Origin of the sequence: Actinacidiphila alni (genome assembly GCF_900112845.1) — a bacterium.
GTDB lineage: Bacteria > Actinomycetota > Actinomycetes > Streptomycetales > Streptomycetaceae > Actinacidiphila > Actinacidiphila alni.
Genome location: NZ_FONG01000033.1, coordinates 1 through 57,671 on the forward strand (window position 1 = coordinate 1; position 57,671 = coordinate 57,671).

At 71.6% G+C, this 57,671-nt stretch carries 37 protein-coding genes, 1 rRNA gene and 2 pseudogenes; 26 read left to right on the forward strand and 14 right to left on the reverse strand.

Features of this window, described 5'->3' with window-relative positions; all coding sequences use genetic code 11:
- The first annotated feature begins 27 nt into the window (after positions 1–27).
- Positions 28–144 (forward strand): 5S ribosomal RNA (rrf, locus tag BM076_RS33820).
- Between the two features lie 127 nt (positions 145–271).
- Here the strand turns inward: rrf and BM076_RS33825 are convergent.
- Positions 272–1,231 (reverse strand): hypothetical protein, encoded by a 960-nt coding sequence (locus BM076_RS33825; protein WP_322937034.1) that lies wholly within the window; start codon positions 1,229–1,231, stop codon positions 272–274.
- 572 nt (positions 1,232–1,803) lie between these two features.
- Here BM076_RS33825 and mtnA point away from each other — a divergent pair.
- The 7 genes and pseudogenes from mtnA to BM076_RS33860 all read left to right on the forward strand — a co-directional run.
- Positions 1,804–2,877: an S-methyl-5-thioribose-1-phosphate isomerase gene (gene mtnA, locus BM076_RS33830; RefSeq protein WP_093717609.1), complete on the forward strand. Its 1,074-nt coding sequence runs from the start codon at positions 1,804–1,806 to the stop codon at positions 2,875–2,877.
- A 119-nt stretch (positions 2,878–2,996) separates the two neighbouring features.
- Positions 2,997–3,686, forward strand: a complete 690-nt coding sequence (mtrA, locus tag BM076_RS33835; RefSeq protein WP_202452062.1) for an MtrAB system response regulator MtrA — start codon at positions 2,997–2,999, stop codon at positions 3,684–3,686.
- Between the two features lies 1 nt (position 3,687).
- Positions 3,688–5,733, forward strand: a complete 2,046-nt coding sequence (gene mtrB / locus BM076_RS33840; RefSeq protein WP_093717610.1) for an MtrAB system histidine kinase MtrB — start codon at positions 3,688–3,690, stop codon at positions 5,731–5,733.
- Positions 5,733–7,568, forward strand: a complete 1,836-nt coding sequence (locus tag BM076_RS33845) for an LpqB family beta-propeller domain-containing protein (protein ID WP_093717611.1) — start codon at positions 5,733–5,735, stop codon at positions 7,566–7,568. Before mtrB ends, BM076_RS33845 begins: the two co-directional genes overlap by 1 nt.
- Positions 7,569–7,739: 171 nt before the next feature.
- The gene (locus tag BM076_RS33850) at positions 7,740–8,456 is read left to right on the forward strand and encodes a ComF family protein (protein ID WP_093717612.1); all 717 of its coding nucleotides are present in this window, start codon (positions 7,740–7,742) and stop codon (positions 8,454–8,456) included.
- A 278-nt stretch (positions 8,457–8,734) separates the two neighbouring features.
- The gene (gene hpf, locus BM076_RS33855) at positions 8,735–9,421 is read left to right on the forward strand and encodes a ribosome hibernation-promoting factor, HPF/YfiA family (RefSeq protein ID WP_407640747.1); all 687 of its coding nucleotides are present in this window, start codon (positions 8,735–8,737) and stop codon (positions 9,419–9,421) included.
- Between the two features lie 178 nt (positions 9,422–9,599).
- A pseudogene (locus BM076_RS33860) lies at positions 9,600–10,277 on the forward strand (response regulator); the annotation flags it as partial.
- Between the two features lie 84 nt (positions 10,278–10,361).
- Here the strand turns inward: BM076_RS33860 and BM076_RS33865 are convergent.
- Positions 10,362–11,549: a winged helix-turn-helix domain-containing protein gene (locus BM076_RS33865; protein ID WP_177246748.1), complete on the reverse strand. Its 1,188-nt coding sequence runs from the start codon at positions 11,547–11,549 to the stop codon at positions 10,362–10,364.
- 139 nt (positions 11,550–11,688) lie between these two features.
- Positions 11,689–12,294, reverse strand: coding sequence for a GNAT family N-acetyltransferase (locus BM076_RS33870; protein WP_093717614.1), 606 nt, complete (start codon positions 12,292–12,294; stop codon positions 11,689–11,691).
- Positions 12,295–12,512: 218 nt separating this feature from the next.
- On the opposite strand from BM076_RS33870, the gene secA reads away from it, so the two are divergent.
- Positions 12,513–15,332: a preprotein translocase subunit SecA gene (secA, locus tag BM076_RS33875; protein ID WP_093717615.1), complete on the forward strand. Its 2,820-nt coding sequence runs from the start codon at positions 12,513–12,515 to the stop codon at positions 15,330–15,332.
- Positions 15,333–15,438: 106 nt separating this feature from the next.
- Here secA and BM076_RS33880 read toward each other — a convergent pair whose 3' ends face one another.
- Positions 15,439–15,804, reverse strand: coding sequence for an Rv3235 family protein (locus tag BM076_RS33880; RefSeq protein WP_177246749.1), 366 nt, complete (start codon positions 15,802–15,804; stop codon positions 15,439–15,441).
- Between the two features lie 439 nt (positions 15,805–16,243).
- Between BM076_RS33880 and BM076_RS33885 the strand changes: the two genes are divergently transcribed.
- The 3 genes from BM076_RS33885 to BM076_RS33895 all read left to right on the forward strand — a co-directional run bounded on the left by BM076_RS33885 (position 16,244) and on the right by BM076_RS33895 (position 22,799).
- Positions 16,244–16,759: a DUF6912 family protein gene (locus BM076_RS33885; RefSeq protein WP_093717646.1), complete on the forward strand. Its 516-nt coding sequence runs from the start codon at positions 16,244–16,246 to the stop codon at positions 16,757–16,759.
- Between the two features lie 67 nt (positions 16,760–16,826).
- Positions 16,827–17,510, forward strand: a complete 684-nt coding sequence (locus BM076_RS33890) for an HAD family hydrolase (protein WP_093717617.1) — start codon at positions 16,827–16,829, stop codon at positions 17,508–17,510.
- A gap of 324 nt (positions 17,511–17,834) precedes the next feature.
- Positions 17,835–22,799: an NAD-glutamate dehydrogenase gene (locus tag BM076_RS33895; RefSeq protein ID WP_093717618.1), complete on the forward strand. Its 4,965-nt coding sequence runs from the start codon at positions 17,835–17,837 to the stop codon at positions 22,797–22,799.
- 87 nt (positions 22,800–22,886) lie between these two features.
- On the opposite strand, the gene BM076_RS33900 is transcribed toward BM076_RS33895, so the two are convergent.
- Complete coding sequence (locus tag BM076_RS33900; protein WP_265737127.1) at positions 22,887–24,476, reverse strand: hypothetical protein; 1,590 nt, start codon at positions 24,474–24,476, stop codon at positions 22,887–22,889.
- A gap of 89 nt (positions 24,477–24,565) precedes the next feature.
- Positions 24,566–28,153, reverse strand: a complete 3,588-nt coding sequence (locus tag BM076_RS33905; protein ID WP_093717619.1) for a bifunctional glycosyltransferase/CDP-glycerol:glycerophosphate glycerophosphotransferase — start codon at positions 28,151–28,153, stop codon at positions 24,566–24,568.
- 244 nt (positions 28,154–28,397) lie between these two features.
- Here BM076_RS33905 and BM076_RS33910 point away from each other — a divergent pair, with 244 nt between their 5' ends.
- Positions 28,398–30,710, forward strand: a complete 2,313-nt coding sequence (locus tag BM076_RS33910; RefSeq protein WP_093717620.1) for a bifunctional glycosyltransferase/CDP-glycerol:glycerophosphate glycerophosphotransferase — start codon at positions 28,398–28,400, stop codon at positions 30,708–30,710.
- A gap of 46 nt (positions 30,711–30,756) precedes the next feature.
- On the opposite strand, the gene BM076_RS33915 is transcribed toward BM076_RS33910, so the two are convergent.
- The 6 genes from BM076_RS33915 to BM076_RS33940 form a co-directional block, all read right to left on the reverse strand.
- Positions 30,757–33,069 (reverse strand): bifunctional glycosyltransferase/CDP-glycerol:glycerophosphate glycerophosphotransferase, encoded by a 2,313-nt coding sequence (locus tag BM076_RS33915; RefSeq protein WP_093717621.1) that lies wholly within the window; start codon positions 33,067–33,069, stop codon positions 30,757–30,759.
- A 101-nt stretch (positions 33,070–33,170) separates the two neighbouring features.
- Entirely contained in the window at positions 33,171–34,196 is a 1,026-nt protein-coding gene (locus BM076_RS33920; protein ID WP_093717622.1) for a class I SAM-dependent methyltransferase, read from the reverse strand.
- Positions 34,197–34,342: 146 nt separating this feature from the next.
- Positions 34,343–35,278 carry a carbohydrate ABC transporter permease gene (locus BM076_RS33925; protein ID WP_093717623.1) on the reverse strand — a complete coding sequence of 312 codons (936 nt, stop codon included), beginning with the start codon at positions 35,276–35,278 and terminating at the stop codon, positions 34,343–34,345.
- Positions 35,275–36,657 carry an ABC transporter permease gene (locus BM076_RS33930; RefSeq protein ID WP_407640748.1) on the reverse strand — a complete coding sequence of 461 codons (1,383 nt, stop codon included), beginning with the start codon at positions 36,655–36,657 and terminating at the stop codon, positions 35,275–35,277. Before BM076_RS33930 ends, BM076_RS33925 begins: the two co-directional genes overlap by 4 nt.
- A gap of 15 nt (positions 36,658–36,672) precedes the next feature.
- Positions 36,673–38,049: an ABC transporter substrate-binding protein gene (locus BM076_RS33935; protein ID WP_245796638.1), complete on the reverse strand. Its 1,377-nt coding sequence runs from the start codon at positions 38,047–38,049 to the stop codon at positions 36,673–36,675.
- Between the two features lie 362 nt (positions 38,050–38,411).
- A complete protein-coding gene (locus BM076_RS33940) occupies positions 38,412–41,840 on the reverse strand; it encodes an FtsK/SpoIIIE domain-containing protein (protein ID WP_093717626.1) in 3,429 nt (1,142 codons plus the stop codon).
- 649 nt (positions 41,841–42,489) lie between these two features.
- On the opposite strand from BM076_RS33940, the gene BM076_RS33945 reads away from it, so the two are divergent.
- The 4 genes from BM076_RS33945 to BM076_RS33960 all read left to right on the forward strand — a co-directional run bounded on the left by BM076_RS33945 (position 42,490) and on the right by BM076_RS33960 (position 49,210).
- Positions 42,490–44,142, forward strand: a complete 1,653-nt coding sequence (locus BM076_RS33945) for a serine/threonine-protein kinase (protein WP_093717627.1) — start codon at positions 42,490–42,492, stop codon at positions 44,140–44,142.
- Positions 44,143–44,846: 704 nt separating this feature from the next.
- Positions 44,847–47,087, forward strand: a complete 2,241-nt coding sequence (locus BM076_RS33950; RefSeq protein ID WP_093717628.1) for a protein kinase domain-containing protein — start codon at positions 44,847–44,849, stop codon at positions 47,085–47,087.
- 110 nt (positions 47,088–47,197) lie between these two features.
- A complete protein-coding gene (gene prfB, locus BM076_RS33955; protein ID WP_093717629.1) occupies positions 47,198–48,316 on the forward strand; it encodes a peptide chain release factor 2 in 1,119 nt (372 codons plus the stop codon).
- Between the two features lie 246 nt (positions 48,317–48,562).
- On the forward strand, positions 48,563–49,210 hold the full coding sequence (locus BM076_RS33960) for a hypothetical protein (RefSeq protein WP_093717630.1): 648 nt from the start codon (positions 48,563–48,565) through the stop codon (positions 49,208–49,210).
- Positions 49,211–49,398: 188 nt separating this feature from the next.
- Here the strand turns inward: BM076_RS33960 and BM076_RS33965 are convergent, their stop codons facing one another.
- Positions 49,399–49,590 carry a hypothetical protein gene (locus BM076_RS33965; protein ID WP_093717631.1) on the reverse strand — a complete coding sequence of 64 codons (192 nt, stop codon included), beginning with the start codon at positions 49,588–49,590 and terminating at the stop codon, positions 49,399–49,401.
- A 305-nt stretch (positions 49,591–49,895) separates the two neighbouring features.
- On the opposite strand from BM076_RS33965, the gene ftsE reads away from it, so the two are divergent.
- From ftsE to BM076_RS36310, 9 genes and pseudogenes are all read left to right on the forward strand, one after another.
- Positions 49,896–50,585, forward strand: coding sequence for a cell division ATP-binding protein FtsE (gene ftsE, locus BM076_RS33970; RefSeq protein WP_093717632.1), 690 nt, complete (start codon positions 49,896–49,898; stop codon positions 50,583–50,585).
- 45 nt (positions 50,586–50,630) lie between these two features.
- Entirely contained in the window at positions 50,631–51,548 is a 918-nt protein-coding gene (gene ftsX / locus BM076_RS33975) for a permease-like cell division protein FtsX (protein ID WP_093717633.1), read from the forward strand.
- A gap of 101 nt (positions 51,549–51,649) precedes the next feature.
- Positions 51,650–52,939: a S41 family peptidase gene (locus BM076_RS33980; RefSeq protein ID WP_093717634.1), complete on the forward strand. Its 1,290-nt coding sequence runs from the start codon at positions 51,650–51,652 to the stop codon at positions 52,937–52,939.
- Between the two features lie 181 nt (positions 52,940–53,120).
- Positions 53,121–53,600 (forward strand): SsrA-binding protein SmpB, encoded by a 480-nt coding sequence (gene smpB, locus BM076_RS33985; RefSeq protein ID WP_093717635.1) that lies wholly within the window; start codon positions 53,121–53,123, stop codon positions 53,598–53,600.
- Between the two features lie 82 nt (positions 53,601–53,682).
- On the forward strand, positions 53,683–53,994 hold the full coding sequence (locus BM076_RS33990) for a hypothetical protein (protein WP_143120714.1): 312 nt from the start codon (positions 53,683–53,685) through the stop codon (positions 53,992–53,994).
- A gap of 108 nt (positions 53,995–54,102) precedes the next feature.
- Entirely contained in the window at positions 54,103–54,336 is a 234-nt protein-coding gene (locus BM076_RS38100; protein ID WP_218160143.1) for a DNA cytosine methyltransferase, read from the forward strand.
- A pseudogene (locus BM076_RS38410) lies at positions 54,320–54,505 on the forward strand (DNA cytosine methyltransferase); the annotation flags it as partial. The gene BM076_RS38100 and the pseudogene BM076_RS38410, both read left to right, overlap by 17 nt.
- A 579-nt stretch (positions 54,506–55,084) precedes the next feature.
- Positions 55,085–55,225, forward strand: a complete 141-nt coding sequence (locus BM076_RS37835; protein WP_245796644.1) for a hypothetical protein — start codon at positions 55,085–55,087, stop codon at positions 55,223–55,225.
- Between the two features lie 311 nt (positions 55,226–55,536).
- Positions 55,537–56,430 (forward strand): hypothetical protein, encoded by an 894-nt coding sequence (locus BM076_RS36310; RefSeq protein ID WP_143120715.1) that lies wholly within the window; start codon positions 55,537–55,539, stop codon positions 56,428–56,430.
- A gap of 90 nt (positions 56,431–56,520) precedes the next feature.
- Here BM076_RS36310 and BM076_RS34000 read toward each other — a convergent pair whose 3' ends face one another.
- Positions 56,521–57,618 (reverse strand): hypothetical protein, encoded by a 1,098-nt coding sequence (locus tag BM076_RS34000; protein ID WP_093717637.1) that lies wholly within the window; start codon positions 57,616–57,618, stop codon positions 56,521–56,523.
- Between the last annotated feature and the right edge of the window lie 53 nt (positions 57,619–57,671).

Genomic DNA, 57,671 nt, shown 5'->3' on the forward strand with positions numbered 1-57,671 from the left:
TTGGGGCGGGTGTGTGTTTCATGGTGTTTCGGTGGTCATAGCGTGAGGGAAACGCCCGGTTACATTCCGAACCCGGAAGCTAAGCCTTTCAGCGCCGATGGTACTGCAGAGGGGACTCTGTGGGAGAGTAGGACACCGCCGAACAATTATTGTCAGAGGCCCGGCCTCGGATCTTCAGGGATCCGGGACCGGGCCTCTTTCGTTTTATGTGGGGGTCGGCGGCAGCACGGTGCCGGCGCCCCTGAATCCGGGGCGTCGGCACCGCTGCGGCTTACTCGCCCTTTTCCGCCGCCCGCAGCAGCTCGATGTCGAGTCCCTCGCGGCGAATGCGCTGGTCCATGTAGAGCAGAGCGGTAACACCGGAACTGATCGGCAGCGTGAGCATCGAGCCGAGGACGGCGCCGATTCCCGCGACACAGAGGAACGTCCAGCCCGGAGTGCTGTCGCCCGACAGGAACGAGCCGACGCTGTCGCCGGTGACGCCGCGGGCGATGAGCAGAAACGGGGCCTGGACGATGGACGACGCGATGTAGACGAGTACGGCGGCGAGGAGTTGGACGCCGAGGACCCGCCACCAGGCGTTCCGTACGAGCTTGGCCGAACGCTTCATCGCCTGGACGATGCCCTGCTTTTCGAGCATGAGCGCCGGCGCCGCCAGGCTCCACTGGACGACCAGCCAGACAGCCGTAACGGCACCGCCGAGCAGGCCGAGGGACGCGAGGGCGGCGCCACCGCTCTCCGCACCCGCCAGCGCGATCAGGGCGCCGGGCAGTGCTGCGACGGCCAGGATGCCCGCAGCGATCAGCGGGATCAGCAGGGTGAGGCCGAGCATCTGCGGCAGGCGCGGCCGGGCCTCCCGCCACGCCTCGCCGGCGGTGACTTTGCGGCCGAGGACGGCGCGGCTTGCGACCACGGCGACCATCGCCGTCGCGGCGATCGTGCCGATCAGGACGACGAGCAGCGTCAGGCCCGTGCTGGCGAAGGCGCCGCTGACGGCGCGCATGATCTCGCCGACGCTCGGGTTGGGATCGTCCCGGAGATTCTGCAGGCGGGTGTCGTCGTCGAGCAGGCTGCCTTCGATCACGACGCCGAGGCCCTGGGTGACCAGGGCGACGACGAAGGTGACGCCGAGGAGCGCCCGCCAGTGACGGCGGAGTACGGACAGCGCGCCGTCGAGGATCTCGCCCGCGCCGAGGGGCCGGAGCGGGATCACGCCGGGCTTCGGTGCCATGGGCCGGGACCAGGGGCCGTGCTGCTGCCAGCCGCCTTGTGCGCCGGGGGCGTTGGCGCCCCAGCGCGGGCCCGACGGTCCGGTGTTGCCGCCGGGCGGCGTTGGCGGTGCCCACCGGCCCCAGCCGGTTCCCGGAGCCTGCCCCGTACCGGCGGGTCCTGTCGGAGGCGGAGAAGGCTGGGACGGAGAGGACGGAGAGGAAGGAGCGGGCGGGGACTGCGGGCGGGAGGTGTCCCGCGGGGTGTGCCGCCATTCGCCCGCGGGCGGTTGCCGTGTCGACCAGCCGCCGGGCGGCGGTGGCGGCGTATCGTCCGGGCCCTTCTCGGCGGCCGGGTCCGAATCGGGCGCCGCGTCCGACGTATCGGCCGCGGTGTCGTCGTCCTTCGGGGGCGGTGCGGGGGAAACGGGGCTGTCGCCGTCCTCCGGCTCGGGTGAGTCGGAGGATCCGGGCGAGGCCCAGCCCGGAGTGTTGGTCATCGGAGGCTGCCCTTCACGTGATGCTCATTTGTGGTAACCGCCGCCATCGTGTCATGGGCTGCCTTGGATCGGGCCGGGCAGGGCAGACTGGACGGATGGGTGATCAGAACGCGCGAGCTGTGACCGATGAGGCCGGCGGTGCCTCCAGTGCCATCCCCGCACTGCGCTGGGAGGAGCCGCCCGAGGGACCTGTGCTGGTGCTGCTCGACCAGACCCGACTTCCGCACGAAGAGGTCGAGTTGGTGTGCACCGACGTCCAGGCGCTGGTGCAGGCGATACGTTCCCTCGCCGTACGCGGCGCCCCGCTGCTGGGGCTGGCCGGTGCGTACGGCATAGCGCTGGCGGCGGCCCGCGGCTACGACGTCAACGAGGCCGCCGACCTGCTGGCGCACGCGCGGCCGACCGCCGTCAACCTCGGGTACGGGGTGCGCCGGGCGGTTGCCGCTTTCCGGGACGCCCCGCCCCACCAGGGCGCCGCCGTGGCGCTCGCGGAGGCGCGGGCGCTGCACGCGGAGGACGCGGCGGCCAGTACGGCGATGGCACGCCACGGCGCGCAGCTGCTCGCCGAGTTGGTGCCCGGCGGCGGCTACCGGCTGCTGACGCACTGCAACACCGGCGCGCTGGTGTCCGGCGGCGAGGGCACCGCGCTCGGTGTCGTCCTCGCGGCGCACCGGGCCGGTGAACTGCGGCGGTTGTGGGTGGACGAGACCCGACCGCTGCTCCAGGGCGCGCGGTTGACGGCGTACGAGGCCGCGCGGGCCGGGATGCCGTACACGCTGCTCGCCGACAACGCGGCCGGGTCCCTGTTCACGGCGGGCGAGGTCGACGCGGTGCTGGTCGGCGCGGACCGTATCGCCGCCGACGGCTCCACGGCCAACAAGGTCGGCAGCTACCCGCTGGCGGTGCTCGCCCGCTACCACCACGTCCCCTTCGTCGTCGTGGCCCCGACCACGACCATCGACCTGGCCACGCCGAACGGCGACGCGATCGAGGTCGAGCAGCGCGCCGGCAGCGAAGTGACCGACCTGGCACCGTCCCCGCTGGGCACCCAGGCCTACAACCCCGCGTTCGACGTGACGCCTCCGGAGCTGATTACTGCGATCATCACGGAGAACGGTGTGGTCTCACCGGTCACCGCAGAAAGTATCGTAACTGTGTGTAATCGGTAGACTCCATGGGGAAGCTCTGATCAGGGGGATCGGGGGGCGCATCTGTGGTCATCCAAGGACAATGGTCGCGAAACGTGACCTCGATCACCAAAGGTCACCGGTAACGATATGCAAATGGGATGATGGTCGGTATGAAGGGACGAGTCCTGGTCGTCGATGACGACACCGCGCTGTCAGAGATGCTGGGCATCGTGCTGCGCGGAGAGGGTTTTGAGCCGTCGTTCTGTGCCGACGGTGACAAGGCGCTGGCTGCTTTTCGGGAGACCAAGCCGGATCTGGTGCTCCTGGACCTGATGCTGCCCGGGAGGGACGGCATTGATGTGTGCCGGCAGATCCGGGCGGAGTCCGGGGTGCCGATCGTGATGCTCACGGCGAAGAGCGACACCGTGGATGTGGTGGTGGGGCTCGAGTCGGGGGCGGACGACTATGTGATCAAGCCGTTCAAGCCGAAGGAACTGGTGGCCCGGGTCAGGGCGCGGCTGCGCAGGGCCGAGGAGCCCACGCCCGAGCAGCTCGCCATCGGCGATCTGGTGATCGACGTGGCGGGGCACTCCGTGAAGCGGGACGGGCAGCCGATAGCGCTGACGCCGCTGGAGTTCGACCTGCTGGTGGCGCTGGCCCGCAAGCCGTGGCAGGTATTCACCCGGGAGGTGCTGCTGGAGCAGGTCTGGGGCTACCGGCACGCCGCCGATACGCGGCTGGTCAATGTCCATGTGCAGCGGCTGCGGTCCAAGGTGGAGCAGGACCCGGAGCGCCCCGAGATCGTGGTGACCGTCCGCGGTGTCGGTTACAAGGCGGGGCCGGGCTGAGATGTGCGCGTCGTACGAGCGGGAGCGGCTGGAGAGCCGGTTGGCGGACCCTGTGCGGGGTCTGCAGCCGGTTTTCCGCTCGTTCGTGCGCTGGGCACGGCGGCCGTTGCAGCCGGGGGTACGGCTGTGGCGGCGCAATCTGCAGCTGCGGGTGGTCGCCTTCACACTGCTGATGTCGGTCGGCGTGGTGCTGCTGCTGGGCTTCGTGGTGATCGGGCAGGTGAAGAACGGCCTGCTCGACGCCAAGGAGAAGGCTGCGGAGAATCAGGCGACCACCGGTTTCTCGATCGCGCAGCAGATGGCGTTCAAGAACGACACTGACGCGCCCGCCGCGAACAGCCCGCGCAATCCCGAGGACTCCGGGGCGTGGCTGACGCGGCTGGTCCAGTACTTCTCCAGCGGCGGCAACGGCGTGTACTGGATCGCCACGCTCAGCCCCGGCGCGGACGACAGCCGCCTGGAGGGCGCGGTCAACGCGCACGGGCCGCGCAGCTCCGGCAGCCTGCTGCCGCAGGCCAGCATTCCCAAGTCGCTCAGTGACTCGGTGGAGACGCACACCGGCGCGCTCAAGCAGTACACGACGGTGGTGACGGACGACGGCAAGCCGCCGCAGCCCGCGCTGGCCATAGGCAAACGGCTCACCGACATCAATGGCAAGCCGTATCAGCTGTACTACCTGTTCCCGTTCGGGCAGGAGTCAAAGACGCTCGGCCTGGTCAAGGGCACGCTGGCGACGGCGGGCATCTTCGTGGTGGTGTTGCTCGGCGCCATCGCGTGGCTGGTGACGCGGCAGGTGGTCACGCCGGTACGGATGGCGGCCGGGATCGCGGAGCGGCTGGCGGCCGGCCGATTGCAGGAACGTATGCAGGTGTCGGGCGAGGACGACATCGCCCGCCTCGGTGAGTCCTTCAACAAGATGGCGCAGAATCTCCAGGTCAAGATCCAGCAGCTGGAGGACCTGTCGAGGATGCAGCGCCGTTTCGTCTCGGACGTCTCGCACGAGCTGCGCACCCCGCTGACGACGGTACGGATGGCGGCGGACGTCATCCACGACGCGCGGACCGACTTCGATCCGGTGACCGCGCGCTCCGCGGAGCTGCTGCAGAACCAGCTGGACCGCTTCGAGTCGCTGCTGTCCGACCTGCTGGAGATCAGCCGGTTCGACGCGGGCGCCGCGGAGCTGGCGGCCGAGCCGATCGACCTGCGCGATGTCGTCCGGCGGGTGGTGGACGCCGCCGAGCCGCTGGCCGAGCGCAAGGGCAGCCGGGTGTCGATACGCGGCGACGCGCAGCCGGTGATAGCGGAGGTCGACCCGCGGCGGGTGGAGCGGGTGCTGCGCAATCTGGTGGTCAACGCGATCGAGCACGGCGACGGCCGGGACGTGGTGGTCCGGCTGGCGACGGCCGACGGCGCGGTGGCCGTCGCGGTACGGGACTACGGTGTCGGGCTGAAGCCCGGCGAGGCGACCCGGGTGTTCAACCGCTTCTGGCGCGCCGACCCGGCGCGGGCGCGTACCACCGGCGGGACGGGCCTCGGCCTGTCCATCGCGGTGGAGGACGCGCGGCTGCACGGCGGCTGGCTCCAGGCGTGGGGCGAGCCGGGCGGCGGCTCGCAGTTCCGGATGACGCTGCCGCGGACCGCGGGCGACAGCCTGCGCGGTTCGCCGATACCGCTGGAGCCGGACGACTCGCGGCGCAACCGCGGGCTGAATTCCTCGGGGCTGCCGGCCAGGCCCGTGGCGGCGGCCGTGCCGGTGCCGCGCAGCGCGGGCGACGCGGGACGCGGTCATGGCGGGACGTCGGGGCCGCAGATCCCGCCGATGCCCGGCGCGGCGCCGCAGCCGCCGTCGGCCGATCCTGCGGCGCTGCCCGGCAGCGGCGCGCGCGTCGTGGGACGGACGGAGGGCCGCGGCGACACGCGGCTGGACGGGCGCGGAGACATGCGCGGTGACATGCGGGTGGACGGTCGTGTCGACGGGCGTGCGGACGGCCGTGTCGACGGCCGTGTTGACGGGCGTGTGGACCCGTTCCGGGAGGACGACATCTGATGGGTGCGGTGGGGGGCAGGGCACGCCTGCTGCGGAGCTGGCCGGGCGTGGTGGGCGCGGCATTGCTGCTGGCCGGCTGTGCGTCGATGCCCAGCAGCGGTGAGGTGCGCAAGGTCGGCCAGGGGCAGCACGCGGACGTGGACTCGCAGGTGCGGGTCTTCCCGTCCGCGCCGCACCGCGGCGAGAGCGCGTCGGACATCGTCAACGGCTTCATGGAGGCCACCACCAGCGACGAGACCGATTTCGCGACCGCCGAGAAGTACCTCACCAAGGCGCTGCAGAAGACCTGGGACCCGACGGCGAAGATCACCGTCCTGACGTCCTCGGCCCAGCCGAAGGAGGCGTCGGTCACGGGCTCGGGCCGCAAGGAGAGCTCGGTGATCGTCGACCTCACCGGTACGAAGGCGGCAGTGGTCGACGCCAAGCACACGTACACGCCGGAGGCGGGCGCGTACGACGCCTCCTTCCGCCTGGTCAAGGAGAACAACGAGTGGCGGATCGACGACCTCGATGACGGTCTGGTGATCTCCCAGCAGGACTTCAGCCGGATTTACCACCCGGTCAACATGTACTACTTCGCCTCGCTCGGACCGGACACGCAGCGTGCGGGCGGAGCCGACAAGACGCTGGTCGCCGACCCGGTGTTCCTGCGTAATCAGAGCGACTCCGTGGTGTCCACCGTCAGCACACTGCTGGGCGGGCCGTCGAAGTGGCTGGCGCCCGTGGTCAGCACGGCCGTGCCCAAGGGGGTGCGGCTCTACGACAAGGCGGCCGACCGCGGTGTGACGCTCGACGACTCCCAACACCTGAAGGTCCGGCTCGACGCGACCGCGCAGCGGCTCGGCGGGGAGCCGGGCTGCACTCGGCTGGCGGCGCAGCTCTTCACCACGGTGCAGGACCAGAGCGTGCCCAAGCTGGCCGCGGTGGACCTGGCGGCGGCCGACGGGCGGTCGGTCTGCTCGCTGGGCAAGGACCAGGCGGCGGCGTACGGCGCGCAGAACCTCGTCGGTTCGTCGGAGCGGCAGTACTACATCGGGGCGCAGCCGCACCGGCTGCTGGCACTGTCCTCGACCGGCTCGACGTCGGCCAGGCCGGTGAACGGCCCGTTCGGCGAGACCAAGGCGAACCTGGAGGCGGTCGCGGTCGGCCGTGACGAGCGGATCGCCGCAGGGGTGCGCGAGAACGGCCGTCAGCTGGTGGTCGGCTCGCTGATCGAGGACGGACCTTTCGCCCCTCCGGTGCTGACCAGCAAGGTCAAGGGCGGGCTGAGCGCGCCGAGCTGGGACGGGTTCGACGATCTGTGGGTCGCCGACCGCGATCCGAGCGCTCCCCGGGTGGTCGTGCTGCGCAACGGCGGCGGGGATCCGATTCCGGTGTCCGTGGAGGGCCTGACCGGCCGTGTCGAGGCGCTGCGGGTGGCCTCGGACGGGGTCCGGATCGCGATGCTCGTGCAGCAGGACGGGCTCGGAAAGCTGAAGCTGGGGCGGATCGAGCGGAGCGGGACGCAGCAGCACCCGAAATTCGCGGTGAAGGATCTGCGCACGCTGACTCCCGAGGGGGAGGGCGTCACGTCCGTCTCCTGGGCGGGCCCGAGCCGGCTGGTGGTGCTCGACGACAACCAGTCCGACCGTGCGGAGCAGATCCAGTACGTGAACACCGACGGCTGGGCGACCACACCCTTCGAGGGGATCAGCCAGGCGGCGTCGGTGGCCGCTTCCGAGGACCTGTCTCGGCCGCTGCTGGCCTCGTTCGACCACAGCGTCTACCGGCTGCCTCCGGACTCCACGGGCAAGCGGGTGGAGCCGAAGGGCGACGATCCGGTGTACCCGGGCTGAGACGCCCTGGTCCGGCCTGGGCCGGGGGCGTCCTGTCTGTCCCGGCCGGGACACCTCCGTCCACCTGGTCTGCCCTGCCCGACCTGCCCCCGCAGCGCGCTTCGGGAAGTTATCCACAGGCCGGGAGAAGGGGCTGGCGGCGGGGGTGCGAAACCGGGCAGAGTGGACGTCATGCGGGGCTGGTGGCAGGAGATCACCGGACTGGTCCTGCCGGTGGACTGCGCCGGGTGCGGGCGTCCGCGGACGGAACTGTGCGAGCGGTGCCGGGTACTGATCGGTGGGGCGGCCGGATCGGTACCGGTGCGGCGCGTACGTCCGACGCCGGAGCCGCCGGGGCTGCCGCCGGTCTACGCCGCGGGCCGGTACGGGGACGAGGTGCGGGCGGTGGTGCTGGCGCACAAGGAGCGGGGTGCGCTGGGACTGGCCGGACCGCTCGGCACGGCGCTGGCGGCGGCCGTGCGGCGGGTCGGCGTCACCGGCACGGTCCTGCTGGTCCCGGTGCCCTCCGCGCGGCGGGCGGTGGCGCGGCGGGGCCACGACGCCACCGCGCGGATCGCCCGGGCCGCCGCCCGGGAGCTGCGCCGGGGCGGGGCACCCGCCAGGGCGGTCGCCGCATTGCGCCAGCGGCGGCCGGTGGCCGACCAGTCCGGTCTCGGCGCGGCCGGACGGCCGGTCAATCTGGCGGGCGCGGTGACGGCCGCCGGCGGCGCGGCGGGGCTGCTGTGCGCGGCGCCTGTCGTGCTGGTGGACGACCTCATGACCACCGGAGCCTCACTGACCGTGGCGGCGCGGGCGGTGGAGGCGGCCGGAGGCCGGGTGGCGGGGGCCGCGGTGGTGGCCGGGCCGCACGACGAGGAACTCCACTCGGATGCGCGTCGTTGCAGGTAGTAGCGGCGCATATTCACTCGGACGGGGGTATGGCGTCGCTGGGGATGCCGACCTCCACACTCCGGGACTATGTTCGGGGGAGAGGGAAGCGGACACCGTGGGGTGTTGATCTTCCCAGTGGGGCAGGAGGAGGTGAAAGCCGCGGCTTCGCGGTCCCCGGTCAGCCCCGGGAGGCGAAGCGGCAGCAGACGCAGCGCCGGACGGGACGTGCGCCCGGGCCGGCCTCAGCGAAAGGGATCGCCTCCGGAGAACGGGGCGATCCGGGAACGGAGTTCTGCGTGGACATCGTCGTCAAGGGCCGCAAGACCGAGGTGCCCGAGCGGTTCCGGAAGCACGTGGCCGAGAAGCTGGACAAGATCCAGAAGCTCGACGGCAAGGTGATCAGCCTCGACGTCGAGGTGTCCAAGGAGCTCAACCCCCGTCAGGCGGACCACGCCGACCGGGTGGAGATCACTCTCAACACCCGGGGCCCGGTGGTCCGGGCGGAGGCCGCCGCCGCCGACCCGTATGCGGCGCTCGACCTCGCGGTGTCCAAGCTGGAGGCGCGGCTGCGCAAGGCCGCGAGCAAGCGGCACACCCGGCGCGGGAACGGCCGGATCTCCGCGGCCGAGGTGGCGGCCACCGTTCCGGACGCGGCCACCATCAACGGCGACGGGACGCTTGCCGCCGACGAGCCGGGAGCGGACGGGGTTCCCACGAAGAAGTTCGGCCCGCTGGAGGTGCGGGGCGAGGGCCCGCTGGTGGTCAGGGAGAAGACGCACGCGGCCTCGCCGATGGCGCTCGACCAGGCGCTCTACGAGATGGAGCTGGTCGGGCACGACTTCTACCTGTTCGTGGACAGCGAGACCAAGCAGCCGAGCGTCGTGTACCGCAGGCACGGTTACGACTACGGCGTCATCCATCTCAACTCCGACGAGAGCACCGTGGAAGGACCGGCGGGCGCGGGCGGGGCGCTGCGCCGCTGAGAGCCGGGCGCGCGGGCACGTGTGACGGTGCCCCCGGGCGGTCCCGGGGGCACCACCGCGCCCGGACGTGAAATGCTGGACCAGTGGTCAACTCTGGTCTGAGGGGGAAGATCTGATGCCGGAGAGCTTTGAGCGCGGAACCACCGGCGAGGGCGGTCCGATCCCGTACGACGAACCCGCCGGTCCGGTGCGTGCGGAGCCCATCCGAGTGCTGGTGGTCGACGATCACGCGCTCTTCAGACGGGGCCTGGAGATCGTGCTCGCGCAGGAGGAGGACATCCAGGTCATCGGGGAGGCGGGGGACGGCGCGGAGGCCGTGGACAAGGCCGCCGACCTGCTGCCGGACATCGTGCTGATGGATGTGCGGATGCCGCGCCGCGGCGGGATCGAGGCGTGCACCTCGATCAAGGAGGTCGCTCCCAGCGCCAAGATCATCATGCTGACGATAAGCGATGAGGAGGCCGACCTCTACGAGGCGATCAAGGCCGGGGCGACCGGCTATCTCCTCAAGGAGATCTCCACCGACGAGGTGGCCACCGCGATCCGCGCGGTCGCCGACGGCCAGTCGCAGATCAGCCCGTCGATGGCCTCGAAACTGCTGACCGAGTTCAAGTCGATGATCCAGCGCACCGACGAGCGGCGGCTGGTGCCCGCGCCCAAGCTCACCGACCGGGAGCTGGAAGTCCTCAAGCTGGTGGCCACCGGGCTGAACAACCGGGACATCGCCAAGGAACTCTTCATCAGCGAGAACACCGTGAAGAACCATGTGCGCAACATCCTGGAGAAGCTGCAGCTGCACTCCCGGATGGAGGCCGTGGTCTACGCGATGCGCGAGAAGATCCTCGAAATCCGCTGACAGCGGCCGACGGCGGCTCGTCCGGACGGGGCCGGGGCCGGGCGCGCCCCCGGGCCGCCCGGCCCCGACCCCGCGTTCAACGGGTCAGCGGCGGTCGTGGGTCAGCTTGACCGCCGCCTCCAGCGGGGCGCGCAGGGTCTCCGGAAGGACCCGCTCCACCCGGGCCTGCTCGCAGCCCACCCAGCCCGCCGCCTCCGCGATGGCGTCCGCGGCGGGCTGCACGGCCTTCGGGCCGTCCAGCGTGACCTGCCGCGCCACCAGAGTCTTCCCCTCGCGCGCCGGATCCACCCGGCCCACCAGCTGCCCGCCGGCCAGCAGCGGCATCGCGAAGTAGCCGTGGATCCGCTTCGGTTTGGGGGTGTACGCCTCCAGCCGGTGGGTGAAGCCGAAGATCCGCTCGGTGCGCGGCCGGTCCCAGATCAGTGAGTCGAACGGCGACAGCAGCGTCGTACGGTGCCGGCCGCGCGGCACGCTCTCCAGCGCCGCCGGATCGGCCCACGCGGGCTTGCCCCAGCCCTCGACCTCGACCGGCACCAGGCCCGTACCCTCGATCACCGCCGTCACCTGCTCGCCCTTGAGCCGGTGGTAGTCCGCGAGGTCCGCCCGGGTGGCCACCCCCATCGCCGCGCCCGCCTGCGCCACCAGCCGCCGCATGCACTCAGCGTCGTCCAGGTCGTCGTGCAGCAGCGCGTCCGGCACCGCCCGCTCGGCCAGGTCGTAGATCCGCTTCCAGCCGCGCCGCCGGGTGCAGACCACCTCACCGGTGTCCAGCAGCCACTCCACCGCGATCTTGGTCTCCGACCAGTCCCACCACGGGCCACCGTTCTTCGCGCCGCCGAGCTGGGTGGAAGTGAGCGGCCCGTCCGCCTTGAGCCGGTCGAGCACGGCGGCGCACGAGCGCTCGGCGTCCTCCATCACGTGCCAGCGGTGGCCGCGCGCCCGCCGGGCCCGGCGCCGGAAGGCGAAGTGCGGCCACTCCTCGATCGGCAGGATGCAGGCGGCGTGCGACCAGTACTCGAAGGCGTGGTCGCCGGACCAGTACGCCTCCTCCACCTCCGTACGGCCGACCGCGCCCAGCCGCGCGTACGGGATCAGCTCGTGCGAGCGGGCTAGCACCGAGATCGTGTCGAGCTGCACCGCGCCCAGCGAGCGCAGCACTCCGCGCGTCCCCGCCCGCCGGTCGGGAGCGCCGAGGAAACCCTGCGCGCGCAGGGCGATCCTGCGGGCTTCGTCGGCGGACAGGGAGAGCTGAGGAGGGGGCAGCGGTGTCATGCCGCACAGCGTAGGACCGACCACTGACAGCGGCCCCTGACACCGCTCCCGCACCGGCCCCGCACCGGACCCGCATCGCTCCCGCACCGGACCCGCGCCACCTTCGTACCGGCCCCGGCCTGCGAGAACAGCGGCGGAGCTACGCCTCGGACGCCCCGTACGGCGTGTACGGGGTCTTGCTCGCGCGGCCCCAGTCCGACGGCAGCAGCGAGGCGCTCCAGGCGTCGCGCCGGGTGCCGTTCTGCACGATCTTGGACCGCACCGTGCCCTCCATGACGAAGCCGACGGACAGCGCGACCGCGCGCGAGCCCTCGTTGCCGGCCTCCGCGTACCACTCGATCCGCTCCAGGCCGAGCGTCTCGAAGCCCCAGGCGCAGACGGCGCGGGCGGCCTCGGCGGTGTAGCCCTTGCGGCGCTGCTCCTTGGCCGTCCAGAACCCCAGCTCGGCCTGCCGCTCGGGCCCGGCCAGGCCACCGCTGCCGCCGAAGCGCATCAGGCCCATCGAGCTGACCAGCGCGCCACCGTCAAGCGTGAAGACGCCGAAATTGAGGAGATTCTCCTCGCGCCAGCCGTCCGCGCTGATCCGCCCGATGAAGTCCGCCGCGTGCTCGTGCGTGTACGGCGACGGGACCGCCGTCCAGCGCGGAATGTCCGGATCCTGGCAGGCCGCGACCACCGCGTCGGCGTCCCCGGGCTCCAGGGGACGCAGCCGCAGCCGCTCGGTGGTGAGGGTAATGGGCTCCATGGCCGAAGTATCCGGGACGGCCGACTCCTGTGGAAAACCGTTTTGCCACCTCGGGGCCTCCCGGCCCGCTGGTCTCCTCGCTTACGATGGCCGTTGCAGCGGACCTATCGGCTGACAGCCCACGGCAGACAGTCATCGGCGAACACCGGCAGATCAAACCCCGCTGTGCCCGGTGCGGGGCACCCGCGCCAGGCCCGACCGGCAAGGAGCCAGCCTACGTGTCCGTCTTCAACAAGCTCATGCGTGCAGGCGAAGGCAAGATCCTGCGCAAGCTGCACCGCATCGCGGACCAGGTCAATTCCATCGAAGAGGACTTCGTCAACCTCACCGATGCCGAGCTGCGGGCCCTCACCGACGAGTACAAGGAGCGGTACGAGGAGGGCGAGTCCCTCGACGACCTGCTGCCCGAGGCGTTCGCCACCGTCCGTGAGGCCGCCAAGCGCGTGCTCGGACAGCGTCACTACGACGTCCAGATCATGGGCGGCGCCGCCCTGCACCTCGGCTACGTCGCCGAGATGCGCACCGGCGAGGGCAAGACCCTGGTCGGCACGCTGCCCGCGTACCTGAACGGGATCTCCGGCAAGGGCGTCCACCTGATCACGGTCAACGACTACCTGGCCGAGCGCGACTCGGAGTGGATGGGCCGCGTCCACAAATTCCTCGGCCTCGAGGTCGGCTGCATCCTGGCGAACATGTCGCCCGCCGAGCGCCGCGCCATGTACGCCTGCGACATCACGTACGGCACCAACAACGAATTCGGCTTCGACTACCTGCGCGACAACATGGCGTGGTCGAAGGACGAGTTGGTGCAGCGCGGCCACAACTTCGCGATCGTCGACGAGGTCGACTCGATCCTGGTGGACGAGGCCCGTACGCCGCTGATCATCTCCGGCCCGGCCGACCAGGCCACCAAGTGGTACAGCGACTTCGCCCGCCTGGTGCGGCGGCTCAACCGCGGCGAGGCCGGCAGCCTCGGCAAGGAGGAGACCGGCGACTACGACGTGGACGAGAAGAAGCGCACCGTCGCCATCCACGAGTCCGGTGTCTCCAAGGTCGAGGACTGGCTGGGCATCGACAACCTCTACGAGTCGGTGAACACCCCCCTGGTCGGCTACCTGAACAACGCCATCAAGGCCAAGGAGCTGTACAAGAACGACAAGGACTACGTCGTCATCGACGGCGAGGTCATGATCGTCGACGAGCACACCGGCCGTATCCTCGCCGGCCGCCGCTACAACGAGGGCATGCACCAGGCGATCGAGGCGAAGGAAGGGGTGGACATCAAGGACGAGAACCAGACGCTCGCCACGATCACCCTGCAGAACTTCTTCCGCCTGTACGACAAGCTCTCCGGCATGACCGGTACGGCCATGACCGAGGCCGCCGAATTCCACCAGATCTACAAGCTCGGCGTCGTCCCGATCCCGACCAACCGCCCGCTGGCCCGGATGGACAAGCCCGACCTGATCTACCGGACCGAAGAGGCGAAGTTCACCGCCGTCGTCGAGGACATCGTCGAGAAGCACGAGAAGGGCCAGCCGGTCCTGGTCGGCACCGTCTCCGTCGAGAAGTCCGAATACCTGTCGGCCCAGCTGTCCAAGCGCGGTGTGCCGCACGAGGTGCTCAACGCCAAGCAGCACGACCGTGAGGCGTCGATCGTCGCCCAGGCGGGCCGCAAGGGCGCCGTCACCGTCGCCACCAACATGGCCGGCCGCGGCACCGACATCAAGCTCGGCGGCAACCCCGACGACCTCGCCGAGGCGGAGCTGCGCCAGCGCGGCCTCGACCCGGTCGAGCACGTCGAGGAGTGGGCGGCGGCGCTGCCGGACGCCCTGGAGCGCGCCGAGCAGGCGGTCAAGGCCGAGCACGAAGAGGTCGTCGACCTCGGCGGGCTCTACGTGCTGGGCACCGAGCGGCACGAGTCGCGCCGCATCGACAACCAGCTGCGCGGCCGGTCAGGACGTCAGGGCGACCCCGGCGAGTCCCGCTTCTACCTCTCCCTCGGCGACGACCTGATGAGGCTGTTCAAGGCGCAGATGGTCGAGCGCGTCATGGCGATGGCCAATGTGCCCGACGACGTGCCGATCGAGAACAAGATGGTCACCCGGGCGATCGCCTCCGCCCAGTCGCAGGTCGAGCAGCAGAACTTCGAGATCCGCAAGAACGTCCTGAAGTACGACGAGGTGCTCAACCGGCAGCGCGAGGTCATCTACGGCGAGCGCCGCCGCGTCCTGGAGGGCGAGGACCTGCACGAGCAGGTGCAGCACTTCATGGACGACACCATCGACGCGTACATCGACGCGGAGACCAAGGAGGGCTTCGCCGAGGACTGGGACCTGGACCGGCTGTGGGGCGCCTTCAAGCAGCTCTACCCGGCGAAGGTCACCATCGAGGAGCTGGAGGACGCGGCCGGCGACCGGGCCGGGATCACCGCCGAATTCATCGCGGAGTCCGTCAAGGACGACATCCACGAGCAGTACGCGGAGCGCGAGAAGACGCTCACCGAGGACATCATGCGCGAGCTGGAGCGGCGCGTGGTGCTGTCGGTGCTGGACCGCAAGTGGCGTGAGCACCTCTACGAGATGGACTACCTCCAGGAGGGCATCGGGCTGCGCGCAATGGCGCAGCGCGACCCGCTGGTGGAGTACCAGCGCGAGGGCTTCGACATGTTCGGCGCCATGATGGACGGCATCAAGGAGGAGTCCGTCGGCTACCTGTTCAACCTGGAGGTGCAGGTCGAGCAGCAGGTCGAGGAGGTCCCGGTGGACGCCGTCGCCGTCGCCGAGGCCCCGCAGGACGCGGCGCCCTCGCTGGTCAAGGACGCCCGCCCGGAGATCCGTGCCAAGGGCCTTGAGGCCCCCAAGCGGGTCGACCGGCTGCACTTCTCCGCGCCGTCGGTGGACGGCGAGGGCGGTGTCGTCGAGGGCGACTTCGCGGGTGTCGACGCGGCCGACGGTACGGTCGCCGGCTCCGGTGACGGCCAGACCCGCGCGGAGCGTCGCAAGGCCGCCAAGGGCGGTCGGCGCCGCAAGAAGTAACGCCGTGCGGCGCGCTTGACGACGTTCGGCCCGCGGGGCCGGGCCCGGTTTTCCGCCGGGTCCGGCCCCGCGGCCGTTTCCGGGCGGCCGGCCACGGCCCGCGGCCTCATCGGGCCTGCACCGCGGTGCAGCGCCAGTCGGGCGCGGTCGCGGCCGGGCCGTCCGGGGCGGCGGGCTCCAGGCGGAAGGCCAGGGCGCGGAAGACGTCCTGGTCCAGGGCGACGACGGCGGCGACCTCCAGGGCGCCGTCCGCGGTGCGGAAGCAGCGGCAGCGGTACACGTACGGGGTACGGCCGCGGACCCGCCGCCGCCAGTCGGCGCGGGCGGCGTGCAGCTCCCACAGCCGCTGATACGCCTCGTCCCTGACCCGCCCGGCGAGCGAGGTCAGCGGGCGGCGGCCGGTGAGCACGTCGAGCAGCCGCCCGGCGAACCACACGTGCGGCGCGGGCGGTCGCGGCAGGGGCCGCGCCACGGCCCCTGGGCGCCCGCCGGGCCGCCCCGCGGGACGGCGGCTGTCCCTGCGTCCCGGCGGCGCCCCGCGGCCCGCAGGGGCCCGGCGACGGGCTGGGGCGGGAGCGGGACCCGGCGCGGCGGCGGGCCCGGCTGTGGGCGGGGATGCGGGGGCGGACACGAGAGCGGATGCGGGCGGCTGCTGCGGCGTCGTCTGCACGGGGGCGTCCTGTCGGTCGGATCGGTCGGGGTCGGTCGGGCCGGGGCGATCGGGTCGGTCGGGCGGGACCGGTCGGGGCCGGTCGGTAGGGACCGGCCGGGCCGTGATCGCTACTGGCGGGTAGGGCGGTGACAGGGCGGTTCTAGGGCGGCCGGGAAGCCCTCGGCAAGCGCGGACCCGGCCCGTGGCGGGGCGCCACGAATTCACCTATTCGCGTGGTGGCGGCCGTATGCTTCACGCCATGCGCGTCTACATTCCAACGACCCTGGCGGGGCTGGCCGAGGCGTACAAGGCGGGCGAGCTGGGGCCCGCGCCGCTGGACGCCTACGCGGTGACGCCGAGCCTGCGCGAGTGGTACGTCTCGGACGACATCGAGGAACTGGAGTACGCGGCGCTCAATCGCGCCGCCCAGGCGTCGCTGCGGCTGCTGGCCGTCCACCCGGACACCGCCCGCCGCCGGGTCGTCGTCGCGGTGGACGTGGACGACGCGGCCGTCGCGTACGACCCGGACCACGGCCTGGACCCCGGCTCGCTCGGCGAGGTCCGGCTCTCGCGCGCCGTGCCGCTGGCGAAGACGGCCGCGGTGCACGCGGACGCCGACGAGGCGGAGCCCGATGTGACCGCCGCCGCGGCGGCGGTCGGCGCGGCCGACATGGGCGACGACGACGCGCAGTTCACGGTGGACGGCGCCGAGGACCACGACCTGCTCTGGTACGCCACGCAGGAGATCCCGCACCTGATCGACCTGATCGGCTGAATCCGAACCCCCCGCCCGGCCACCCTCGGGCACCGGGCTGTCACACCCCCCGAGTACGGTTCGTGGAATGAGCACGCAATTCGTCGGCGCCAAGGGGCCGCACCTGGTGTGGGACTGGAACGGCACGCTGTTCCACGACATCCACGCGGTGATCGAGGCGACCAACGCCTCCTTCGCCGAGCTGGGCATGGCCCCGATCACCCTGGAGCGCTACCAGGAGCTGTACTGCGTGCCCGTGCCGCGCTTCTACGAGCGGCTGATGGGACGGCTGCCCACCGACGCCGAGTGGGAGGTGCTCGACGCCTCCTTCCACCGGCACTACTGGACACTGGCCGAGCGCTGCGGCCTCACCGACGGCGCCGCCGATCTGCTGGCCGCGCGCCGGGCCGCGGGCCTGACGCAGTCGCTGTGCTCGCTCGCCCCGCACGCCGAACTGCTGCCGGTGGTCACCTCGCACGGCATCATCGAGCACTTCGTCCGGGTGGACGGCCGCACCGGCCCGTCCAGCGCGGGCAAGGCCGAGCAGATGGCCCGCCACCTCGCCGCGCTGGAGGGCGCGGGCGCCGATCCGTCCCGGGTCGTGGTGATCGGCGACGCCCTGGACGACGCGGTCGCCGCCGACCATGTCGGCGCGCACGCCGTGCTCTACACCGGCGGTTCGCACAGCCGGGCCAGCCTGGAGAGCGCCGGGGTGCCGGTGGTCGACACCCTCGCCGAGGCCGTCGCGCAGGCCGAGCGAATAGCGGGCTGACCCCGGACGGAGATCCGCCGCGCACCTGACGGATGCCCCCCGCCCACCGGACAGATGGCCGCCGCGCGCCGGACGGACCTGTCCGTTCGGTCCAAAGATGTGCAGTGCATTTGTACGAAGACGTCTCCTGACAGGCACCCCGGAGCGGGCGATAGCCTTGCCGCGTGATCACCGTTGATCCGTCCACCAGGGGGCACCGCGTGCGTACGGGCACGGCCGACCCCCGAACAGGCATAGCGTCGTCCCGTAGCGGAAACCCCGCGTCACGTGACGACCTGCCATCACCCGACGTCACGCAATGGCGCGCGACAGGAGTCAGAGGACATGCAGACCAAGCTGGACGAAGCCAAGGCCGAACTGCTGGAACGAGCAGCCAAGGTCGCTGAGAACAGCCAGGCGGGGGGACTACCCGGCCACGGCCTCGGCCCAGAAGCGCTGACGGCGTTTCTCCGGGGTTACTACCTGCACAGCGCACCCGAGGACCTGAGCGGCCGTGATCCGGTCGACGTCTTCGGCGCGGCGGTATCGCACTACCGGCTGGCGGAGAACCGGCCCCAGGGCACGGCCAACGTCCGGGTGCACACCCCCACGGTCGAGGAGAACGGCTGGCAGTCCAGCCACAGCATCGTCGAGGTCGTCACCGACGACATGCCCTTCCTCGTCGACTCGGTCACCAACGCGCTCACCCAGGCCAATCGGGCCATCCACGTCGTCTTCCACCCGCAGTTCCTGGTCCGCCGCGACGTGACCGGCAAGCTGCTGGAGGTCGTCGGCAACGGCTGCGGTCCCGAGGACGGCAGCCTCCCGCACGACGTGCTCGTCGAGTCGTGGATCCACGTCGAGATCGACCGCGAGACCGACCGCGCCGACCTCAAGGAGATCGGCGCCGACCTGCGCCGGGTGCTGTCCGACGTGCGCGAGTCCGTCGAGGACTGGACGAAGATGCGCGAGGCCGCGCAGCGGATCGCCGAGGAGCTGACGGCGACCCCGCCGCCGCTGTCCGGGCAGGAGGTCGGCGAGGCCGTCGAGTTGCTGCGCTGGCTCAATGACGACCACTTCACCTTCCTCGGCTACCGCGAGTACGAACTGATCGCCGAGACCGAGCCGGACGGCAGCACCGAGGACGTGCTGGCCGCCGTCCCCGGCACGGGCCTGGGCATCCTGCGCTCCGACCCGCTGCACCCCGGCGCCGACAGCACCCACCCGGGTCACCCCGGGCACCCCGGCTCGCCGTCCTTCAGCCGGCTGCCCGCCGACGCCCGCGCCAAGGCCCGCGAGCACAATCTGCTGATCCTCACCAAGGCCAACAGCCGCTCCACGGTGCACCGTCCGTCGTATCTGGACTACGTCGGGGTGAAGAAGTTCGACGCCGAGGGCAATGTGGTCGGCGAGCGGCGCTTCCTCGGCCTGTTCTCGTCCGCCGCGTACACCGAGTCGATCCGCCGGGTGCCGGTGATCCGCCGCAAGGTCGAGGAGGTGCTCGACGGCGCCGGCTTCACCGCGCACAGCCACGACGGCCGCGACCTGCTGCAGATCCTGGAGACGTATCCGCGCGACGAGCTGTTCCAGACGCCCGCCGACGAGCTGCGGTCCATCGCCACGAGCGTGCTGTACCTCCAGGAGCGGCGCAAACTGCGGCTGTTCCTGCGGCAGGACGAGTACGGGCGCTACTACTCGGCGCTGGTCTATCTGCCGCGCGACCGCTACACCACGGCGGTACGGCTGCGGCTGACCAACATCCTCCAGGACGAACTGGGCGGCCACAGCGCCGACTTCACCGCCTGGAACACCGAATCGGTGCTGTCCCGGCTGCACTTCGTGATCCGGGTCGAGCCGGGCGTGCCGCTGCCCGACCTCACCGACGCCGATGTGGAGCGGATCGAGAACCGGCTGTCGGACGCCACCCGTTCCTGGGCCGACGGCTTCGCCGAGGCGCTGACCGCCGAGTGCGGCGAGGAGCGCGCGGCCGAACTGCTGCGCTGCTACGGGCAGGCGTTCCCCGACGGCTACCGCGCCGACTTCGCGCCGCGCGTGGCCGTCGCCGACCTCCAGCACATCGACGGCCTGGGCGAGGACGACTTCACCCTCAGCCTGTACGAGCCGGTCGGCGGCGCCCCCGACGAGCGCCGCTTCAAGATCTACCGCACCGGCGCGCCCGTCTCGCTGTCCGCCGTGCTGCCGGTGCTCCAGCGGCTCGGCGTCGAGGTGGTCGACGAGCGGCCGTACGAGCTGCGCCGCGCCGACCAGTCCCGCGCCTGGGTCTACGACTTCGGGCTGCGGCTGGACAGCAGCCTCGGCGACCTCGGCGACGACGCCCGCGAGCGTTTCCAGGCCGCCTTCGCCGCCACCTGGACCGGGCAGGCGGAGAACGACGGCTTCAACTCCCTGGTGCTGCGCGCCGGTCTGGACTGGCGCGAGGCGATGGTGCTGCGTGCCTACGCCAAGTACCTGCGGCAGGCCGGGTCCACCTTCAGCCAGGACTACATGGAGGACACCCTCCGTACGAACGTCCACACCACCCGGCTGCTGGTCAATCTCTTCCAGGCCCGTTTCTCGCCCGACCACCAGCGGGCCGGCAGCGAGCTGACCGACGGGCTGCTTGAGGAGCTGGACGGCGCCCTCGACCAGGTCGCCAGCCTGGACGAGGACCGCATCCTGCGGGCCTTCCTCACCCTCATCAAGGCGACGCTGCGCACCAATTACTTCCAGCGCGCCGAGAGCGGGCAGCCGCACGAATACCTGTCGATGAAGTTCGACCCGCAGGCGATCCCCGAACTGCCCGCGCCCCGCCCGGCGTACGAGATCTGGGTCTACTCGCCGCGCGTGGAGGGCGTGCACCTGCGCTTCGGCAAGGTCGCCCGCGGCGGCCTGCGCTGGTCCGACCGGCGCGAGGACTTCCGCACCGAGGTCCTCGGCCTGGTCAAGGCGCAGATGGTGAAGAACACCGTCATCGTGCCGGTCGGCGCCAAGGGCGGCTTCGTCGGCAAGCGGCTGCCGGACCCGGCCGTCGACCGGGACGCGTGGCTGGCCGAGGGCATCGCCTCCTACAAGACCTTCATCTCCGGGCTGCTCGACATCACCGACAATCTGGTCGGCGGCGAGGTCGTACCGCCCACCGATGTGGTGCGGCACGACGAGGACGACACCTATCTGGTGGTCGCCGCCGACAAGGGCACCGCGTCGTTCTCCGACATCGCCAACGAGGTCGCCGTCTCCTACGGGTTCTGGCTCGGTGACGCCTTCGCCTCCGGCGGTTCGGTCGGCTACGACCACAAGAAGATGGCCATCACCTCCAGCGGCGCCTGGGAGTCGGTGAAGCGGCACTTCCGCGAAATGGGCGTCAACACGCAGGAGGAGGACTTCACCGTCGTCGGCATCGGCGACATGTCCGGCGACGTGTTCGGCAACGGCATGCTGCTGTCGGAGCACATCCGGCTGGTCGCGGCCTTCGACCACCGGCACATCTTCCTCGACCCGAAGCCGGACGCGGCCACCTCCTACGCCGAACGGCGCCGGCTGTTCGAACTGCCGCGCAGCAGCTGGGCCGACTACGACGTCTCCCTGCTGTCGTCCGGCGGCGGGATCTTCCCGCGCACCGCGAAGGCGATCCCGCTCAACGCGCAGATCCGCAAGGCGCTCGGCATCGAGACGGCCACCGCGAAGATCACCCCAGCCGAGCTGATGAAGGCGATCCTCCAGGCCCCGGTGGACCTGCTGTGGAACGGCGGCATCGGCACCTACGTCAAGGCGTCCACCGAGTCGCAGGCGGACGTCGGGGACAAGGCCAACGACGCGATCCGCATCGACGGTTCGCAGTTGCGGGTCAAGGTCGTGGGCGAGGGCGGCAATCTGGGCTTCACCCAGCTCGGCCGGATCGAATTCGCCCTGCACGGCGGCCCCGACGGGACCGGCGGCCGGATCAACTCCGACGCGATCGACAACAGCGCCGGTGTGGACGCCTCCGACCACGAGGTCAACATCAAGATCCTGCTCAACAGCGTCGTCGCCGAGGGCGACATGACCGTCAAGCAGCGCAACGCGCTGCTCGCGGAGATGACGCACGAGGTCGGCGACCTGGTGCTGCGCAACAACTACGCGCAGAATGTGTCGCTCGCCAACAGCATGGCGCAGGCGCCCAGCCTGCTCCACGCCCACCAGCGGTTCATCCGCCGCCTGGTGCGCGACGGCCACCTGGACCGGGCGCTGGAATTCCTGCCGTCGGACCGGCAGATCCGCGAACGGCTGGCGGCCGGGCAGGGCCTGACCCAGCCCGAGCTGGCGGTGATCCTCGCCTACGCCAAGATCACCACGGCCGAGGAACTGGTCCACACCGAACTGCCCGACGACCCGTATCTGCGCTCGCTGCTGCACGCGTACTTCCCCGTGCCGCTGCGGGAGCGGTTCGAGCGGCAGATCGACACGCACGCGCTGCACCGCGAGATCATCACCACCGTCCTGGTCAACGACACGGTCAACTCCGGCGGCACCACCTTCCTGCACCGCTTCCGCGAGGAGATCGGCGCGACCACCGAGGAGATCGTGCGGGCGCACACCGCCGCGCGCGCCATCTTCGGCCTCGCCGGGATCTGGGACGCGGTGGAGTCGCTGGACAACGTGGTGGCGGCCGATGTGCAGACCCGGATCAGGCTGCACTCGCGGCGGCTGGTCGAGCGCGGCACCCGCTGGCTGCTCAACAACCGCATCCAGCCGCTGCAGATCGCCGAGACCATCGAGTTCTTCGGCGAGGGCGTCGCGGCGGTCTGGTCGCACCTGCCGAAGCTGCTGCGCGGCGCCGACGCCGACTGGTACGGGTCGCTGCACGACGAACTGACCGGCGCGGGAGTGCCGGAGGAGCTGGCCACCCGGGTCGCCGGCTTCTCCTCGGTCTTCCCGGCGCTGGACATCGTCGATGTCGCGGACCGCACCGGCAAGGAGCCACTGGACGTCGCCGAGGTCTACTTCGACCTCGCCGACCGGCTGTCGATCACCCAGCTGCTGGACCGGATCATCCTGCTGCCGCGCGCGGACCGCTGGCAGTCGATGGCCCGCGCGGCGATCCGCGAGGACCTCTTCGCGGCGCACGCGGCGCTCACCGCCGATGTGCTGACGGCCGGCGGCGAGGGCTCCAGCCCCGAGCAGCGCTACAAGGCGTGGGAGGAGCAGAACGCGGGCCTGATCGGCCGCGCCCGCACCACCCTGGAGGAGATCCAGGGCGCGGAGGAGTTCGACCTGGCGAGCCTGTCGGTGGCGATGCGGACCTTCCGCACGCTGCTGCGCACGCACCGCTGACGTCCCTCGGCGGGGGGCGGCACTTCGCGTCCGCGCGGAGCGCCGCCCCTCACCACGTCACGGAGCACCGCGTCACGGAGCGCCGACTTACGGCGCCGCGAGCCGCACCAGCCGCTCGCCCGTCACCGGCCCGGTCGCGACCAGCTCACCGCGGTACGGCACCTGCTGGTTCTTCGACAGCAGCAACCAGCCCGCCCCGTACCGCCGTTGGATCGCGTCCCGGGTCGCGGCCGGCGTCCCCGGCTTCAGATACGTGCTGACCGCCGCTTCCCTGCGGGCACGTTCGGCGGCGGGCGTGGAGGGGTCGGGCCAGGTGGGGGCGACGAGGTAGACGCCGTAGGCGGGCAGCACATGGGTGGCGACATAGCCGTCGGCGATGACGACCGCGTCGCCCGGCATCCGGCCCGCGGCCCAGCCGTATCCCGGCCAGCGCTCCGGGTGGTCCACGGTCAGCGGCAGCAGCCGCTGCGGTACGACCGAGCCGATCTGCGCGATCAGCCCGAAGCACAGCGCGACCGCCGCCAGCGGCGCGAGCACCGCGCGCGCCCTGGTCCAGGGCGGGATCTCGGCCAGTTCCACCGCCAGCGCGAACTGCGGCGGCACCAGCAGCAGCGCGAAGACCCGGCCGTAGGTGTAGTGCCCGCTCACCCAGCCGTAGGCGGCGATCAGGCAGAAGGCGGCGAACATCAGCAGCAGCGGGTCGCGCACCCCGCCGCGCCGTGCCCGCCACACCAGCGGCGGCAGACCGACGAGCGCCAGCCCGTACCACTGCCAGGGGTGGATGTAGAGCCGTTTGTGCACCCAGTCGACGGTGGTGTCACCGGCCAGCGAGAACACGTCGTAGTACGGCCACACCAGCGCGACCAGCAGGGCGGCCGCACCCGCGAGCAGCCAGCGCGCCACCACCCGCCGCGACCAGCCGCGCTGACGTGCCGTCAGGATCGCGCAGGCGCCGACGACCGCGCCCAGCGCGGTGATCGGGTGGATCAGCAGCACCAGTCCGCAGCCGGCGCCGAGCAGCGCGTATCCGGGCCAGGAGCGGCTGCCGCGGCGCGCCAGCCGGTCGGTCAGCGCCCACAGGTGGAAGGTCACCCCGACGGCGAAGGCACTCGGGTAGCAGACACCGCGGGTCAGCGACCAGACCCCGCAGAAGCCGCTCCACTCCTTGCCCTCCGGGCCCCACAGCAGCGTGAACGCCAGCAGCGCGTAGACCGGCGCCATCCTGCGGGCGCTGAGCGTGCGCGCGTACGCGCCGACGCCGGTGACCAGCACCGCCAGATTCACCGGGCCGCACCAGCGCACCACCTCGCGCCCGGCCGCGCCGGTCGCCCGCGCCAGCAGGCCGAGCGCCACGATGTACGGCGAGAAGTACGGGCTGCCGGTGCCGGGCAGGTCGAGCAGCGGGTTGGCCGGGTGCCGCCAGTCGGCCTTGACCCGCTCCACGGCGGAGGCGTGCTGTCCGAAGTCCGAGGCGATCGGCACCCGCCAGGCCGTCGCCGCGACCACCAGCCAGAAGAGGGTGCCGACGACGGCGTACGGCGTCACCCGCCAGGCACGCACCCGGGCGGCGAGCCGGGAGGCCGGCGAGGGCCGCGGTCCGGTGGCGGCGGCCGCGCCGTCCGTGCCGCCGCCCGGCTCGTCGCCCGCGGCGACCTCGCCCGTCGTCAGCGACGGCACGCCGCCTCCCGGGGACGGAGGGCCGCCCGGGCCGCTCGGGTCGCTTCGTGTGGGGTCACGGCACTCTCCAAGGTCGGGCGGCGGTCCGGTCAGCGTGTCAGCGTGCCAGGGCCTCGGCGCAGCATCAGGTCCGCCACGCGGGCGGCGGCGCCACCGTCGTCCAGGTGGCAGAAGGCGGCGCGGAAGGCCGCGTAGGCGTCGGCGTGGCCCGCGACGGCCGCCGCCGGGTCGCGCAGCGCGTCGGTCAGCTCCCGTGTCGTGCGCAGCAGCGGGCCCGGCGCCCGCTCCTCGTAGTCGTAGGTGAAGCCGCGCAGCGTGTCGCGGTAGTGCGCCAGATCGGGCGTGAACAGCAGGACGGGGCGGCCGGTGACGGCGAAGTCGACGAGCACCGAGGAGTAGTCGGTGACCAGGACGTCCGCTGCGAGCAGCAGCTCCGCCAGGTCCGGGTGGCCGGAGACGTCACGGACGAAGCCCCTGCCGCCGGGCGCGGCCGGTACCGAGTCCGCGACCAGCGGGTGCGCGCGGACCAGCAGCACATGGCTGCCGGACAGCTCCGCCGCCAGCGCCGGCAGGTCGACAGGCAGGTGCAGCCGGGCGTGCCCGGCGTCGTACGCCTCGTCGTCGCGGATCGTCGGCGCGTACAGCACGACGGTGCGGCCCGCGGGCAGGCCGAGCCGTTCGCGCACCTCCTCGCGGATCTTGTCCCGGTCCTCGCCGCTGAGCAGGTCGGTACGGGGCAGGCCGGTCTCGGCGATCTCGCCGTCGTGGCCGAGGGCGCGGCGCAGCACCGGGGTGCTCTGCGCGTCGGGGGAGAGCAGCAGGCTCCACTGGTGGCCGGGGCGCGGCTGCGGCCACATATGGACGAGGTCCGCGCACAAGGTGCCCGCCAGGTCCTGGCCGATCCGCTTGAGCGGCGTGCCGTGCCAGGTCTGCACCACCTGCTGGCCGTCGCGGCGCCGGAACCACGCGGGCAGGTGGGTGTTGGTCACCACATGGCGGCTGCGGGCCAGCGCCTCGTACCAGGCGTCGCTGCCGTGCAGCACCGGGCGGGCGGTCGCGGGCACCGCCACCGAGCGGTCGCGCACCACCCACACATGGTCGAACGGCACGCCCCTGCGCACCAGTTCGTCGTGGACCGCGCGCGGCGAGTCCGCGCAGTCGTGGCCGTCGAAGCTGCTGTACAGCACGGTGTCCGTCAACGGCCGCCGCAGCAGCACCGGATAGCGCCGCTCGCGCAGCATCCGCTGCCGGTACGGCCCCCGGTCGCCCTCCGGCACCGGTGAGCCCGCCAGGACGAAGAGGTGGTCGTGGAACCTGCGGTTCACGGTCACCGGCCGTGCGCCCTCCTCGACGGGCACCCGCAGCGGCAGTTCGTCCATCGCCTCCCGCGCGATCCGTACCGGGTCGCTGTGCTCGGCGGAGGTCCGCACATGCAGATACCAGCGCCCCGCGTGCGGCAGCGCGCCCACGTCGAGCGCGGCGCTGAACCGCCGGACGGCGCCGGTGGCCCCGGCCGCCGGGTCCGCCGGGCGCTCCACCGTGAGGTCGGTGCCGATCTCGGTGGCGTACGTGCCGTGCCGCAGGACGAGGCGCGCGTCGGGCGGGGTGGCGGCGGGGAGGTCGCCGGTGACCAGGAGATGGCCGTTGGTGGCGCGGGAGAGGTGGGTGGCCAGCGGCTGCGGCGTACGGTCGCGCAGCAGCAGATGGCCGGCGGCGCTGGCGTCCAGGACCAGCTCGCGGTGGGCGCCGTCGAGCAGGGGATCGGGGCCGAGGTCGTAACGGCCCTGGGGGAGCGGGCGGTCGACGGAGATCCTGGCGGTGCCGCCGTCGGCGAAGAGCGCCTCGACCGACCAGGTCGCGGCCGTCTCGGGCGCGACCTCCTTGGGCAGCCCGTCCAACGTCGGCCGCGCGGCGGCCAGTCGGTCCAGCGGCAGCCGCGCCGTGAGCGTCCGGAAGCCGCCGGACGCGGTGTCCGCGCCGGTCAGCGGGCAGTCCACGACGGCGCCCGTGGCCTGCTGCCCGGCCCGCAGCGCGACCGGTGGTTTGCCGTCGCGGGTGGCGATCTCCAGCAGTACGGCGTCGTCGCCGTCCGCCCGGTGGCCGGTCACCCGGCGCGTGATCGGTTCGACGGACAGATGGAGCCGCCCGTCCTTGTACCAGGGCACCAGCCGGGTGTCGTCGTCCAGCGCGAAGGGCACCGGCGAGGACCCGGCGCCGGCCTCGTCGGCGCGCAGCGCCGCCGGGCGGACGACCGAGCCGGCCGACACGACGACGCCGAGCCGCCACTGCGCCGTCTTCCAACTCCCGTTCGTCCGCAGCCGCTTGGGGTCCACGGTGATCTCGAAGCCGGACCAGTCGTAGGAGTGCCGCTCCTGCGGCCCCGTGGCGGTCACCTCGGGCGCGCGCACCGTCCGTACCGGCAGCAGCAGTTTGCGGCGCCCGGACATCAGCACGGCCGTCTTGAGCGAGGTGCGGTGCGCGCGGGCGTCGACATTACGGACGTACGCGTGGCCGCTGAGGATCAACTTCCCGTCCCGCCAGTGGAGTTCGCTCAGCCGCGCGACGACCGGCAGGTCCTTGGCGTCGACCGCCGTCACCGCGCGGGGCAGCGGCACCGGCGAGCCGTCCCGCCGTACGACCGCCGCCCGCTTGCGCAGCGGCGGCCCGGCGACGTCGAACACCGTGCGCCCGCCGTGCCGTTCGTGCGCCAGCACCTCCAGCAGGTCCTCCATCCTGCCCTGCCGGATCAGCTCCCAGCGGATCCGCAGCTCCACCGGCAGCGCGGGGAAGAGCGTCGGGTCGACCCGGCTCAGATAGTCGCGGACCCGGTCCAGGAACACCTCGTGGTACTCGGGCCCGGCCATCGGCAGCGCCTCGATGAAGTACAGCAGGTCGTCGGTGAGCACCGACTTGTCGTAGTCCCGTTTGTGCGCGCTCCAGCGGGTGTTGGCCGGGTCGGCGAGGAAGCGGCTGACGCCGTCCACGGCCGCGATCCGGTCCCGCACACCCTTGACGTCGGTACGGCGCCGGGTGATCGAGCCCTCGCGGATCCGCCAGTAGTAGACGTGCTCGTGCAGGACGTCCACGGCGTCGGCGAGGAAGTGCGCCGGGATCGTCAGCGGGGTGTCCTCGTAGAGCACGCCCTCGGGGAAGGCGAGGGTGTGCTTGTCCCAGAAGGTGCGGCGGAAGACCTTGTTCCAGGCGACCCGGTCGGACAGCAGCCCCAGGTCACGGGTGATGTGGGTGCGCTCGACGGTCTTGTTCATGCCGCGGTGCTGCCACGCCTGGCCGCGGCCCTGCGCGGTGAGCCGCCACACATTGCCGGTGGCGAAGTCCGACCCGGACCGGTCGAGCAGACCGACCAGCTTCTCGTACGCGCGCGGCGGCAGGACGTCGTCGCTGTCGACGAAGGTCAGGTACGAGGTGCCCGGATCGGCGTTGCGGGCACCGGTGTTGCGGGCGTGGCCGAGGCCGCCGTTGGGCTGCCGGACCAGCCGGAAGCGCGGGTCGCGGTCGGCGAACGCCTGGGCGAGATCGGGGCCCGCGTCCGTCGAGCCGTCGTCGACCATGACCACGTCGAGGTCGGTGAAGGTCTGCGCCGCGATCGACCGCAGGCACTCCTCCAGATACTGCTCGACGTTGTAGACGGGGACGACGACGGTGAGGCGGGGATTCATGGCGGTGTGCGGTCCTTCCGGGGGGCGGTCCGGGGCGGTCCGGGACGGCGGCGGCAGGCGGCGCGGGAGGCAGACGGATGCCGTTCCTTCAACTCGCCGCGCGTCCGTCCGGTCACTGCGCGTGAGCCGAATGGGGGAAACGCGGCGGCGGCGCACAGATCGACAGAGGGTGGCGGTGTGATTACGCTCGGAGAAAACCACTTACCGACCCGTACCGGTACGCCCCGATATGTCCAGGATGGTCATGCCCCGCATCAGCGTCGTCGTCCCTGTCCACCGCGCGCAGGGTTTTCTGCGCGCCTGCCTGGAATCGGTGCTCGGGCAGTCCTTCACCGACCTGGAAGTGATCGCCGTCGACGACGCCTCGCCGGACGCGAGCGGCGCGATCATCGACGAATTCGCGGCAGCCGACCCGCGGATCCGGCCGGTCGTGCTGGACCGCACCGGCGGTACGGGCCCGGCCAGGGACGCGGGCGCGGCGGCGGCCACCGGCGACTTCCTGCTCTTCCTGGACGCCGACGACCTGCTGGTGCCGGGCGCGCTGGCCGCGGTCGCCGACCGCCTGGACGCCACCGGCGGCCCCGACGTGCTGCTGCTGGACCACGAGCGCTTCACCGTCTGGGAGCACGTCCAGCACAGCGGCGACACCGACTTCCTGGCCGGCGCGGGCGACGCCGTCTTCACCGCGGGCGACCGTCCCGAGTGCCTGGGCACCTACCCGGCGGTCTGGAACCGGGTGCTGCGCCGCGCCTTCTGGCAGGAGCAGGGCTTCCGCTTCGGCGACGCCCCCTACGAGGACACCGCCGTCGCCGTCCGTACGCTGCTGGCCGCGACCGGCATCGCCTGCCTGGACCGGGTGTGCGTGCGCTGGCGCAAGCGGCGCGGCCTCAGCGTCGGCACCGCCCCCGGCCGTCACCACCTGGCGGTGCTCGACCGCTACGAGGAGCTGTACGGGCGGATCGCCGCGGGCGACGAGAGCGCCGAGGTGAAGAAGGCGCAGGGCGACGCCCTCTACGACCGGATGGCCGCACAATTCGCGGTCGTCGGCGACGACAGTTCACCGCTGCCGCAGGATGCCCGCCCCGAATTCGTCCGGCGCGCCGCCAAGCTGCTGGCCCGCTACCGCCCGGACGGCTGGACGGCGCCCGACAGCTACGAGGGCCGCTGGCTGCGCGCGGCCGGCACCGGCGGCTACGGCCGCTACCGCGCGGCCCGCGGCGGCCAGGCGTGGCGGCGCAAGCTCACCGGCAAGGTGCGGGCCCGCAGGAACGCCCTGGCCCGGGCGGTCTACCAGCGCTACTACCGGATGCGGCTGCGCAAGCCCGTCGATCCCGGCCTTGTGGTCTACGCGGCTTACTGGAACCGGGGCGTGTCCTGCAATCCGGCCGCGATCCACGCCAAGGCGAAGGAGATCGCCCCGCAGTTGCGCGGGGTGTGGGTGGTGAACAAGAAGGACCGAGAGAAGCTGCCGCCCGGCACCGACCACGTCGTGGTCAACTCCCGCCGCTACTGGGACGTCATGGCCCGCGCCAAGTACTTGGTGAACAACGCCAACTTCAGCGGGAACATCGTCAAGCGCCCCGAGCAGGTCTACCTCCAGACCCACCACGGCACCCCGCTCAAGCACATGGGCATGGACCTGCGCGCCCGCCCCGCGGTCGGCAAGAGCATGAGCTTCACCCGGCTGCTCGACCACGCCGACCAGTGGGACTACTCGCTCGCCTCCAACCAGCACTCCGCCGAGGTCTGGGAGCGGGTCTACCCCAGCAACTACCGCACACTGCCCAGCGGTTACCCGCGCAACGACGTCTTCTACCGGGCGGACGCCGAGCAGGTGCGGCGCGCCCGTGAGAGCCTGGGGCTGGCGCCCGGCACCACCGCGATCCTCTACGCCCCCACCCACCGCGACTACCAGCGCACCTTTGTCGTCCCGCTCGACCTGGAGCGGCTCAGCCGCGAACTGGGGCCCGGATACACCCTGTTGGTGCGCGCCCATTACTTCTACGGGCAGAATCCCGGTCTTGAGGCGCTGCACGAACAGGGCCTGATCGTGGACGTCTCCCGGCACCCGTCGGTGGAGGAACTCAGCCTGGCCTCCGACGCGTTGCTGTGCGACTTCTCCTCGCTGATGTTCGACTACGCCAACCTCGACCGGCCGATCGTGGTGCACTCCGCGGACTGGGAGGCGTACCGCGCGGCCCGCGGCGTCTACTTCGACCTGCTGTCCGGGCGGCCCGGCGACACCCCGGGGGTCGTCGCGGCCGACGAGGCGGGGCTGGCCCGCGCCTTCCGCTCCGGCGCCTGGCGCGGCCCCGAGGCGACGGCCCTGCGGGCCGCCTTCCGGGAGCGCTTCTGCGCCTACGACGACGGGCTCGCCGCCGAGCGGGTCGTACGGCGGGTGCTACTGGGCGAGCCCGGCCTGCTGCCGTACCGCCCCCTCCAGGACCGCCGCCCCGCCCCGGCTCCGATGCCCGCGGCGCAGAGCGGTGACGGAAACGGTGACGGTGACGGGGACGCCGACCCGGCGGGCGACCGCTCTGCGGTGCCGGCCGGCTGAGGCGCCGCGCGCGGACGCCCTGAGCCGCCGTCCTTCCGGCCTGCGGCTACCGCGTCCCCGGCTCCGGGCGCGACGGTTCCAGGGGTGCGGGGCCGGATGGCTCCTGCGCGCCTGCCGCTTCCGCGGCGTCGGGGTCCAGGGCGCGGGCTCGCGCCGGGTCCGGGGCCGGGCGGCGGTCCTCCAGCGGGATCACCGCGGGCAGCCCGCCCTCCTCCCGCAGGAAGACCCGGCGCACCACGCGCTCGGCCGCGAAACCGTCGTCGTAGGCGCAGAAGCGGCGCCGGAAGGCGGCCCGCAGTTCGGCCGAACGCGGGCCGCGCCAGGCCCCGGTGGCGAGGATGTCGGTCAACTCGTCCTGCCCGCGCGCCAACAGGCCCGGCGGGTGCGCGGTGATGTCGAAGTAGGCGCCCCGGGTGGCCCGGTAGGTCTCCCAGTCGGAGACGTGCAGCACGATCGGCCGGTCCAGGCCCGCGTAGTCGAACATCAGCGACGAGTAGTCCGTGATCAGGCCGTCCGAGGCCAGGCACAGCTCCTCCGCCGACGGGTGCGCGGACACGTCGAGGACCCGCGGGTGCCCGTCCGTACGGTCCCGGCCGCCGCCCGCCGGGTAGAAGTGGTGGGTGCGGCGCAGCAGCACCACGTCGGGGCCGAGCGCCTCGGCCATCCGGCCCAGGTCGAGCGCGGGCCGGTAACCGCGCTGGTAGTCGCGGTGCGTCGGCGCGTACAGGAACGCGGTGCTGTCCCGGGGGATGCCCAGCTCGGCGCGGATCCGCAGCACGTCCCGCGCGCCCGCGCGGTGGCAGAGGTCGGTGCGCGGCTGGCCGTACTCCAGGGTGGTGAAACCGGACGGGTAGGCCCGCTCCCACACCAGGGTGGAGTGCCGGCTCGCGGACAGGCTGTAGTCCCAGCGGTCGACATGGCGCAGCATCCGCTCGAAGTCGGTGCCGCCGGCCGCCGCCGGATGGTCCAGCAGATCGATGCCCATGTGCTTGAGCGGGGTGCCGTGATGGGTCTGCACATTGATCTGGCCGGGCCGCTTGGCGTATCTGCGGTGGAAGTTGACATTGCTCACCAGGTACGAGGCGCGGGCCAGCGCCGTCCAGTACGCGGCCGAGCCCGGCTCAAGACGGCGCACGCCCGGCGGCAGGGTGTGCGCGTGCTCGGCGGTGGTCACCCACGCGGTGCGCATGTGCGGTGCCAGTTCCCGCAGCCGCTCCTCGACGGCGGCCGGATTGCAGGAGTAGCCGCGGTCCCAGTACGCGGCGAAGACCGCCAGGTCCGGGTCGAGCGGCCGGCGCCGCTGCAGCCGGTAGTGCGCGTGCAGCGCGGCCGTGCGCAGCCTGCCGTACCAGGACTTCGCGCGCCGGGTGATCCGCAGCCGCAGCCGGTGCGCGCCGCCGAGCGTCTGGAAGGTGCGGCGCGCGCCGGTGGCCACCAGCAGATACCGCACCCCGGCGCGCCCGGTGGGCGCGGCCCGCAGACCGGGCGGGCGCAGCCGCCGGTACTGCGCGCGGCAGCGCCGGAAGTACTCCGCGCGCGACGAACGCGGCAGCCGGTCGGGGAAGTTGAAGACGGTGGTGAGGTGATCCAGTATCCGGCGGAAGAGCACGGGCCGCCAACGTTCCAGCTCCGGATGGCTGTCGAGGAAGGCGAACAGCAGGTCGTACTGCTTGAAGATGTCGAAGTGCCGCCTGCTGGTGGTGTGCAGGATGCCGCTCCTGCGGCGCTGCCGGTAGTGCACGCAGACCCGGTCGAGCAGCGCGATCGTCCCGGCCGCCATCAGCACCGGATACGTCCACGGCGTGTCCTCGTAGTAACCGGACGGGAAGGCCAGGTCGTTCTTCTCGACGAAGTCGCGGCGGTACGCCTTGTTCCAGGCCACCATGATCAGCCGCAGCAGTTCCGGCCGGTCGTCCAGCGTGCCGACCTCGGGCCCGGGCCTGCTGAGGATCGCCGCGAACTGATTGCGGTGCGCCTCGCCGTTCCAGTACGTGCGCGCGTAGTCGAAGACCAGCACGTCCGGTTCCCCGGTGCGCGCGAGGCGGTCGGCGATCGCCTGGAGCGCACCGGGCACGAAGGTGTCGTCGCTGTCCAGGAAGAGCAGATAGTCGCCGGTCGCCCGGGCGAGACCCGCGTTGCGGGCCCGGCCCAGGCCGACGTTCTCCGGCAGGTGCAGCACGCGCGCGCGGGCGTCCCCGGCCGTCACCGAATCGGCGATCGCGCCGCTGCCGTCCGGGGAGCAGTCGTCCACGACGATCAGTTCGAAATCGGTGAACGACTGGTCGAGCACGGATCTCAGACAGGCGTGGAGATAGGCCTGCACCTTGAAGACGGGGACGATGACGCTGAAGCGGGGCACAGCACATCCAGGTTCGACACGGGGGCGGGGACGCACGGGCGCCCATGGCTTTCGCGTGGAGTGCCCGTTATATCCAGGGAACGCCCTGTGTGCCCCGCTGGTTACGCTCCCGTGCGCCGCGTGTCGCGGATTCGCACGACGGCCTTGGTGATGAAGGGCGGCAGCACGTTGACGGCGAAGCGGCGCAGCGGCGACCTGCGCGGCTTCGGGGCCGTCGAGGCTTTCGGGGCGCGTACGGCCGGGTCCGGCGCGGGCCGCGGCGCCGCGACCGGCTCCGGTTCGGGCTCCGGCGCGGGCTCGGGCGCGGGCTTGGGGTGCCGCGACACCGGCTGCGCGGGCGCGACCACGCCGCCGTTCCTGCCCTTGATCCGCAGCAGCGGGGCCCCCGCCACCTCCTGCACCTCGTGCCACAGGTCGTCGCGGCCCGCGACATGGGCGAGCAGCTCCTCGCGCAGCGGCGCCGGATCCCCCCACGTGGCGTACATCTTGTGCTCGGTCAGGCAGATCACGTGCAGCCCGCCGGGGACGACGGCCCCCCAAGCGGCGGCCGCCACGCCGGGACAGTGCGCCGAGCGGTAGTCGTCCAGCGCCACCACACCGTGCGGGTGCAGCAGGCCGCGGGAGGTCTCGATGTCGCCGCGCACGTGCTCGTACAGGTGCGAGGCGTCGATGTGCGCGAACCGTACGGACGACGCCGCCACCCGGTCGCGGACGGTGGACGACAGGCCTTGGATCACCTCGGGCAGCTCGTCGTGGAAGGACAGGTAATTGGCCTCGAACGAGTGACGGGTCAGGGTCGCGTAGGACCGCTCCATCTCCGCGGAGTTGGCGGTGTCCCCGGCCGGGGCGTCGAAGAGGTCGCAGACGGTGAAGGCGTCGCCCTCGCGCAGGTAACTCCCCATGAAGATGGCGCTCTTGCCCTGGTACGCGCCGACCTCCAGCAGGTCACCGGGCTCCTCGCGGTCCAGCTGGCGGGCCAGGAACCAGTCGAAGAGCATCTGGTCGTCGGGGAAGAACCAGCCCTTGACCTCGGAGAGTTCGGTCGGCGTGGGCAGCGGCGCGCTGTGCGGGGAGACGGCGGAGGCGGTGGCACCGGCGGGCCGGCCGGCGGTGGGGGCGGTGGTCATGGGGAGGGGTCCGTTCGGTGCGGCTGTGGGGGGCGTCAGTGTAGAGCGCCCGACACCCCCCGTAGCCGCACCGGAACTCCCGGTGACCCTCCTGTGGTCCCGCCGTTCGACCGCCGCGTGACCGCCGGCCGACCGCTACTTGACCGCTACTTGACCGCGCCCGCCATCACACCGGACACGAACTGCCGCTGGAAGGCGAAGAAGACCACCAGGGGCACGATCATCGACACGAACGCGCCGGGCGCGAGGATGTCGATGTTGTTGCCGAACTGCCGTACCTGCTGCTGGAGCGCGACGGTGATCGGCTGCGAGTCGCTGTTGGCGAAGATCAGCGCGACCAGCATGTCGTTCCACACCCACAGGAACTGGAAGATGCCCAGCGACGCGATGGCCGGGCCGCCCAGCGGCATGATCACCCGTACGAACAGCCGCAGTTCGCCCGCGCCGTCCAGCCGCGCGGCCTCCAGCAGCTCACGCGGGATCTCCGCGAAGAAATTGCGCAGCAGGAAGATCGCGAACGGCAGCCCGAAGGCGGTGTGGAAGAGCACCACCCCGGAGATGTCGCCGAAGATCCCGATGTCGCCGAAGAGCCGCGCCACCGGCACCAGCGCCACCTGGACCGGCACCACCAGCATCGCCACCACGCCGATGAACCACCAGTCGCGGCCCGGGAACTCCATCCACGCGAAGGCGTAACCCGCCAGCGAGCCGATCACCACGACCAGCAGCGTCGCGGGCACGGTGATCAGCGCGGTGTTCCACAGCGAGTCGGTGATCGCGTGATTGTCCAGCAGGGTGCGGTAGTTGGTGAAGGTGAGCTGGGTCGGCGAACTGAAGACCTTCCACCAGCCGCTGGCCGAGATGTCGGTCGGCGAGCGCAGCGAGGACAGCAGCAGGCCCACCGTCGGCATCAGCCAGAACAGCGCCACCACCAGCAGGAAGACCCGCACCAGCCCACCGCCGGCGCGTGCCGCGATCCGCGAGCCGAGGCTCGCCTTCGGCGGTGTGTTCAGCGGCGGGGCGTCGGCCACCGGCCCACTCGCCGCGGGGCCGCCCGTCACGGCGGTCGAATCCGCGCTCATCGCCGTCCCTCCCTGCGCAGCCGACGGATGTTGAAGACCATGACCGGCAGGACCAGCAGCAGCAGGATCACACCGATCGCGCTGCCGACACCCTGGTTGTCACCGCCGCCGAAGGACGACAGATAGAGCTGGAGGGCGAGCACATTGGCGTCGGACTGGGTGTTGCCCGGCGCGATGATGTACACGAGGTCGAAGATCTTCAGCACATTGATCATCAGGGTGACGGTCACCACGACCAGCACCGGGGCCAGCAGCGGCACCGTGATGCCGCGGAAGACCTGCCACTCGTTGGCGCCGTCCACCCGCGCCTGCTCCAGCAGTTCGCGCGGCACCCCGGCCAGGCCGGCCGCGATCAGCACCATCGCGAAGCCCGCCCACATCCAGATGTAGCTGCCGATGATCGACGGCGTGATCAGATTCGGGCCGAGCCAGTTGATGCCGTTGTACTTGCCGGAGAAGTTCGAGGCGGGCAGCCGCAGTTGGGCGCCGGCGGCGGAGCCGGGCAGCTTGTAGGTGCCGTCCTTGCCGGTCTTGGCCGACGCCACCACCTTGCCGTCCTTGACCGCCTGCACCTTCACCCCGGACAGCGCCTTCTCGCCCGGGTCGATCACCCCGGGCTTGCCGGTGCCGCCGGGCCGGAAGTCCACCCATACGGTGCCGGTCACCGCGTCCGGCTGCGGCGGCGCCGGCTTGGCGTCCACCGCGTTCGACGGCAGCTTGTTCTGCGGGATGCCGATCAGCGGCAGGTCGGCCGGACTGCCTTGGGACGCACGGGACTTGGTGGTGAAGGAGCCGCCGCCGGACGGCGCGAGATCGCCGTTCGGCCGGGGCCTGGCGCCCGGATAGGCCGCGTTGTCGGTGAAGGTGTCGTGCACCGCCACCACCACCGCGTTGGCCACCCCGCGCGAGGGGTCCTGCTCGTACACCAGCCGGAAGATGATGCCGGCGGCCAGCATCGAGATGGCCATCGGCATGAAGATGACCAGCTTGAACGCGGTGCTCCAGCGCACCCGTTCGGTGAGCACCGCGAAGACCAGGCCGAGGGCGGTCGCCACGGTCGGCGCCACCACCACCCAGATCGCGTTGTTGCGGACCGCGGTGAGGATGCCGTGGTCGGTGAAGACCGTGCCGAAGTTCTTCAGGCCGACGAAACCACTGCCGTCGGCGTCGTAGAGGCTGCGCTGGACCGTGTACCCGATCGGATACACCACCAGCGCGCCCAGCAGGATCAGGGCGGGCAGCAGGAAGCACGCGGCCACCCAGGGACGGGTGCCCAGCAGACTTCTGCGGCGCCCCGGTCCCTTCGCGGGCGGACCGGACAGTGGCGGCGCCGCGTCCGCGACGCCGCCACCTCCCGCCCCCGCGGCGGAGTCGACCACCGGGGGCATCCGGCCTCAGCCCCCGTACGCCTTGGCGGCGTCCGATTCCAGCTTGGCCTGCGCGCCCGCGACGTCGGACGGCTTGGCGAGGAAGTCCTGGAGGTCCTTCCACTCGCCCTGGCCCTTGGTGCCGCCGAAGGCGGCCGGGGCCTGGTCCGACATGTCGAACCGGAAGTCGTCGCCCGCCGCGATCAGCGCCTGCGCGATGGAGCGCTGCACGTCGTCCGGGTACGCCGCGAAGTCCAGCGACTTGTTCGGCGAGAGGTAACCGCCGCCCTGCGCCCAGATCTTGGCCGCGTCCGGGGACGCGATGTACGTCAGCAGCGCCTGCGCGCCCTTGCTGTCCTTGAGCGCCACACCGACGTCACCGCCGCTGACCACCGGCGCCTTGCCGGTGCCGACGGCCGGGAAGGGGAAGACCTTGGCGTCCGTGCCCACCTTCGCCTTGGTGTTGGCGGAGATGAACGCCGAGACGAAGTCGCCCTCGTAGACCATCGCGCCGGCCGGCGGATTGCCGGTGAAGACCTGCGTGACGGACTTCGGGAAGTCGGCGTTGAGCGCGCCGCTGGTGCCGCCCGCGAGCAGGTCCTTCTTGCCGAAGAGCTGGCCCAGCGTGGTGAGCGCGGTCTTCACCGACGGGTCGGTCCACTTGATGGTGTGCGCGGCGAGCTGGTCGTACTTGTCCGGACCGGCCTGCGAGAGATAGATGTTCTCGAACCAGTCGGTGAGCGTCCAGCCGTCGCCGCCGCCGATCGAGACCGGCGCGGTGCCCGACTCGAAGACCGTCTCCGCGGTCTTCAGGAAGTCGTCCCAGGTCTTGGGCACCGACGCGCCCGCGTTCTCGAAGGCCGCGTTGTTGTACCAGATCAGCGACTTGTTGGAGACCTTGGCGTAGACGCCGTACTGCTTGCCCTTCCACGCGCCGAGCTTCTGCCAGCCGGGCGAGAAGTTCTTCTGCAGTTGCGCGGTCGCCTCCGGGCCGAGCGGCTTCAGCCAGCCCTTGTCGGCGAATTGGTGGAGTACGCCGTTCTGCGCCAGGAAGGCGACGTCCGGCGGGGCGCCACCCTCGATCTTCGTGCCCAGGAAGGTGGACTGGCTGTCACCGGTGGGGACGAAGGTCGATTTCGCGCCGGTGAGCTTGTCGAACTGGTCCAGCACCTTCTGGAAGTTCTTCTGTTCCGGGCCGGTCCACACCGCGGCCACTTCGAGCTTCTGCCCGTGCAGATCGGGCAGTTGCAGATCCGCGCCGGAACCCGTGGCCGAACTCGTGGCGGACGCGGACGATTTCTGCCCGTCGTCCTTCTTGTCGCTGTCGCCCCCGCACGCGGCGGCGGTGAGCGCGAGCGCCGAGGCCACCGCAGTGGCGAGCGCTATGCGCGTAGTGCGCTTCATTCGGCTGGTGCGCGGACTGTCAGGCGTACGCATACGTGCCATCCCCTCATTCCTCCCGTGGCGTCTGTCCTACGCCCGGGTGAACGGGAGCCGCAAGGGAGGGCGTCGCTGCGTGACAGTCATCGTGACCATGATGTGATCTTGGATCAAACGGGTTTATCCGCGGGGTAGTTGGAATACCTCGCCGAATGCCCGAGTGAGTACCGACGTGGGGGTAACACCCCGTCATATCGGGTATCCGCGGGAAATTCACGGCCGAACCCGGTGATGTCGCGGGCGGGTCCGGGGGAGTTCGGCGGGCGGGTTCGTGGGCGGGTTCGGCCGTGACTTCGCCCGAGTTCGGGCCGAGTTCGGGTGGAGGTCTATACCAAAGGTTCCGACGCGTTGCTGGTGGCGGCGTCCTCCGCGGTCACCGGGGCCGGTGCCGATTCCTCGGGAGCGGATTCCGCGGCCCGCTGCAAAGCGCTGGCCAGCAGGGCGAGATCGGTCGGTCCGTTGCCCAGTTCGCGCACCTGGCGGCGGGCCGGAGGGTCGCCCATCCGCTCCCACTCCAGGGCGACCACGGTCGGCCGCAGCGTCGCCGTCCGCGGGATGCGCCCGCTGACCCGGCCCGCCTGGAAGGCGGTGACCGCGCCGCCGGGCCGGCGCAGATAGCCGCGCCCGGGCACCGACTCGTCAAGACCCGCCGGGTCCTCGACATGGACCAGCAGGGCCGCGGACTCCGCGTCGGGCATGCGCAGCGCGATCCGCAGCCGGGACCGCTCGTCGGCCTCGGTGGCGGCGGTGCGCTCCGGGCGGCCGGTCGACGCGATCAGATGGACGCCGAGCCGGGCCCCCTCGCGGGCCACCGCCTCCAGCGCGCGCACCACGCTGCCCGCGGCCGGGCGGCCCGTACTGCCCAGGCCCGGCGCGACCAGCTCGTCGAAGTCGTCCACGACCACGACCAGGCGGGGCAGCGCGGTCCTGGTCCGCGCCGTCACGGCCCCCTTGTCGTCGCCGCCCGCCGTCGCCCCGCGGGCCGATTCCGTACGGGCCGTGTCCGTACGTACGGACTCCGTACGCGCTTCCGTACGCGCTTCCGTGCGGGACGCGTGCGGGCCGCCCTGGTGCGGCACGGTCGCCGCGACGAGCCGGTCCGCGTGCCAGGACGCGAAATCCTGCCCGTCCAGCAGTTCGGCACGGCGCTTCAGTTCGGCGCCGAGTGCCTGCGCGAACTCCCGCATCCGCAGCGGGTCCGACGCCACCAGATGCGTACTGACGTGCGGCAGGTCGGCGCAGGCCCGCAGGCCCTCGCCGCGGTCCTGCCCGGCGCCGTCCACCAGCACCAGGGAGAGCCGGTCCGGCCGTTCGCCCGCGGCCAGCGCCGCCGCGACCGACCGCAGCAGCTCCGTCTTGCCCGAGCCGGGCGCGCCGCCGATCATCGCGTGCGGCCCCTCGGTCACCAGGTCCACCGCGACCCGGCCGTCCGCGCCCGCGCCCAGCACCGCCGTCGCCGCGCCGACCGCGGCGGGCGCCGCCGCCCACCGCTCGGCGATCCGCGCGGGCGTGGCCAGCGCCAGGTCCAGTTCGTCCAGCAGCCGTACGGCCGCGGGCGGCGCGTGCCGCGAACGGCCGCCCGCCGCCTCGCCGTCGGCCTCGCGCAGCGGCGCCAGGGCGCGCGCGAAATGCTCGGCCCAGGCCGCGGACACCGCGTCCAGCACGATCTCCTCGGCCGCCGGATCGAAAGCCGCGGGATCGTGGCCCGCGGGCCCGGCCACCGCCGCGGCGCCCGCCGGCTCCACCCGCAGCGTCGTCGCCACGTCCCCCGACAGCCGGGCCAGCACACCCGTGTCCACCGCGGGGCGTTCGCCGCTCTCCGCCAGGCACAGCACATGCACCCCGACCGAGGGGCCGGCGACCGCGAGCCGCGCCACGGTCTGCCGCAGCGTCGCGGAACCGGGGTCGCCGTCCACCACCAGCAGCGTGTACGGCCCGTCGTAACCGGCCGCCGCGGCGCCCGCCTCCCCGGCGGTCGCGGTGGCCCAGCCCGCGCCCAGCGGGCCCGCTTCGAGGCGCCGCATCAGCTCGGCGGCGCGCGCCTCGGCCTGGTCGCGGTCGAAGGCCAGCAGCAGCCGGCAGTCCTGGCCGTGCGCCGGGCGCACATGCGGCACCCAGTTGAGCCAGGACCACTCCTCGGCGCGCTGGTCGGCCGTACGGGCCCGGTCGGCGCTGATCATCACCAGTTCGAGGGCGGCGGGGGAGTGCAGGGCGCACAGCTGCGCCAGCACGGCGCGGGCCAGGCCCGCGAGCCGCGGCCGGGGCCCGGCCAGGGTCAGCGCGGCGCTCCGCGGCGCCCGCAGGTCCACGGTGACGGGCACCGCCGTCAGCCGCCGCCCGTCCCCCGCGGGCAGATCCGCCGTGCCCAGCCGTACGGTCAGCGCGTCCGGGTGCCCGGGGCCGCGCTCCCACAGCCGCCGGCCGGGGCCCAGCGCGGTCAGCAGCACGGCCGCCGGGTCGGGCCACCGCTCCCGCAGCGCCTCGGCGCGTACGCCGTCCTCGCCGCCGCCCGGCACGTCCTTCGTGCCGCCGAGCCGCCGCCGTGCCCAGGCTCCTATCGACCCCACGACCCCGCCGCCGCCCCGGCGCGCGCTGTCGATCCCGGGCGCCCGCCGCTCACCGGTGGCGCGCCGCCCGCTTCCGAAGGCGTCGTCGTCACGGTCGATGCCGCCGTCGCCGGATCCGACGTCTCCGTATCCGTCGGCGGCGTCCGCGGTCCACCGCGGGGGTTCGCCGCCGTGCGGGTCCGCGGCGGGCTCGGGGCCGTCGCCCTCGGGCAGGTCCGTGCCGGGTGCCGGCGGCCCCCACCCGGTGGTGGGCGCGGGCCCGTAGGACGGCGCGGGGCCCGGTGCGCCGGAGCCGTCCGCCGGACGGCGGGGGTTCGCGCCGGCCCGGCCGCCGGCGTACTGCCCGGTGCCTGGGGCGGTGGCGCCGTGGCCGTCCGCGCCGCCCGGGCCCGCCGCGCGAGCGGCCACGCCCGCGGTGGAGAAGCCGGTGCCGTGCGTGGTGGCCGTCGACGGGTCGGCGGCCGGGAGAGTGTCGTCCCACTCCGCCGCACGCAGTGAGATCCGCAGATGGCCGTCGGCGTCCGCGACGGTGGCCAGCGCGGTGGGGCCCGCGGGCGCGCCGGTCTCCAGGCGCAGCGTGGACTCGCCGATCCGCAGCAGGGCGCCCGGCGGGAAGGGCTGGGGGCGCGGGCCGACAGGGCGGCCGGCCAGCGTGGTGCCGTTGGTGGAGTCCAGGTCCGCGACGGTGATCACCCCGTCGGGGCCGAAGGCGACCTCGCAGTGCAGCCGCGAGACGTCCGGGTCGTCCAGCGGCACATCGGCGTCGGCCGAGCGGCCGATCCTGGCCTGCCCGCCCTGGAGCAGATGCACCCCGCCCGCGTCGGGACCGCCGACCACATGCAGCCGGGCGGCCTCGGCGGGCGGCTGGCCGTACTGCCCGAACTGGCCGTACTGCCCGTGGTCCGCGGCATGCCCGCCCTGCGGTTCGGCCGGCGCGTGCAGCGACAGCAGGGCGCCGTCCACCAGCGGCGGCACCCCCAGCGGCGCCGTCGGCGGCAGCCGCCGCGGCCCGGCGAAGAGCGCGACCGACGAACCCGCCGACCTGCCCGGCTGCCCGGAACCCGCCGCGGAGGCGAGCGCACCGGCCACCGCGCTCAGCGCCGTCCCCGCGGGCGCCGTGATGAGCACGTCGCAGGCGCGCTGGGCCCGACCGCTGCGCGGTCCGAGGACGGTCAGCCGGATCTGCATCTCGTCCGCGCTCCCCTTCTGCCCTGACCCGCGGCGGGAAGTCCCCTCCCCGGCCGCGCGCGGGCGCGTCGACACGTACAAGCACGAGCGGCGGGGCCCCCGTTGCCCCATCCGGACCGTACGGGTGCATCCTCCCACCCGCCACTGACACCCCGTCCCCGGTCCCGGAACGAGTGATCTTGAAAGTCCGGCGACCGACCGTCCCACGACCGGAATCGATCGGAAAGCGTACGGAAAACGCGCGGAAACCGTCCCGGTCGGCCGAGCCACCCCGGATGCGCCCGCCGCGGATCGGCCGCGGATCGCCGTTCGGGAGCCCGCCCCAGCGGCCGGACGCAACCAACCGCCCCGGATACGCGTCCTACCTCGGACGACACCGGTAGGACACCAGTACGGGACGGGGGCGGCGCCGGTGCGGGGCCGGCCCCGGCACCGGGCCGGGAAGCGGAACCGGCGCCGTACGGGACCGGGGGCGGCACCGGAACGCCGGCCGATGTCGGCCGATTCCCGCGGCGCCGCCCGGACGCGGGCCCGCCCGGCGGCACTACGCTTGCCGGAATCAGGGCGGCCCCGCCGTGAGCAGCGCCGCGAGCGAGCCGGCACCGCACAGCGGCAGGGCACGGGGACTACGGAGCAGGGAGCGCATGACGTGCGGCCGGTAGGCAGCAAGTATCTCCTGGAGGAGCCGCTCGGACGCGGCGCCACGGGCACCGTCTGGCGCGGCCAGGTGCGCGACGAGCAGGGCACCGCCGTCGCCGTCAAGGTGCTCAAGGAAGAGCTGGCGAGCGACCCGGACGTGGTGATGCGCTTCCTGCGCGAGCGCTCGGTGCTGGTCCGGCTGCGCCACCCGCACATCGTCCGGGTCCGCGACCTGGTGGTCGAGGGCGATCTGCTCGCCCTGGTGATGGATCTCATCGACGGCCCCGACCTGCACCGCTATCTGCGCGAGAACGGTCCCTTCTCGCCGGTCGGCGCCGCGCTGCTCACCGCGGCCGTCGCCGACGCGCTCGCCGCCAGCCACGCCGACGGGGTCGTGCACCGCGACCTGAAGCCCGCCAATGTGCTGCTCGCCACCGTCACCGGCGAGGACGGCAGCCAGCAGATGCACCCGATGCTCACCGACTTCGGCATCGCGCGGCTCGCCGACTCCCCGGGGCTGACCCGGACGCACGAATTCGTCGGCACGCCCGCCTACATCGCGCCGGAGTCCGCGCAGGGCCGCCCGCAGACCTCCGCGGTCGACGTGTACGGCGCGGGCATCCTGTTGTACGAACTGGTCAGCGGGCGCCCGCCGTTCCGCGGCGACAGCGCGATCGAGGTGCTCCAGGCGCATCTGAACCAGGAGCCGCGCCGCCCGAGCACGGTGCCGGAACCGCTGTGGACGGTCATCGAGCGCTGCCTGCGCAAGGAGCCGGGGCAGCGCCCCAGCGCCGAGAATCTGGCCCGCGCGCTGCGCGTGGTGGCCGCCGGGATCGGGGTGCACGCCTCGCCCGCGCAGGCGGAGGCGGCCTTCGGCGTCGGCGGGATGCTGGCGCCGGACGCGACGCCGACGCTGGTGCCGGGCACCGACAAGGGTGACGGCGCGGGCTCCGACGCCGATCTCACGCAGGTGCTGCCGTCCGGCCGGGGCCCGGCGCCTTCCGCGTACGACCCGAACGCGGCGACCACACAGCTGCCTTCCGGCCCGGACGGGCCCCGGGGCGGTGACGGCGACGGCACCCGGGTGCTGCCGCCCGTGCCGGACGAGCCGCAGGGGCCGCCGCAGCCGCAGGGCCCGCACCCGTGGGAGTCGCAGCTCAGCGCCGCCCGGCACCGCAACGAGCAGACGGAGCTGCGGTATCTGTCGCCGGAGCAGGACCCGTTGCGGCACGCGCCGCGCCGCCGTCCGCCGCAGGCCCAGCCGCCGCAGCAGCAGCCGTACCAGCAGGGCGGCCAGGGCCAGGGATACGCGCCGCCCCAGCGCCCCCAGCCGCGCCCGCAGCAGCAACAGCCGCGCCACCAGCAGCCGCAGCCGCAGCCGCAGCGGTACGAGCCGCAGCGCCCGCCCGCGCCCGCGCCCGCCCCCTCCCGCGAGCCCCGCCGCCGCGGCGCCAACCCGATGAAGATCCCGGGCCTCGGCTGCCTCAAGGGCTGCCTGATGGTGATCCTGGTGCTCGTCGTGATCTTCGTCGTGGTCTGGTACACCACCCCCCTCCCCGACTGGGTCAACAGCACCCAGAACCTCTGGGACGCGACCAAGGACTGGGTCAGCACGGCCTACGACAAGATCTCCTCGATCACCGACGACTCCGGCGGCAACTGACCCCCTCCGGGGTGGAGCCGCCACACCTCCCCGCCCCCAACGCGCGGCCCGTACGCCTCTGCCGCCCCGCGCCGCCGGCGCCCGGCCCGCGGCCTCCGCGGCGGCGTCCCGCAGCCGCACTTGCCGCGGGGCCGGGCGCCCGAGACCGTGCCCTGCGGGGCCCGTGCGCGCCTGCACCGGTGCTCAGCCGCACCCATCCCCGCCGTAGTGCCTTGCCGGGCCCGTGCGCGCCCTGCGGCCGGCGCCCGCAACGACACTTGTCACGGCGCGCACCGTGGCCGCCGCCGCATTCGCTTCGGCGGCCGCCCGCTTCCGCCTGCACTCGCCTGCGGCGCTCGCCGCTACTCGCCGAAGGCACCCGCCCCGCCGCGCAGCGGCGCTCGCAACCGCCACCGCATCCGCCCTGCCGTGGCGCCGCCCCGCCCCCCGCCGTGCCGCCGCGCGGCACCCGCCCCGCCCCGCGGTGCTCGGACGCAACCGCGCCCGCCCCGCCGCGCAGCGGCGACCCCGCTTCCCGCCGCGGCGGGGGCCCGCCGGCCATCGCTATGCCACCCGCAGGGGGCGGCTCTGGAGATAAGTCGACTTCCAGAGGGTGATTTCTCCGGCGGAACCCGTCGTGACCGCTCTGGTGTACCCCGAACGGCCCCTGATCCGCGTAGCTTTGTCGCCAACACGACGGACCGTCGGAGGAGTCGGAGCAAGCCTTGGCCAGGAAGATCGGCAGCCGCTACACCGCCCACCAGGTGCTCGGGCGGGGATCCGCGGGCACCGTGTGGCTCGGCGAGGGGCCCGACGGCCCGGTCGCCATCAAGCTGCTGCGCGAGGATCTCGCCTCCGACCAGGATCTGGTGGGCCGCTTCGTCCAGGAGCGCACCGCGCTCCTCTCGCTCGACCACCCGCACATCGTGGGCATCCGCGACCTGGTCGTGGACGGCTCCGACCTCGCCCTGGTGATGGATCTGGTGCGCGGCACCGATCTGCGCTCCCGGCTCGAACGCGAACGGCGGCTGGTCCCCGAGGCGGCCGTCGCCATCGCCGCGGACGTCGCCGACGGCCTGGCCGCCGCGCACGCCGCGGGCGTCGTGCACCGCGACGTCAAGCCGGAGAACGTCCTGCTGGACTCCGCCGTCGCCACCGGCCCCGGCGGCGCCCCGCCCGCGCTGCTCACCGACTTCGGCATCGCCCGGCTGGTCGACACCCCGCGCCGCACCCGCGCCACCCGGATCATCGGCACCCCCGACTACCTGGCGCCCGAGATCATCGAGGGCCTGCCGCCGCGCGCCTCCGTCGACATCTACGCGCTGGCCACGGTGCTCTACGAACTCCTCGCCGGATTCACACCGTTCGGCGGCGGCCACCCCGGCGCGGTCCTGCGCCGCCACGTCACCGAGACCGTCGCGCCGCTGCCCGAACTGCCCGAACCCCTGTGGCAGATCCTCGCCGCGTGCCTGGCCAAGGCGCCCGCCTCCCGGCTGACCGCGGGCGAACTGGCCGGCCGGCTGCGCGACCTGCTGCCCGGTCTCGCGGGCCTGCCCGCCCTCGACATCGCCGCCCCCGGCGCCGACGACGGCCCCGCCGAGGACCCGGACGGCTACGACGACGGCTTCGCGGACCTGCCGCCGCTCGCTGCCGAGCCGGGCGCCGGATCGGCCGGCCGCCCGCGCGGCGCCGTCCCGCTGGTCCGCGGCACCGCCCCGGACTCCAGCCGCGACACCCACACCAGCATCAAGCTGCCGACCGCCGAGGAACTGGCCGGCTTCGGCGCCGCCTCCCGCGCAGGGAAGGCCGGCGCCAGGACGGGCAAGGGCACCCGCGCCTCCGACCCCGGCCGCCCGGCCAGCCCCCGGCACCGCGCCGTCTCCGACGCCGTACGGCAGCGCCGGATCAAGGTCGCCGCCGCGGCGGCCGCCGCCCTGGCCGTCGCCGGCATCGGCGGCTGGGGCATCGCCGCCGCGGGCTCCGGCTCCGACCACGGCTCCGGCGGCGCCTCCCGCGACGACGTGCCGCCCACCCCGACGCCGACCGCCACCCGTACCACCCCGACCGCCCCCACCGCGGGCGCCGCCTCCCCGCAGGGCCGCACCGGCGCGGCCGTCACGCTCCCCCAGTGGTCGTCGTTCACCGACGCCCCGGCCGCCGGGGTCAAGTTGCTCGGCGGCCCCCGCGCGCTGACCATGAACGGCGCCACGTACGTCTTCGCCCGCGGCGCCGACAAGAACGTCTGGTACGTGGTCCGGGACGGCTCCGGCTACGGCCCGTGGCACCGGCTCACCGGAATAAGCGTCGCCGACGACCCGGCGGTGGCCTCCGCGCACGCCGGGCGGATCGAGCTGTTCGGCCTCGGCACCGACGGACTGCTCTACCGCCGCACCCTGTCCGACGGCTACTGGAACGCCTGGTCGCAGGTGGACGAGCGGACCCGCTTCGACGCGGCGCCGGCCGCCGCGTCCTCCGAGCCCGGCCGGATCGACCTGGTCGGGCGGGTCGGCGGCGACCTGGTGACCGCCTCCCTGGTCGGCGACCGCTGGAACGCCTGGGCGCTGGTGCCGACCGCCGGCCGGATCACCGCCGCCCCCGCGCTGATCTCCCGGGCACGCGGCACCCTGGACGCCTTCGTGGTCCGCAAGGCCGACGGCGCGGTGCTGCGGCTGCCGTACTCCGGCGGCGCCTGGCGGCCGGTCGTGGTGATCAAGGGCCTGGACAGCACCGCCCGCCCCGACGCGGTGGCCGCCTCGGGCCGGCTGTTCGCCTTCGCGCCCGGTACGCAGGCCGCCGCCCCGCTGGACGGCGACTGGACCGTCGCCGCCCTCAGCGCCGCCCTCAGCGGGCCCTCCCACGTGCCCGCCGACGCCGCCGTCGGCACCGTCGCCTCCTCCGACCACACCCTGGAGCTGTACTCCCGCACGGCGACCGGCACCCTCACCCGTACCACCGCCCACATCTGACCCGTCCCGTGTCCCGGGTCACGCGCCCGGCGCCGGGCCGGCGGCCCGGTTGTCCACAGCCCGGCTCCCGGCCGGGCCGGGACCGCCCGACCAGCCGGTAGTCTGGGGACGTGGCGATCGTCGATGTTTCCGAAGAGCTGAAGTCCCTGTCCTCGACCATGGGGTCGATCGAAGCCGTCCTCGACCTGGACCGGATGCGGGCCGACATCGCCGCGCTGGAGGAGCAGGCCGCCGTGCCGTCCCTGTGGGACGACCCGGAGAGCGCGCAGAAGATCACCAGCCGGCTGTCGCACCTCCAGGCGGAGCTGCGCAAGGCCGAGGGGCTGCGCGGCCGGATCGACGACCTGTCGGTGCTGTTCGAGCTGGCCGAGGACGAGGGCGACGCCGACGCGCGGGCCGAGGCCGAGGCCGAGCTGGAGTCGGTGCGCAAGGCGCTGGACGAGATGGAGGTCCGCACCCTGCTGTCCGGCGAGTACGACGCCCGCGAGGCGCTGGTCAACATCCGCGCCGAGGCGGGCGGGGTGGACGCCGCCGACTTCGCCGAGCAGCTCCAGCGGATGTATCTGCGCTGGGCCGAGCGGCACGGCTATCCGACGGAGGTCTACGAGACCTCGTACGCGGAGGAGGCCGGCATCAAGTCGACCACCTTCACCGTCAAGGCGCCGTACGCGTACGGCACCCTCTCCGTCGAGCAGGGCACCCACCGCATGGTGCGGATCTCGCCCTTCGACAACCAGGGCCGCCGCCAGACGTCCTTCGCGGGCGTCGAGGTGCTGCCGGTTGTGGAGCAGTCCGACCACGTCGAGATCGACGAGTCGGAGCTGCGGATCGACGTCTACCGGGCCTCGGGCCCCGGCGGCCAGGGCGTCAACACCACCGACTCCGCGGTCCGGATCACCCACATCCCGACCGGCATCGTCGTCTCCTGCCAGAACGAGCGCTCGCAGATCCAGAACAAGGCGAGTGCCATGAACGTCCTGCAGGCCAAGCTGCTGGAGCGCCGCCGCCAGGAGGAGCAGGCGCTCATGGACTCGCTCGGCAAGAGCGACGGCGGCAACTCCTGGGGCAACCAGATGCGTTCGTACGTCCTGCACCCGTACCAGATGGTCAAGGACCTGCGCACCGACCACGAGGTCGGCAATCCGCAGGGCGTGCTGGACGGCGACATCGACGGCTTCATCGAGGCGGGCATCCGCTGGCGCAAGTCCCGCGAAAAGGGCGACGAGTAAAGACCGTTCGGCGGCGCCGGGGTCCGGTCGGCCCCGACGTGTCACAGACGTGTGCTGAACTGCCCGGCAAGACGGGGCAGTTGGGGTATTTCGCGCGTAATGACCTTGACGCTCCCGGTGAATGCCACAAGGGTGATGTCCGGCATGCGCGCGAACGCGGCGTGACGCACCATTCCGTGTGACGACGGAATCGCGGGGGTCGTGGGGTCGCGTGCCCGGAGCCGACGTCGACCGGGGGTACGGGAAATGACCAAGCAGAGCACACGTGTACGCGTCACGCGCGCGGCGGCGATCGCGGTGATCGCGGCGGGCGCGTCCATGACGGTGGCGGGCGTCGCGCAGGCGGCGAGCGACGCTCGGACCCCGTCGGCCCAGGCCGTGGTGGACCCGACCACGGGCACACCTACCGACGACGAGACCACGCCGACCGACGACCCGACGACTCCCACGGATGAGCCGACGACGCCGACGGACGAGCCCACGACCCCCACCGACGAGCCGACCACGCCGACGGACGAGCCCACGACTCCCACCGACGAGCCGACCACGCCGACCGGCGAACCCACCACACCGCCGCCCACCACCGGCAATTCGATCGCGGGTGTCACCGGCGGCAATGACGACGGCGGCGCGACCGGTACGCCGACCGCCTCGGTCAGCCCGAGCGCGACCGGCAACGGCAACACCTGCACCCTGACCGGGGACAGCGTGGACTGCGGCAACAACAACACGGGTACCGACAGCACTCAGCAGGTGCCGCAGGGGCAGACCACCCAGCAGCTCGCCGAGACCGGCTCGGACGGCACCGCGTATCTGCTGATCGGCTCCGCGACCCTCGTCGCGGGCGGTATCGGATTCACCATGGCGCCGCGGCTGCGCGAGCGCCGCAGGTAAGCCGGAGGCAAGGGGTAACCGGAAGGCCGGCGGATCGCGGGCGATCCCACCGCGAATACGCGGGCCGCGGGCAAACCCACCGCGGCCGAATGTGACGTAAATCTCAGTCGGACGTATGTCCCGGCCGGCCGGAAGGCCGTCCGGGGCGCCGGGTACGGGACCGGGCGCCGAGGCGGCGCGCGTACGGATCAGGCGGTCGCGTGCTCCACGACGAGCACCACCGCGAGCAGCGCCACGAGCAGGGCTATCAGCGCCGCGGGGGAGACGTTCGACCAGGGATTCTCCCGCTCCAGGCGGGCACGGTTCGCCCGGCAGACGGGGCACCGCCCCTCACTCACCGGTCCCGCGCAGTTGGCGCACACCAGCCGGTCGCATGTCATGCGATCTCCTCCTCGTCCGGTGAACGTCCCGGGGGAGCGAAGTGTTCCTCAGTTCCTCTGGGTGTTCCTCAGTCCACTGTGCCAGCTTCCGCGCGATTCGGCGCGGCCCCGCGGACGCCGCGGGCGCACCGGCCGGCACCAGTCGGCACCGCTCCGGTACGTAAGGGGCCAATGACGGAATTGTCCGTGTGTGCCCCTGTGGGCAAGCCCACCAACCCTCACCGGCGACTGCGCACCGCTCGCCGGTTCGCGTAGTGTCGCCCCCACATTCCCTGTCCACCCGTCCCCGCAACCCTGGTGCGAACGTGATCCGATTCGACAGCGTCACCAAGACCTACCCCAAGCAGAACCGTCCTGCACTTCGGGACGTCTCGCTGGAGATCGAGAAGGGGGAGTTCGTCTTCCTGGTGGGCTCGTCCGGCTCAGGAAAGTCGACCTTCCTGCGGTTGATCCTGCGCGAGGAGCGTACGGACACGGGTGTGGTGCACGTGCTCGGCAAGGACCTCAACCGGCTGTCGAACTGGAAGGTGCCGCAGATGCGGCGCCAGCTCGGCACCGTCTTCCAGGACTTCCGGCTGCTGCCCAACAAGACGGTCGCGGAGAATGTGGCGTTCGCGCTCGAAGTGATCGGCAAGGCCCGCGGCACGATCCGCAAGACCGTGCCCGAGGTCCTCGACCTGGTCGGCCTGGCCGGCAAGGAGGACCGGATGCCGGGCGAACTCTCCGGTGGTGAGCAGCAGCGCGTCGCCATCGCCCGGGCGTTCGTCAACCGGCCCATGCTGCTGATCGCGGACGAGCCGACCGGAAACCTCGACCCGCAGACCTCCGTCGGCATCATGCGGCTGCTGGACCGGATCAACCGGACCGGCACCACCGTGGTGATGGCGACCCACGACCAGAACATCGTCGACCAGATGCGCAAGCGCGTCATCGAGTTGGAGAAGGGGCGGCTGGTGCGCGACCAGTCGCGCGGTGTCTACGGCTACCAGCACTGAACCACGCCGTAGCCCACCACCTCCTCGAAAGGACAACCAGACACCATGCGCGCCCAGTTCGTCCTGTCGGAGATCGGCGTAGGACTCCGCCGCAACCTCACCATGACCTTCGCGGTCGTCATCTCCGTCGCGCTCTCGCTCGCCCTCGCCGGTGGCGCCCTGCTGGCCAACAAGCAGGTCGACTCGATGAAGGGCTACTGGTACGACAAGGTCCAGGTCACCATCTACATGTGCAACAAGGGCGACGCCAAGAGCACGCCCAGTTGCGCCAAGGGTGCGGTCACCGACGACCAGAAGGCCCAGATCAAGACCGACCTCGAAAAGCTGCCGATCGTCGAGAAGGTCTACTACGAGGACGCCGAGCAGGCGTACAAGCACTACCAGGAGCAGTTCAAGAGCAGCCCGCTGGCCTCCACGATCACCCCGGACCAGATGCAGGAGAACTACCGGGTCAAGCTCAAGGACCCGACGAAGTTCACCGTCGTCGCCAGCGCCTTCCAGGGCCGGCCCGGTGTGCAGTCGGTCGAGGACCAGCGCGCGGTGCTGAAGAACCTCTTCTCCCTGCTGAACGGCATGACACTGGCCGCGTACGTGGTGCTGGCCTTCATGCTCACTGTCGCCATGCTGCTGATCGTCAACACCGTGCGCGTCTCGGCCTTCAGCCGCCGCCGCGAGACCGGCATCATGCGGCTGGTCGGCGCGTCCAGCTTCTACATCCAGATGCCGTTCATCATGGAGGCCGCCTTCGCCGGCCTGGTCGGCGCGGGACTCGCCTGCGGCATGCTGCTGGGCGGCCGGTACTTCATGATCGACTCCGGTCTGAAGCTCCAGGAGAAGATCCCGCTGGTCTCCTTCCTGGGCTGGGACTCGGTGGTCGCGGTGCTGCCGCTGGTGCTGCTGATCGGCATCGTCATGCCGTCGATCGCGGCCTTCATCGCGCTGCGCCGCTATCTGAAGGTCTGACGGCACGGGCGGGGGAGAGCTCCGCCAAGTTGCGGATCATGGCCGGCCGAGGTAGCGGCAACAAACCGTATGTCGCCCGTTTGTGTCCTAGACTTCCGGCCATGTCCGGCCCGCCGCTCTTCGGGACGCCCCGCCGCTTGCGCCGCGGGGCCACCCTGACTTTGGTGTTCGGCACCCTGCTGGCCACCGGGGCGGCGGCCGGCGGCCTGACCGCGCCCGACGCGCGGGCCTCCCGCAACACCACCGGCACCCGGATCGCCGCCGCGCCCGTCGTGGACGGCCGGCAGAGCGACGGCAAGGCGCTCGCCCCCGCCACCACCGGAGCGCCCTCACCGGCCGCCTCCCACGCCGCCGATTCCCACTCCGGATCGCGGACCGAGCCCGACGGCGCCAACGGCGACCACGTCGACACCGGCCGCATCGCCGAGGAGATCCAGGACGGCAAGGTCGGCCCGCAGGCCGCGGCCCGGCTCGTCAGCCGCAGCGGCGACCGCTGGTCGTCCTTCTACACCGCCCGCGAGTACGCGGGCCTCCAGCAGGCGCTCGACGGCAAGTACGTCGGCGTCGGTCTGTCCGTGCGCCGCGTCGACGGCGGCCGGATCCAGATCGCCCGGGTCCAGCCGGGCAGCCCCGCCGCGCTGGCCGGTCTGCGCGACGGCGACCTGCTCGGCACCATCGGACCGGTCAAGGTCACCGGCCTCGCCGTCACCGAGGTCGTCGCGGACCTGCGCGGCGACAACGTACCGGGCAGCGCCGTACGGCTCGGTGTGCAGCGTGCGCAGCGCAGTTGGGCGGTCACGGTGCGTCGCGCCACGCTCGACACCGAGTCGGTCACCGTCACCGCGTCCGCCGACGGGCCCACCGTCATCGCCGTCGACGCCTTCACCGAGGGCGTCGGCGACCAGGTGCGGGACGCGGTCCGCGACGCGCGGCACGGCGTCCTCCTCGACCTGCGCGGCAATTCCGGCGGCCTGGTCACCGAGGCCGTCGCCGTCGCGTCGGTCTTCCTCGACGGCGGCCTCGTCGCCACGTACGACGTGCACGGCGAGCAGCGCGCCCTCTACGCGGCGGACGGCGGCGACACCACCGTCCCGCTGGTCATCCTGGTCGACGGCGGCACGATGAGCGCCGCGGAGATGCTCACCGGCGCCCTCCAGGACCGCGGCCGCGCCCTGGTCATGGGCTCGCGCACCTTCGGCAAGGGCTCCGTCCAGATGCCCAGCGCCCTGCCCGACGGCTCGGTCGCCGAGCTGACCGTCGGCCACTACCGGCTGCCCGACGGCCGCGGTGTCGACGGCCGCGGCATCGACCCGGACGTCGCCGTCCCCGCGGGCCAGGACCCGCTCGCCGAGAGCCACGAGGTATTCGCTGGCCTCGGACCCCCCACCTAGGACCTGCCCGGCGGTCCACAAGCGGCCCCTTCGGCACCTGGCACGCACGCCCGCCGCGTTGCCGAAATGCCCGAATAGCTCCGTTATGCGGACATCCCGGCGCCTTGCGCTCGCACGCACCAGGCACCGCCTGGACCGCTCGTGGACCGCCGGGCAGGTCCAGTGGGACAATGGCCCGGCTATGGCAAAAGAGACGGGTCGCAAACTGATCGCGCAGAACAAGAAGGCGCGGCACGATTACCTCATCCTGGACACCTTCGAGGCCGGCCTCGTGCTGACCGGCACCGAGGTCAAGTCGCTGCGCCTGGGCCGCGCCTCCCTCGTGGACGGCTTCGCCCAGCTCGACGGCGGCGAGGCGTGGCTGCACAACGTCCACATCCCCGAGTACACCCAGGGCACCTGGACCAACCACTCCGCCCGCCGCCGCCGCAAGATGCTGCTGCACCGCTCGGAGATCGACAAGCTGGTGCACAAGACCCAGGAGACCGGTCACACGATCGTCCCGCTCGCCCTGTACTTCAAGGACGGCCGCGCCAAGGTCGAGATCGCCCTGGCCAAGGGCAAGAAGGAGTACGACAAGCGGCAGACCCTGCGCGAGAAGCAGGACCGCCGCGAGTCGGACCGCGCCATGTCGGCGGCCCGCCGCAGGCAGCGGGCCTGACGCCCCCCGGCCTCGGCCTGCCTGGCAGCGGGCAACAAAAAACGGCGCCCTCCCGAAGGAGGGCGCCGTTTTACATGGGGTGGTGGAGCTCCTCACCAGATACTCGAACTCCGAGCTTGTCAACGATCTTCGCCGTACGGAGGAGGCGGTCATGGCCTCGCGCGGTCGTCACGACGGCACTGACGCCAGCACGCTCAACCGGCAAGCTCCCGCACGCCCGGTGAAGCCCAAGCCAAAGAAGAAGCGCAGGCAGCTTACGGATGAAGAAGCCGCACGCTTGGTCGCTGACTGGAACGGCGGTCGCGGGGCCAAACAGAAGGAGCTGGCCACGCGTTATGACATCGCGTTGGCGACGGTGGAGCGGATCATCAAGCGGCACCGTGAGCGGTCCTGAGACCTTGGACGTGCCCTAACAACTTTTAAAAGGAGGCTCTATGAAAAACAACTCAGCAGCGCATCGCTGCGAATCGGCTCACTCTGCACTGGCTACGGCGGCCTCGATATGGCCGTGCAGAGGGTCTTTGGCGGCACCCTGGCGTGGGTGGCGGACAACGACCGCCACGTAGCCACGTTGTTGGCTACGCATCATCCGGGCATACCAAACCTCGGTGACATCAGTGAGATTGACTGGCGCCACGTGAAGCCCATCGACATAATATGTGCGGGCTTCCCGTGCCAAGACATCAGTTTCGCCGGCCGTGGGGCCGGCATTATGCATTATGCAGGGGACGCGTAGTGGCCTCTGGCTCACCATCGCGCGAGGCATTCGCGTACTACGACCCAAGCTCATCGTCCTGGAGAACGTACAAGCCCTCCGCAGCCGCGGACTCGGACGCGTACTTGGCGACTTGGCCGCGCTCGGGTATGACGCACGCTGGACAAGCCTTCGAGCTTCCGATGTCGGCGCCGCTCACCGTAGGGAGCGGGTCTTCATCCTGGCGTACAACGCCGCGGGGCGAGAGTTCATCGACGCTCTTACGGACTCCGAACACCGGCGACATGAAGAGCGCTCAGCCGGCGGCACTGCGCCAGGCGAAGCGCCATCAGGTACGGCTCGGGGATCTGTTCGTAAGTTACCCCCCGAGGGTTCTCTGAACATCAAGCTGTTGCCGACACCACGAGCCCGGGATGCTGCGGGAGCACGGCTCATGCCGAAGAAGACGGGTCTCGCACTCAACGACTTGGTTGTGTCACTGACGACACCCCCATCTGCCGTTGCTGCCAACACCACTCGCCAGCGAGGGGGCCAAGGGCTCACCGTATCAGCGGGGCAGCCGGGGGGACTTGACGCTTACATCAATGATCTTCTCCCTGTGGCGAGCAACGGGTTTCCGGGTGCGGCAGGCGGTGCCAGCTTCAACTGGGGGCAGTACGAGCCCGCCGTTCAGCGCTGGGCCAACACCGTAGGACGGGCTGCGCCGAGTCCTGTGGAACGAGGCACCCACGGCCAACCACGTTTGGCCTCTCGTTTTGTGGAGTGGCTCATGGGCTTGCCTGCCGGCTACGTCACCGACTTCGGCCTGCCACGTACCGGAGAGTTGCGGGCGTTGGGCAACGGAGCTGTGTCACAGCAGGCGGAGGAGGCGTTGCGGGTGCTGGTGCACTCCAAGTGCCCTCCGGCCTGACTTCAGCGTTCCAAATGATGTTGAATAGTCGCCCGTCAGCAGGTCGTAGTGCACTGATCAAATATGGAACGCGTGTCGAGTGGCGGACTCGCGGGTAGTCAGGTGGAATGAGTGCAACCTCTGCATGAGGGTTGTCAGAGATGCGATCTTGTGCGATCATCAGCCCTTTGGGTTAAGATGTGAAAAAGTGGTAAAGTTAACACATGGAGAAGGAGGGGCGTACAATGAACGATGGCGACGGATAAAGTGGATCATGGGCGGTAAGGGTGCGACGGAGATTTAGAAACGAGACCATAGCACTTTGGACCTTCATGAAAAATGCCACCGCGAGGTATACCGGTGGCATTTTTGTTTTGTTTGCGTTAGGAATAGGTGGGGAGTATGCAACGAGCCGCTCTGATTGGGGGGCGACGGGGGAGCTTGTTCGCGGTCTGAGTGAGGCACTCTTAGTGAGTGGCGTTCTCGCCCTGATCGTGGATCCCGTACTTAAGCGCCGCATGCAGGACGAGTCAGGGTGGGGCGCACTGTTTGGCTATCTGAACCCCGATGCTCCGGCAAGTCTACGCGACGCGGTCGGAGAGTTGGCGAAAATATCTCGCTACTCAAAATCATGTAGCTGGACCATTGATTTTTCCTGGTTCGATGAGAGCCGTCAGGTACTCGCCGTCACTTTGGATGTCGTCAACTCAGAAGTGAATCTCGACAAGAATCCGTATCGGCCAACCGGTAAACCGTGGGTTCTTGCTTCTACGCATGGGTTCCAGACGGAGTATTTGCAGTACTCCTTGAGTTGTCCAGGGCATTTTGCGCCGCTCGACGCCGATCGGACAACGCTTTCCCCTGTTGTCGTGACCAACGGAGATGGCTCAATTTACATTGATCTGATCCGGCTGGTTGGAAACCGCACGGTTCCTCCAGGTGCGACTTATGATACCCGCAAGCGTGCTCGTATGTACCGACATGTATCAGGTTACGTTCCGCTTCATCACGGTATATTTATCGAGTCCCTGAATATGAAGTTGAGCGGATCAGCGCTATCTGACTTGGATGTCACCATCTCGCACCCGAAGCAAAAAGGCCGCAGACTGCCCAGTGAATGGAAGCATCGCGGCAAAGAACAAGGAAGCGCGGACAGCAGGAACTTTGGTCGAGCAACACCAGGGCAGTTGACGCTCGTCTCCTGGGGCTTTGCAAGAGATATCTAGCGAGCCGGATCACCCCATGTGCGTTGTCCGCACCGTTCACTTCATAGAACCCCCTTTGCGCCAATGATATCGAGTGTACGTACGGTAGGACTACGCGTGTCTGGCAATGGGCATCTCGCCCTCAAGCACCCACACGAACGCCACGCCACCCTTGGGGAACGTCCAACCGTCGTAAACGATCGAGACGCTCGGCGTCGGATCCGACGCAGACAGCCGTGAGATGCGCGGCTGTCTTGGGCCAGAGAGGTAGTCGAGGACGTTCATGTAGCGGATACCGCAGTTGCCGTACGAAAGCTGCGCCGTGAAATCCTTGGTCGGTTGGGCAAGGTCGAGGTGCAACACGTGGCCGTGTTGCTGGACCAGCGCCCGGTAGGTGTAGGAAATGACGACTTCCTCGCCGGTAGTGGCCTCGTCACCAAGGTTGCAGGTGTAGGACTGGCCGTCCTTACGGGTGCTCCGTCGAGACGGCCGCCGTTTGCCGTTCACCGTGACCTCTACCAGCTCGAAGACCTCGGGAGATGCAGCGGTGAGCCCGTTGATCGGCTGGAAGTACCAGACCTCCGTGCTTGTCCGGTCGCTGGATAGCTCCCGGAAGGCGTCAAGGTCGGAGACGCATGAGAAGCGCAGGACAGGATTGGCGGGGACGAAGCGGTATTCCCACCGGACCGTGGCCACGAACATCGAGCCCTTGCCGTTCTGCCACGGAGCCAGCTCCACGACTACGTGGGCATCACGCCACCGCTCCTTAGCGCCGACCGTCTGTTCTCTGAGGTCGCGGTAGGCATCGGCGGCCAGCTCGCTGTCACCGAGACGGATGGCGAGCGTGTTCTCCACGATGCGGTCGAGTGTCTGTGACGAGGCCACGTTCGTCAGGGCGTCTGGCGCAAACGCGAAGCCGTCCACCACCGCGTCACGGATAGCCGGCGCTTCCTCGGACAACACCCTGCGCAAGCGCTCGTTGGCCCGGGTCTCGGCGTCGGCCTGGTCGATGTACTCGAAGAAGATGGCGATCAGGCCGGTGGTGAACAGTGCTGAGCCGATGTCCGTCACGGGGAGATCGTGCAGCCAGCCAGCCGCGTGGCTGTCCGCCCAATGCGCCAAGACCAAGAGAGCAACACCGACCACCGTCGCGATGGTGGCGAGCAAGGCAAGTTTGGCGCGATAGAGACGGTCAAGCGGGCTCTGCATACAAGATCAATTATAGCAAACATGCAGGTCAGTGCGTGCAGAACAGGTACGAC

Coding starts and splice junctions, on each gene's coding strand:
- BM076_RS33825 (WP_322937034.1), bottom strand. CDS start 1,231: ATGGCACCGAAGCCCGGCGTGATCCCGCTCCGGCCCCTCGGCGCGGGC.
- BM076_RS33870 (WP_093717614.1), bottom strand. CDS start 12,294: ATGGAGCCCATTACCCTCACCACCGAGCGGCTGCGGCTGCGTCCCCTG.
- BM076_RS34000 (WP_093717637.1), bottom strand. CDS start 57,618: ATGCAGAGCCCGCTTGACCGTCTCTATCGCGCCAAACTTGCCTTGCTC.
- ftsX (WP_093717633.1), top strand. CDS start 50,631: ATGCGCGCCCAGTTCGTCCTGTCGGAGATCGGCGTAGGACTCCGCCGC.
- BM076_RS33890 (WP_093717617.1), top strand. CDS start 16,827: ATGAGCACGCAATTCGTCGGCGCCAAGGGGCCGCACCTGGTGTGGGAC.
- BM076_RS33910 (WP_093717620.1), top strand. CDS start 28,398: ATGCCCCGCATCAGCGTCGTCGTCCCTGTCCACCGCGCGCAGGGTTTT.
- BM076_RS37835 (WP_245796644.1), top strand. CDS start 55,085: ATGGGCTTGCCTGCCGGCTACGTCACCGACTTCGGCCTGCCACGTACC.
- BM076_RS38100 (WP_218160143.1), top strand. CDS start 54,103: ATGGCCGTGCAGAGGGTCTTTGGCGGCACCCTGGCGTGGGTGGCGGAC.
- BM076_RS33885 (WP_093717646.1), top strand. CDS start 16,244: ATGCGCGTCTACATTCCAACGACCCTGGCGGGGCTGGCCGAGGCGTAC.
- mtrB (WP_093717610.1), top strand. CDS start 3,688: ATGTGCGCGTCGTACGAGCGGGAGCGGCTGGAGAGCCGGTTGGCGGAC.
- smpB (WP_093717635.1), top strand. CDS start 53,121: ATGGCAAAAGAGACGGGTCGCAAACTGATCGCGCAGAACAAGAAGGCG.
- BM076_RS33905 (WP_093717619.1), bottom strand. CDS start 28,153: ATGAATCCCCGCCTCACCGTCGTCGTCCCCGTCTACAACGTCGAGCAG.
- mtrA (WP_202452062.1), top strand. CDS start 2,997: ATGATGGTCGGTATGAAGGGACGAGTCCTGGTCGTCGATGACGACACC.
- BM076_RS33920 (WP_093717622.1), bottom strand. CDS start 34,196: ATGACCACCGCCCCCACCGCCGGCCGGCCCGCCGGTGCCACCGCCTCC.
- BM076_RS33850 (WP_093717612.1), top strand. CDS start 7,740: ATGCGGGGCTGGTGGCAGGAGATCACCGGACTGGTCCTGCCGGTGGAC.
- BM076_RS33935 (WP_245796638.1), bottom strand. CDS start 38,049: ATGAAGCGCACTACGCGCATAGCGCTCGCCACTGCGGTGGCCTCGGCG.
- BM076_RS33960 (WP_093717630.1), top strand. CDS start 48,563: ATGACCAAGCAGAGCACACGTGTACGCGTCACGCGCGCGGCGGCGATC.
- BM076_RS33895 (WP_093717618.1), top strand. CDS start 17,835: ATGCAGACCAAGCTGGACGAAGCCAAGGCCGAACTGCTGGAACGAGCA.
- BM076_RS33925 (WP_093717623.1), bottom strand. CDS start 35,278: ATGAGCGCGGATTCGACCGCCGTGACGGGCGGCCCCGCGGCGAGTGGG.
- BM076_RS33965 (WP_093717631.1), bottom strand. CDS start 49,590: ATGACATGCGACCGGCTGGTGTGCGCCAACTGCGCGGGACCGGTGAGT.
- BM076_RS36310 (WP_143120715.1), top strand. CDS start 55,537: ATGAAAAATGCCACCGCGAGGTATACCGGTGGCATTTTTGTTTTGTTT.
- BM076_RS33980 (WP_093717634.1), top strand. CDS start 51,650: ATGTCCGGCCCGCCGCTCTTCGGGACGCCCCGCCGCTTGCGCCGCGGG.
- BM076_RS33845 (WP_093717611.1), top strand. CDS start 5,733: ATGGGTGCGGTGGGGGGCAGGGCACGCCTGCTGCGGAGCTGGCCGGGC.
- BM076_RS33940 (WP_093717626.1), bottom strand. CDS start 41,840: ATGCAGATCCGGCTGACCGTCCTCGGACCGCGCAGCGGTCGGGCCCAG.
- mtnA (WP_093717609.1), top strand. CDS start 1,804: ATGGGTGATCAGAACGCGCGAGCTGTGACCGATGAGGCCGGCGGTGCC.
- BM076_RS33865 (WP_177246748.1), bottom strand. CDS start 11,549: ATGACACCGCTGCCCCCTCCTCAGCTCTCCCTGTCCGCCGACGAAGCC.